The organism is Bacillus sp. JZ109 (assembly GCF_053903135.1).
This window is the reverse complement of sequence record NZ_CP096388.1, coordinates 2,007,546-2,064,008: the sequence shown is the minus strand read 5'-3', so window position 1 is coordinate 2,064,008 and position 56,463 is coordinate 2,007,546. Positions and strand designations below refer to the sequence as shown.

Annotated in this window: 62 protein-coding genes, 1 other RNA gene and 2 pseudogenes (2 of these 65 running past the window's edge); 24 read left to right on the top strand and 41 right to left on the bottom strand. The window is 41.9% G+C overall.

What is annotated here, in order from left to right:
• A protein-coding gene (locus M1D94_RS11040) for a response regulator aspartate phosphatase (protein WP_021481447.1) crosses the window boundary here: on the top strand, positions 1-861 show its 3' portion. 270 nt of this gene lie to the left of the window's left edge; only the last 861 of its 1,131 coding nucleotides appear in the window; its start codon lies off the left edge, out of view; its stop codon occupies positions 859-861.
• On the top strand, positions 851-994 hold the full coding sequence (locus tag M1D94_RS11035) for a hypothetical protein (protein ID WP_021481448.1): 144 nt from the start codon (positions 851-853) through the stop codon (positions 992-994). Before M1D94_RS11040 ends, M1D94_RS11035 begins: the two co-directional genes overlap by 11 nt.
• 153 nt (positions 995-1,147) lie before the next feature.
• Here the strand turns inward: M1D94_RS11035 and M1D94_RS11030 are convergent, their stop codons facing one another.
• From M1D94_RS11030 to M1D94_RS11015, 4 genes and pseudogenes are all read right to left on the bottom strand, one after another.
• A complete protein-coding gene (locus M1D94_RS11030; protein WP_021481449.1) occupies positions 1,148-1,348 on the bottom strand; it encodes a hypothetical protein in 201 nt (66 codons plus the stop codon).
• 222 nt (positions 1,349-1,570) lie between these two features.
• Positions 1,571-1,740 (bottom strand): annotated as a pseudogene (locus M1D94_RS11025) (hypothetical protein); the annotation flags it as partial.
• Positions 1,738-1,893 (bottom strand): annotated as a pseudogene (locus M1D94_RS11020) (T7SS effector LXG polymorphic toxin); the annotation flags it as partial. The pseudogenes M1D94_RS11020 and M1D94_RS11025, both read right to left, overlap by 3 nt.
• A gap of 145 nt (positions 1,894-2,038) precedes the next feature.
• The gene (locus M1D94_RS11015; RefSeq protein ID WP_139020903.1) at positions 2,039-2,551 is read right to left on the bottom strand and encodes an SMI1/KNR4 family protein; all 513 of its coding nucleotides are present in this window, start codon (positions 2,549-2,551) and stop codon (positions 2,039-2,041) included.
• A 127-nt stretch (positions 2,552-2,678) separates the two neighbouring features.
• Between M1D94_RS11015 and M1D94_RS11010 the strand changes: the two genes are divergently transcribed.
• Positions 2,679-4,115 (top strand): flavin monoamine oxidase family protein, encoded by a 1,437-nt coding sequence (locus tag M1D94_RS11010; RefSeq protein ID WP_139020905.1) that lies wholly within the window; start codon positions 2,679-2,681, stop codon positions 4,113-4,115.
• Positions 4,116-4,364: 249 nt separating this feature from the next.
• On the opposite strand, the gene csaA is transcribed toward M1D94_RS11010, so the two are convergent.
• The 7 genes from csaA to M1D94_RS10975 form a co-directional block, all read right to left on the bottom strand.
• Positions 4,365-4,697: a chaperone CsaA gene (csaA, locus tag M1D94_RS11005; RefSeq protein ID WP_014480003.1), complete on the bottom strand. Its 333-nt coding sequence runs from the start codon at positions 4,695-4,697 to the stop codon at positions 4,365-4,367.
• Positions 4,698-4,761: 64 nt separating this feature from the next.
• Entirely contained in the window at positions 4,762-5,487 is a 726-nt protein-coding gene (locus M1D94_RS11000; RefSeq protein ID WP_456270249.1) for a helix-turn-helix domain-containing protein, read from the bottom strand.
• A gap of 14 nt (positions 5,488-5,501) precedes the next feature.
• A complete protein-coding gene (locus M1D94_RS10995; protein WP_041849922.1) occupies positions 5,502-6,242 on the bottom strand; it encodes a GNAT family N-acetyltransferase in 741 nt (246 codons plus the stop codon).
• 77 nt (positions 6,243-6,319) lie between these two features.
• Positions 6,320-6,895, bottom strand: coding sequence for a TetR/AcrR family transcriptional regulator (locus M1D94_RS10990; protein ID WP_015714086.1), 576 nt, complete (start codon positions 6,893-6,895; stop codon positions 6,320-6,322).
• Positions 6,896-6,900: 5 nt separating this feature from the next.
• Entirely contained in the window at positions 6,901-7,602 is a 702-nt protein-coding gene (locus tag M1D94_RS10985) for an MBL fold metallo-hydrolase (protein ID WP_015714087.1), read from the bottom strand.
• A 75-nt stretch (positions 7,603-7,677) separates the two neighbouring features.
• Complete coding sequence (locus M1D94_RS10980) at positions 7,678-8,160, bottom strand: GyrI-like domain-containing protein (RefSeq protein WP_014480008.1); 483 nt, start codon at positions 8,158-8,160, stop codon at positions 7,678-7,680.
• Positions 8,161-8,213: 53 nt separating this feature from the next.
• Complete coding sequence (locus M1D94_RS10975) at positions 8,214-9,152, bottom strand: helix-turn-helix transcriptional regulator (protein ID WP_124048198.1); 939 nt, start codon at positions 9,150-9,152, stop codon at positions 8,214-8,216.
• A gap of 204 nt (positions 9,153-9,356) precedes the next feature.
• Between M1D94_RS10975 and csk22 the strand changes: the two genes are divergently transcribed.
• Positions 9,357-9,902 carry a mother cell-specific sporulation protein Csk22 gene (gene csk22, locus M1D94_RS10970; protein WP_015714089.1) on the top strand — a complete coding sequence of 182 codons (546 nt, stop codon included), beginning with the start codon at positions 9,357-9,359 and terminating at the stop codon, positions 9,900-9,902.
• Between the two features lie 26 nt (positions 9,903-9,928).
• On the opposite strand, the gene czrA is transcribed toward csk22, so the two are convergent.
• Positions 9,929-10,252: a Zn(II)-responsive metalloregulatory transcriptional repressor CzrA gene (gene czrA, locus M1D94_RS10965; RefSeq protein WP_003231284.1), complete on the bottom strand. Its 324-nt coding sequence runs from the start codon at positions 10,250-10,252 to the stop codon at positions 9,929-9,931.
• A 194-nt stretch (positions 10,253-10,446) separates the two neighbouring features.
• Here czrA and M1D94_RS10960 point away from each other — a divergent pair, with 194 nt between their 5' ends.
• The gene (locus tag M1D94_RS10960) at positions 10,447-11,124 is read left to right on the top strand and encodes a lysozyme family protein (protein WP_014480011.1); all 678 of its coding nucleotides are present in this window, start codon (positions 10,447-10,449) and stop codon (positions 11,122-11,124) included.
• Positions 11,125-11,213: 89 nt separating this feature from the next.
• Here M1D94_RS10960 and M1D94_RS10955 read toward each other — a convergent pair whose 3' ends face one another.
• Together M1D94_RS10955 and M1D94_RS10950 are read right to left on the bottom strand one after the other, a co-directional pair.
• The gene (locus M1D94_RS10955) at positions 11,214-11,750 is read right to left on the bottom strand and encodes a DUF420 domain-containing protein (protein ID WP_003231280.1); all 537 of its coding nucleotides are present in this window, start codon (positions 11,748-11,750) and stop codon (positions 11,214-11,216) included.
• 136 nt (positions 11,751-11,886) lie between these two features.
• A complete protein-coding gene (locus M1D94_RS10950; RefSeq protein ID WP_015251912.1) occupies positions 11,887-12,669 on the bottom strand; it encodes a VLRF1 family aeRF1-type release factor in 783 nt (260 codons plus the stop codon).
• Positions 12,670-12,839: 170 nt separating this feature from the next.
• Here M1D94_RS10950 and M1D94_RS10945 point away from each other — a divergent pair, with 170 nt between their 5' ends.
• From M1D94_RS10945 to desR, 5 genes are all read left to right on the top strand, one after another.
• Positions 12,840-13,337 carry a GNAT family protein gene (locus M1D94_RS10945; protein ID WP_015714090.1) on the top strand — a complete coding sequence of 166 codons (498 nt, stop codon included), beginning with the start codon at positions 12,840-12,842 and terminating at the stop codon, positions 13,335-13,337.
• Between the two features lie 63 nt (positions 13,338-13,400).
• On the top strand, positions 13,401-14,378 hold the full coding sequence (locus tag M1D94_RS10940; protein ID WP_456270516.1) for a S66 family peptidase: 978 nt from the start codon (positions 13,401-13,403) through the stop codon (positions 14,376-14,378).
• Between the two features lie 162 nt (positions 14,379-14,540).
• Positions 14,541-15,599 (top strand): fatty acid desaturase DesE, encoded by a 1,059-nt coding sequence (gene desE, locus M1D94_RS10935; protein WP_004399588.1) that lies wholly within the window; start codon positions 14,541-14,543, stop codon positions 15,597-15,599.
• A 119-nt stretch (positions 15,600-15,718) separates the two neighbouring features.
• Positions 15,719-16,831, top strand: a complete 1,113-nt coding sequence (desK, locus tag M1D94_RS10930; RefSeq protein ID WP_014480016.1) for a two-component sensor histidine kinase DesK — start codon at positions 15,719-15,721, stop codon at positions 16,829-16,831.
• An 18-nt stretch (positions 16,832-16,849) separates the two neighbouring features.
• A complete protein-coding gene (desR, locus tag M1D94_RS10925) occupies positions 16,850-17,449 on the top strand; it encodes a two-component system response regulator DesR (RefSeq protein ID WP_004399356.1) in 600 nt (199 codons plus the stop codon).
• Positions 17,450-18,056: 607 nt separating this feature from the next.
• Here desR and M1D94_RS10920 read toward each other — a convergent pair.
• The 6 genes from M1D94_RS10920 to M1D94_RS10895 form a co-directional block, all read right to left on the bottom strand.
• On the bottom strand, positions 18,057-18,920 hold the full coding sequence (locus tag M1D94_RS10920; protein ID WP_014480017.1) for a LysM peptidoglycan-binding and 3D domain-containing protein: 864 nt from the start codon (positions 18,918-18,920) through the stop codon (positions 18,057-18,059).
• Positions 18,921-19,167: 247 nt separating this feature from the next.
• Positions 19,168-20,943 carry a DNA helicase RecQ gene (gene recQ, locus M1D94_RS10915; protein WP_015714092.1) on the bottom strand — a complete coding sequence of 592 codons (1,776 nt, stop codon included), beginning with the start codon at positions 20,941-20,943 and terminating at the stop codon, positions 19,168-19,170.
• 141 nt (positions 20,944-21,084) lie between these two features.
• A non-coding RNA gene (gene ssrS, locus M1D94_RS10910) (6S RNA) lies at positions 21,085-21,271 on the bottom strand.
• Between the two features lie 236 nt (positions 21,272-21,507).
• Entirely contained in the window at positions 21,508-22,134 is a 627-nt protein-coding gene (gene azoJ / locus M1D94_RS10905; RefSeq protein WP_003231260.1) for an FMN-dependent NADH-azoreductase AzoJ, read from the bottom strand.
• A gap of 151 nt (positions 22,135-22,285) precedes the next feature.
• Positions 22,286-22,777 carry a TraR/DksA family transcriptional regulator gene (locus tag M1D94_RS10900; RefSeq protein ID WP_014477068.1) on the bottom strand — a complete coding sequence of 164 codons (492 nt, stop codon included), beginning with the start codon at positions 22,775-22,777 and terminating at the stop codon, positions 22,286-22,288.
• Between the two features lie 74 nt (positions 22,778-22,851).
• On the bottom strand, positions 22,852-23,184 hold the full coding sequence (locus tag M1D94_RS10895; RefSeq protein WP_014480020.1) for a hypothetical protein: 333 nt from the start codon (positions 23,182-23,184) through the stop codon (positions 22,852-22,854).
• Between the two features lie 77 nt (positions 23,185-23,261).
• On the opposite strand from M1D94_RS10895, the gene M1D94_RS10890 reads away from it, so the two are divergent.
• Positions 23,262-23,489, top strand: a complete 228-nt coding sequence (locus M1D94_RS10890; RefSeq protein ID WP_014480021.1) for a hypothetical protein — start codon at positions 23,262-23,264, stop codon at positions 23,487-23,489.
• Here the strand turns inward: M1D94_RS10890 and yocM are convergent.
• Positions 23,476-23,952, bottom strand: a complete 477-nt coding sequence (yocM, locus tag M1D94_RS10885) for a salt stress-responsive protein YocM (protein ID WP_014477071.1) — start codon at positions 23,950-23,952, stop codon at positions 23,476-23,478. The genes M1D94_RS10890 and yocM overlap by 14 nt on opposite strands.
• A 66-nt stretch (positions 23,953-24,018) precedes the next feature.
• On the opposite strand from yocM, the gene M1D94_RS10880 reads away from it, so the two are divergent.
• Together M1D94_RS10880 and M1D94_RS10875 are read left to right on the top strand one after the other, a co-directional pair.
• Positions 24,019-24,282, top strand: coding sequence for a hypothetical protein (locus M1D94_RS10880; protein ID WP_004399338.1), 264 nt, complete (start codon positions 24,019-24,021; stop codon positions 24,280-24,282).
• 4 nt (positions 24,283-24,286) lie between these two features.
• Positions 24,287-24,520, top strand: a complete 234-nt coding sequence (locus M1D94_RS10875) for a hypothetical protein (protein WP_003231251.1) — start codon at positions 24,287-24,289, stop codon at positions 24,518-24,520.
• A gap of 85 nt (positions 24,521-24,605) precedes the next feature.
• Here M1D94_RS10875 and M1D94_RS10870 read toward each other — a convergent pair whose 3' ends face one another.
• Entirely contained in the window at positions 24,606-24,950 is a 345-nt protein-coding gene (locus M1D94_RS10870) for a PH domain-containing protein (RefSeq protein ID WP_003220141.1), read from the bottom strand.
• Between the two features lie 355 nt (positions 24,951-25,305).
• Positions 25,306-25,509: a DUF6501 family protein gene (locus tag M1D94_RS10865; protein WP_003231245.1), complete on the bottom strand. Its 204-nt coding sequence runs from the start codon at positions 25,507-25,509 to the stop codon at positions 25,306-25,308.
• 229 nt (positions 25,510-25,738) lie between these two features.
• On the opposite strand from M1D94_RS10865, the gene dhaS reads away from it, so the two are divergent.
• From dhaS to M1D94_RS10850, 3 genes are all read left to right on the top strand, one after another.
• On the top strand, positions 25,739-27,226 hold the full coding sequence (gene dhaS, locus M1D94_RS10860; protein WP_015714095.1) for an aldehyde dehydrogenase DhaS: 1,488 nt from the start codon (positions 25,739-25,741) through the stop codon (positions 27,224-27,226).
• Positions 27,227-27,326: 100 nt separating this feature from the next.
• Positions 27,327-29,225, top strand: a complete 1,899-nt coding sequence (gene sqhC, locus M1D94_RS10855) for a sporulenol synthase (protein ID WP_015714096.1) — start codon at positions 27,327-27,329, stop codon at positions 29,223-29,225.
• Positions 29,215-30,060, top strand: coding sequence for a superoxide dismutase (locus M1D94_RS10850; RefSeq protein WP_015251901.1), 846 nt, complete (start codon positions 29,215-29,217; stop codon positions 30,058-30,060). Before sqhC ends, M1D94_RS10850 begins: the two co-directional genes overlap by 11 nt.
• A 32-nt stretch (positions 30,061-30,092) precedes the next feature.
• On the opposite strand, the gene M1D94_RS10845 is transcribed toward M1D94_RS10850, so the two are convergent.
• Positions 30,093-31,430, bottom strand: coding sequence for a sodium-dependent transporter (locus M1D94_RS10845; RefSeq protein ID WP_004399312.1), 1,338 nt, complete (start codon positions 31,428-31,430; stop codon positions 30,093-30,095).
• Positions 31,431-31,648: 218 nt separating this feature from the next.
• On the opposite strand from M1D94_RS10845, the gene M1D94_RS10840 reads away from it, so the two are divergent.
• Positions 31,649-32,614, top strand: coding sequence for a bile acid:sodium symporter family protein (locus M1D94_RS10840; protein ID WP_004399225.1), 966 nt, complete (start codon positions 31,649-31,651; stop codon positions 32,612-32,614).
• Positions 32,615-32,663: 49 nt separating this feature from the next.
• Here M1D94_RS10840 and odhB read toward each other — a convergent pair whose 3' ends face one another.
• The 8 genes from odhB to cdaS form a co-directional block, all read right to left on the bottom strand.
• Positions 32,664-33,917 carry a 2-oxoglutarate dehydrogenase complex dihydrolipoyllysine-residue succinyltransferase gene (odhB, locus tag M1D94_RS10835; RefSeq protein WP_163130783.1) on the bottom strand — a complete coding sequence of 418 codons (1,254 nt, stop codon included), beginning with the start codon at positions 33,915-33,917 and terminating at the stop codon, positions 32,664-32,666.
• Between the two features lie 15 nt (positions 33,918-33,932).
• A complete protein-coding gene (gene sucA / locus M1D94_RS10830) occupies positions 33,933-36,767 on the bottom strand; it encodes a 2-oxoglutarate dehydrogenase E1 component (RefSeq protein ID WP_015483337.1) in 2,835 nt (944 codons plus the stop codon).
• 228 nt (positions 36,768-36,995) lie between these two features.
• Complete coding sequence (locus M1D94_RS10825) at positions 36,996-38,912, bottom strand: vWA domain-containing protein (RefSeq protein WP_326243340.1); 1,917 nt, start codon at positions 38,910-38,912, stop codon at positions 36,996-36,998.
• Positions 38,913-38,922: 10 nt separating this feature from the next.
• Positions 38,923-39,837 (bottom strand): AAA family ATPase, encoded by a 915-nt coding sequence (locus M1D94_RS10820; protein WP_010886530.1) that lies wholly within the window; start codon positions 39,835-39,837, stop codon positions 38,923-38,925.
• A gap of 63 nt (positions 39,838-39,900) precedes the next feature.
• A complete protein-coding gene (locus tag M1D94_RS10815) occupies positions 39,901-40,491 on the bottom strand; it encodes a superoxide dismutase family protein (protein WP_004399243.1) in 591 nt (196 codons plus the stop codon).
• 92 nt (positions 40,492-40,583) lie between these two features.
• On the bottom strand, positions 40,584-41,828 hold the full coding sequence (gene cwlS, locus M1D94_RS10810; RefSeq protein WP_326243341.1) for a D-gamma-glutamyl-meso-diaminopimelic acid endopeptidase CwlS: 1,245 nt from the start codon (positions 41,826-41,828) through the stop codon (positions 40,584-40,586).
• A 381-nt stretch (positions 41,829-42,209) separates the two neighbouring features.
• Positions 42,210-43,427, bottom strand: a complete 1,218-nt coding sequence (locus M1D94_RS10805; protein ID WP_424935089.1) for a macrolide family glycosyltransferase — start codon at positions 43,425-43,427, stop codon at positions 42,210-42,212.
• Between the two features lie 235 nt (positions 43,428-43,662).
• Positions 43,663-44,286, bottom strand: a complete 624-nt coding sequence (gene cdaS / locus M1D94_RS10800; RefSeq protein WP_072174170.1) for a cyclic di-AMP synthase CdaS — start codon at positions 44,284-44,286, stop codon at positions 43,663-43,665.
• 265 nt (positions 44,287-44,551) lie between these two features.
• Between cdaS and M1D94_RS10795 the strand changes: the two genes are divergently transcribed.
• Both M1D94_RS10795 and rsbRC read left to right on the top strand, forming a co-directional pair.
• Positions 44,552-45,910, top strand: coding sequence for an MATE family efflux transporter (locus M1D94_RS10795; RefSeq protein ID WP_021481475.1), 1,359 nt, complete (start codon positions 44,552-44,554; stop codon positions 45,908-45,910).
• Positions 45,911-45,925: 15 nt separating this feature from the next.
• Positions 45,926-46,774 (top strand): RsbT co-antagonist RsbRC, encoded by an 849-nt coding sequence (gene rsbRC / locus M1D94_RS10790; RefSeq protein ID WP_014480032.1) that lies wholly within the window; start codon positions 45,926-45,928, stop codon positions 46,772-46,774.
• Positions 46,775-46,799: 25 nt separating this feature from the next.
• On the opposite strand, the gene bshB2 is transcribed toward rsbRC, so the two are convergent.
• The 4 genes from bshB2 to rarD form a co-directional block, all read right to left on the bottom strand.
• On the bottom strand, positions 46,800-47,465 hold the full coding sequence (gene bshB2, locus M1D94_RS10785) for a bacillithiol biosynthesis deacetylase BshB2 (RefSeq protein ID WP_021481477.1): 666 nt from the start codon (positions 47,463-47,465) through the stop codon (positions 46,800-46,802).
• 18 nt (positions 47,466-47,483) lie between these two features.
• Positions 47,484-47,834 carry a YojF family protein gene (locus M1D94_RS10780; RefSeq protein ID WP_003231213.1) on the bottom strand — a complete coding sequence of 117 codons (351 nt, stop codon included), beginning with the start codon at positions 47,832-47,834 and terminating at the stop codon, positions 47,484-47,486.
• Positions 47,831-48,109 (bottom strand): hypothetical protein, encoded by a 279-nt coding sequence (locus tag M1D94_RS10775; protein ID WP_003231211.1) that lies wholly within the window; start codon positions 48,107-48,109, stop codon positions 47,831-47,833. The genes M1D94_RS10780 and M1D94_RS10775 overlap by 4 nt, the downstream gene beginning before the upstream one ends.
• Before the next feature lie 75 nt (positions 48,110-48,184).
• Complete coding sequence (gene rarD / locus M1D94_RS10770) at positions 48,185-49,081, bottom strand: EamA family transporter RarD (protein WP_041849928.1); 897 nt, start codon at positions 49,079-49,081, stop codon at positions 48,185-48,187.
• Between the two features lie 98 nt (positions 49,082-49,179).
• On the opposite strand from rarD, the gene gerT reads away from it, so the two are divergent.
• A complete protein-coding gene (gene gerT, locus M1D94_RS10765) occupies positions 49,180-49,641 on the top strand; it encodes a spore germination protein GerT (RefSeq protein ID WP_021481480.1) in 462 nt (153 codons plus the stop codon).
• A 33-nt stretch (positions 49,642-49,674) separates the two neighbouring features.
• On the opposite strand, the gene M1D94_RS10760 is transcribed toward gerT, so the two are convergent.
• Entirely contained in the window at positions 49,675-49,911 is a 237-nt protein-coding gene (locus M1D94_RS10760; protein ID WP_014480034.1) for a hypothetical protein, read from the bottom strand.
• Between the two features lie 84 nt (positions 49,912-49,995).
• On the bottom strand, positions 49,996-51,330 hold the full coding sequence (locus tag M1D94_RS10755; RefSeq protein WP_424935087.1) for a gluconate:H+ symporter: 1,335 nt from the start codon (positions 51,328-51,330) through the stop codon (positions 49,996-49,998).
• A gap of 364 nt (positions 51,331-51,694) precedes the next feature.
• Here M1D94_RS10755 and M1D94_RS10750 point away from each other — a divergent pair, with 364 nt between their 5' ends.
• The gene (locus tag M1D94_RS10750; RefSeq protein ID WP_021481482.1) at positions 51,695-52,084 is read left to right on the top strand and encodes a tautomerase family protein; all 390 of its coding nucleotides are present in this window, start codon (positions 51,695-51,697) and stop codon (positions 52,082-52,084) included.
• Between the two features lie 406 nt (positions 52,085-52,490).
• On the opposite strand, the gene yodB is transcribed toward M1D94_RS10750, so the two are convergent.
• On the bottom strand, positions 52,491-52,829 hold the full coding sequence (gene yodB / locus M1D94_RS10745; RefSeq protein WP_004399427.1) for a transcriptional regulator YodB: 339 nt from the start codon (positions 52,827-52,829) through the stop codon (positions 52,491-52,493).
• A gap of 129 nt (positions 52,830-52,958) precedes the next feature.
• On the opposite strand from yodB, the gene M1D94_RS10740 reads away from it, so the two are divergent.
• Entirely contained in the window at positions 52,959-53,567 is a 609-nt protein-coding gene (locus M1D94_RS10740) for a nitroreductase family protein (RefSeq protein ID WP_014477092.1), read from the top strand.
• A gap of 42 nt (positions 53,568-53,609) precedes the next feature.
• Here M1D94_RS10740 and M1D94_RS10735 read toward each other — a convergent pair whose 3' ends face one another.
• A complete protein-coding gene (locus M1D94_RS10735) occupies positions 53,610-54,212 on the bottom strand; it encodes an alpha/beta hydrolase (RefSeq protein WP_072175283.1) in 603 nt (200 codons plus the stop codon).
• Between the two features lie 15 nt (positions 54,213-54,227).
• The gene (locus M1D94_RS10730) at positions 54,228-55,139 is read right to left on the bottom strand and encodes a ring-cleaving dioxygenase (RefSeq protein ID WP_095252367.1); all 912 of its coding nucleotides are present in this window, start codon (positions 55,137-55,139) and stop codon (positions 54,228-54,230) included.
• A 183-nt stretch (positions 55,140-55,322) separates the two neighbouring features.
• Between M1D94_RS10730 and M1D94_RS10725 the strand changes: the two genes are divergently transcribed.
• On the top strand, positions 55,323-55,523 hold the full coding sequence (locus M1D94_RS10725; RefSeq protein WP_003231189.1) for a DUF3311 domain-containing protein: 201 nt from the start codon (positions 55,323-55,325) through the stop codon (positions 55,521-55,523).
• Positions 55,523-56,463, top strand: the 5' portion of a protein-coding gene (locus M1D94_RS10720; RefSeq protein WP_032725991.1) for a sodium:solute symporter family protein. Its footprint extends 550 nt past the window's final position; only the first 941 of its 1,491 coding nucleotides appear in the window; the start codon lies at positions 55,523-55,525; its stop codon lies off the right edge, out of view. Before M1D94_RS10725 ends, M1D94_RS10720 begins: the two co-directional genes overlap by 1 nt.

The window sequence follows — 56,463 nt, the reverse complement described above, 5'->3', positions numbered from 1 at the left end:
ACAAAGCTTAAAGGTGTCCTGGAATATTACTGCAATTTCTTTAGAGGAATGTACGAATTTGATAAGAAGGATTATATAAAAGCAATAAGGTCATATAAAATTGCTGAGAAAAAGCTCGCTTTAGTAACAGACGAAATTGAACGAGCTGAGTTTTATTTCAAAATGGCTGAAGTGTATTATCACATGAAACAAACCCATGTATCAATGCACTATGCTGAAGCAGCACTTAACATTTATAAAGACCAAAAAACTTATACTGTTCGCCGAATACAATGTGCATTTGTTGTAGCAGGCAACTTTGATGATCTGGAAAGTCATGAAAAAGCAGTTCCGCATCTTCAAAGAGCCCTAAAAGATTCTAAAGCTATAAACAAGCACAAACTAATTGGGGCATCATTATATAATTTGGGAAATTGTTATTATAAGATGAAAGAGTATGACAAAGCTGCTGAATATATTGAACAAGCAGTTTCACTGTACGAAAACGATAAAAGTGATCTTCTCCCTCACACGTTATTTACACTTACACAAATTTACTTTAAAATGAAGAATATTGAAAAAGCCTTTATACTTTATAAAAAAGGAATCGAGAAAGCACAAGCCATTAACGATGATGTCTTAGTTGCTGAGTTTAATTACTTAAAGGCTTTATATATCGACTCTATAGATAAACGCACAGTTTTCCGAACTTTTTCTGTACTTAAAGATAATGTAATGTATCCAGATTTAGAGGAATTAGCACTCGACACGGCTAATTATTGTAAGGAGATAGGGCAATTTGAAAACTCAACCACCTTTTTTGACGTCATGGTGGATGCCCGAATCCAAATACAAAGAGGAGAGTGTTTATATGAAATTTAAACTTGCATTAGCCACCTTGTCAGTTGTCGTTGGATTAGCAATTTTTAGTGGCTTTTCATCCTCGAATGACAAAGAGTTCCATGAAGCTAAAAGGAATATTACTTCTATTCAACCGACCAAGTTTATTGTTTAATATTTAATCCATTAGAACCATTACTGAGCAATGGGTGCTACTAATTTGTCAACTCTTGATTAATCATTAGCTAATTAAACTAAAAAGACCGCACTACGAAATACAGTCAGTGTGGTCTTTTGTCTTCAAAATAAAATTTTAATGGAAAGTTTGTTACCACATATGCAAAGCAAGAAACGAAAGCCCCCATGCTAATATGCCGAACATTACGAAGAACCTAAGAAAAGTTTCATATTTTGTAAGTCTTCGTTCTCTTTTTATTTTACTCAATCTCCAATAAAAGGCGTAGCCGGAGAACAATAAAATAATTTGTCCCAGTTGTGACACAGATTCTAAAAATTCTATCCCATTCATTGATTTTCACCTCGTTTATTTATGAGAAAAGTAGGTTTTATTACTCAGATGAAAAAACCATTTCCAACTGTTTAAGTAAAAATAAGTAAGCTTATACTGTGTCTAATGGTATAAGAAAAGATGTCCTCTGTGTCTAGTAAAACCATAGTGTATGGTGGCAGAATACGTTATGTTTCTCTATTAAAATAAGCAAATTAACATTGTAGTTTTATCATCTTAACTTTATGATTTATGTCCACCAGTCAGCCCTGCTCTGTGAAGCGCAGTACCAGCAGATGTATAAGAAACTGCTCTAAGAATCGCTTTCGAATTGTTTTGGCTCGGTGAAATCCACCACCAAGATCATCTTTACTGTATCCAATACCCAGGCTGATTGTTCGACCAGCTTTGTTGTCTGCACCCTTACCGGAAAACTCGGTGTCATCTAGGTCAGCTACAGACTTAAACGCTTTTTTAAGCTTCACCATTTGCGACCTTAGTTCCTTATACTCTTTGGTTCTTTTATCGGCCTCAAAGAGTAATGAATCAGCCTCAAATACCTTCATATCATTCTCCTTCCTAGACTACTCTATGTAAATTTTACCACAGTAATCTATTTGAATAACAGAAAAAGACAGCCCAAATGACTGTCTTATACATCACACACTATCTTGTTCTATAATAATTTTCTGCGGTATAGTAGCGCCAATCTCAAAAAGGTTCTCCATTGGCCAATATATACCGGTCTAAAAATATTTCAACGTTTACATTTAATGGATTATATTCTAAACCACTTTCAAATATATAGAGATAGTTGGGATCACCTTGGTTCACTTTATCTTTATCGATCATTAAATGGCATTCTTCCAATAAGTAGCCAATTGGAATACCATTGATATCTTCAAACAAATCCTCATATTTTAACTCCTCTTCAATCTCTTCAAGGCTAAATAGCTGAAGTCCTCCACCTATATTCTCCCCATGAGAAAGAATCTCAAAAAATTTCGCGCCGTTATGCAGTGTCATGAACTTCTGATAATCTTCTGGAAGGGTAATCTGATGTTTAGCTTCAAGGCTTTGAATGTCATTAAGGGTTGCTTTGTCCTGTGAAAATGTAACAAGGAACTCCATGATATCTCCTTCAGAACAAAACAATTGAATGGCTCCTTTTTCGTCTAAAAGACTTTTCAAGCCATTTACAGTCTTATGAACAAAGTTAGTCACATACATCACCCCTTTATTTCCTTTTAACAATAACCTTTCAAATTCCAAAAGATGTGAACAGATCGTGATAGGTGCTCTTTTCAGTGAATATAATGCAATAAATTCTAAAAAGAGGTGCCTCTAAAAATTGAATTCTCTAATGAATGATGACATGGTAAAGATCATTAGAAATGGCCTTAGCGCATCCCAGCATCCAAAGCATATTCTTGTTGTAGGAGCTGGATTGTCCGGGCTTGTATCAGCATCATTGCTGAAAAATGCCGGTCACAGAGTAACGATTCTCGAAGCGAGCGGCAGAGCGGGCGGCCGTGTCTGCACTTTGAGAGCTCCCTTTAGTGATGATTTGTATTTTAACGCTGGCCCGATGCGCATACCGAATAACCATTCGTTAACCTTAGAATATATAAAAAAATTCAAATTGCCAACAAATGTATTTATCAACAGAACCCCGATGGACATCATTTATGCAAATGGAATCAAAACACGTCTCCAAGTTTTTGAACGAGCTCCTGGAATATTGAGATACCCAGTTGCACCAAATGAACAAGGGAAAACGTCTGAAGAGCTGATGCTTTCTTTACTGCAGCCTATTCTAAATTTTATCAATCAAAATCCAGCGAGAAATTGGCGGATTGTCGAAGAACAATACAAAAATCATTCGTTAAGCTCTTTTTTAAACACGTATTTTTCATATGGCGCGATCGATATGATTGGTGTACTTTTGGATATGGAAGCGTATATGGGGATGTCCCTTGTTGAAGTATTGCGGGAATCTATCTTTTTTTCATCGCCCGCTCACTTCTATGAGATAACTGGCGGCATGGATCTGCTGCCTCACGCGTTTCTTCCTCAATTAAAAACAAACATTCTATACCATCAAAAAATGATGAAAATGTCTCAGGGGGAAAATAGTGTTACGATCCATTGTCAGCATCAACAAACGGCAGAATTCACATCATTCACAGCTGATCTCGCTATTGTAACCATTCCTTTTTCAACATTGCGATTTGTAAAAGTCGAACCATACCATTCATTCTCGTACTATAAACGAAGGGCAATCCGTGAGCTAAACTATATCAGTGCAACAAAAATCGGCATAGAGTTTAAAAGCCGATTTTGGGAAAAAGCCGGGCAGCGCGGCGGCAAATCTATTACTGATCTACCGATTCGTTTTTCGTATTATCCAAGCAGAAATATTGGAGCAAATGGACATGCCGTCATTCTGGCAAGTTATACTTGGGCTGATGAGGCACTGATATGGGACAGTCTTTCAGAAGGAGAGCGAATCCAGTATACTTTACTGAATTTATCTGAAATCTATGGTGATATTGTGTGGTCTGAATTTGTGTCTGGCACTTCTTTTAGCTGGAGCCAGTACCCGTATTCTGCGGGAGGTTTTACAGCTTTCGAACCAGGACAAGAATTAGAGCTGTATCCCTATATTCCTGTCCCTGAGGGCAGAGTTCATTTCGCCGGAGAACACGCCTCACTCACTCATGCGTGGATGCAAGGCGCGATTGAATCTGGAATACGTGTTGCTTATGAGGTCAATCGCTTACCTTAGATCATGCTCACCTTCTGTACTAAAAGATTATTACATTTCATATAATAAGATCTTGATTAGACGGACAAATTCAATCACAAAAACAAAGTAATCCTTGCATTCCTTCGCCCTCCATGCTATATTCATATAGCGATGAGCTGAATTGTGTAAGCCGATGTACATGCCTTTACGGCACACACGAATGTGGCGTGTGGTGCATCGCCTCAATACGCAAAAGACGTTTGCCTTAGGCAAACGTCTTTTTTTGCGTTATCCGATTTTTGTGCCGTTTGGGACAGGCTGATCCGGCTGCAAAAGGACGACGTCGCCCTGGCCGGGTATGCCACCGAGGACCAAGACTTCCGATTTAAATCCGGCGATTCGGCGGGGCGGAAAGTTCACGACTGCTATGACTTGCTTGTTGATGAGACCTTCCGGCTTGTAACGCTTCGTGATTTGTGCGCTCGATTGTTTTATGCCGATTTCAGTCCCAAAATCTATCACAAGCTTGATTGCCGGTACTCTTGCTTCAGGAAATTCTTCCGCTTTTACAATTGTTCCCGTTCTGATATCCAATTTCTCAAAGTCTTCAATGACTGCCATATCAATAACTCCTTTTTCTCCTATTGTAAAGGAGATATTCAAGATTTGTTTAACCAAATAGCCATTATTTTTTATCTGAATATAAGGTGTTTCGATACAGGCGGGGCGGCATTCCTGTGCTTTTCGTGAACCATCTTGTAAAAGAAGAAAGGTTTTGAAAGCCCAGCGCCTCGCTCACGACGGTAAGGGTTACATTTCTCTCCATCAGCATTCGTTTTGCTTCCTCAAGGCGAAGGTCGGCAATATAGTTCTGCGGGGACTTCCCTGTCTGTTTTTTGAACCAGCTTGAATAGTAAGCTGGGTGATAATGCTCGATTTCTGCCAGCTTCTTAATCGTCAGCCGCTCAAATAAATGGCTGTGAATGTATGCAATTGAGGCATAGTTATGGGATTGAAGCTTTTCTTTTATGTATTGTACTATCATATGAAGCGAGTTGGCTGTTCCGGCCTTTGCTTCCTCTGTCAGCAAGTACCTGATCGAAGACCAGAAAGGATCGAGTGCAGCTTCAATTCCCGATCCTGCACGATACTCATCAATTTTCATTGCATGAAGCGGAACATCCAGTACAAGACATTCATTTCTTCCGATAGAACGGAAACGATGCTCACACTCCGGCGGAATATATAAAAAATGATCTGGCTTTAATTTCACCTGGCGCTCTTCAGTCTCAAGATCAATACTCCCTTCAAGCGGAAAAAGAAATTGGCTGTATGCGTGCTTATGTGAATGATAAAGGCGTGTGTATGTCCGTTTTTCGCAAATCATCTCTTGAAGCGAATCCATCAGCAACCCCCTTCCTTTGGTCAGCTTTTAATCCGGTAATGGTGTTCCGATATAGGCGAAAATCCGATCTTTTCATATAAAGAAACTGCCGCCAGATTTTCTTTCATCACTTGTAAAAACATGCGTTCCGCTCCGTTGTTTTTTGCTTCAGTCAACACCCTGATCACTTGGGTTCCTGCCCCTTTTCCTCTGTGCTCCTCAGCTACAACGATATTACTAAGTCCGCCATAACCATCAATGACAGAAACCGTGCCAAGCGCTGTCAGGCTTTCTTTGTCATACATCTTGAAAAAAGTTTTACACGGCGGCATGCGTTCGAAAATGTGTTTGTAACCTTTGTGACGCTCGGGTGAAAACCCTTCTAATTGAATAAATTCATCTATCCAAACAGATGATGGCTCTTGTTCCCACTTGTATGTAAATCGGCTGTTGTCATTTGTTCGGCTCATAATTGACCGGCACAACGCTGTCATCTGGAAGCACTCGTCTACCTTTTCATAACGGCTGTCTGCCAAAGCGTCATCAAGCCCTTTCGGTGATGCGTTGCTAATATGAAAACAAACAGGTAAGCCTAAACTTTGATAAAAAAGTTCGGCCTCTAGCTGAAAATTCCCTTCAGGCATATCCGCAGAAGTCCATACGCTATTTGCCCTTTTGGTTACGCCAAAATTCGCTCTGAGAAGCCATTGCCCTATGCTTTTTTGAAAATAAGCCGGCCATGAAGCTGCCGCTAACCGTTCAATCTTGTGAATGTCATCCATTGCATAATGCCTCTCCCCTATGTATACTCCCTTGATATTATACAATATTCAGAAATATAAGACATCCATTTATTTGTTTACATAATATTTTTATTGTTTATTAATAATCCTGACAAAAATGTCCGAATTGAAAATGACAGGCTTTCTAAAATGTCCTCCTCACGTTCAAATGCTTCTTTTGCGATTAAAACAGTAAAGCCATGCAGCAGGCTTCTGAGCCCCCTTGTCGCATGAATGGCAGTCTTTTCACTTGCATAGCCGTTTTCAATGAGCAGCTTCGTCACAAGACAGACAATTTGGTCAGAGACGATTTCCGTCCGTTTGTCCTGAACCTTAAGCAGAGCCGCTTCATAATATCCGGGATTTTCAATTGCAAAATCAACATATGCATGAGCTAAAGAAAGCATAGCGGAATCTCCCTTTCGTTCGGTTACGGAGTCCGCCATTTGATCAAAAAGCTTTGTCAGTCCTCTGACAGCAAGTTCTGCTCTGATCGCTTGCAGCCCGTTGATATGATTATACAATGACGGGGGGCGCACATTCATTTTTTTAGAAAGTGCGGCAAGTGAGACACCATTTACCCCTTCCTGATCGGCAATCTCCGCTGCAGCGTCTACAATCATTTTTTGGGTCAAACCTATTCTCGGTGACATGCTCATCATCCTTTCTTTGCTTTTTGGATCGCCTGTCTCATCCGCTCTGAAGGTGATCGCAGGAATTTTCCATGTCCGACAGCGAGACAGGTAGGCGCCTTATCGGCGAGCAATTGTGCGCTTTTGATGGCCTCCTCCTTATTCCATGTAGCGAAGGCGGGAAAAGGAAACGCCCATTTTATCTGACCTGATACAGCGATTCCTCCGCGTAACTGGAGCGCATCTCCTGCTATTAAAGTGCCGTTTCTTGTATCAAGAAATGACATGCTGCCCGGTGTATGGCCCGGTGTTGGAATGGCAAGCAGGGAACCAATTGTTTCACCGCCCGTCAGCAGTTGGTGAGGCTTTGTTTGTATGTGTTTCGGAATACCTCCTTTTATAGGCGTCTGCGGCTCATCTTGCCGCAAGGATGTGTCACCTTGGAGCAAGAATGAATCCCGTTCCGAGATCATGACCTTTGCATGCGGAAATGTTTGTGCCAATGTATCCAGTGATCCGACATGGTCCCCATGTGCATGAGTCAGTAAAATATGCTGAAGCGGTTTTCCAAGCTGATTCACAGCTTGAATAATCCCTTTATAGCTGCCTGGCAGTGCGGCATCAATAAGGGTGACTTCGTTTTCTTCCTCTACTAAATAGCAATTAACCGGAAACAATGCTGGAAAAAAAGTCAGCTGCCAAACCGTTTGGTACTGAGTAATTCTCATCTTTTTACCCTCCTAACAAAAACTAATGGCGTTAGTTTTATTATTAACTAACACCATTAGTTTTTCAAGAGTTTATTATTTTTTTATCGCTACATAAATGTTAACTTGTGCTCGCTGTGGCACTGCGGCACTTTGATCATACATCTCAAAATCACCTGTAAACGTGCGCAGATGCCGCTTATCCCAAGTCCAAATTTCCTTCCACGTTTCAAGCACAATCTCTTCAATAGGACCGATTCTGGAAGTGAAAACGGCGTAAGCGGAAGCCGGCAAATCAATGTTTTCATATGGTCCCGGAAGAATGTCGTCGTATTCCTGAAACGTTCCGACTGAAAACGTATAAAACCCATTCGTCTCTTGTTCATAATTCGAATATAAGGCAATAATGCTCTTGTCTTTTTCAGCCTGTGATAAAAGAGCGCTCATATCCTGCTTCCAGAATTGATCCCACAGTGCCGGAATCCTCCTTTCTTCCGTCATTTCCAGTGCGTTGCTTGTCCGTTGTGACAGTCCGGCAAATCGTTTCCGGTCTAAGTGTGTTATATGTGAAAAGCCCATACGATCTCCTCCTTTTTTTAAGATTATAGACAAAGAAACCTGACAGCAGTGTGTCAGGTTTCATATATTTTTTGCATGTGATGAATGGTTTCTTTTACTTTATCCCGTATATGAAGAGGCTGCAGAACCTCAATATCCTTTCCGAACTGGAGCAAAAAACCGATCAGCCATTGATCTTCTGGAAGTGAAATCACTGCCCGGCAGATTTCATCTTCCTCACAGTGAAGGACATCATATCCGAACCATTCACCTATACGCTGACGTGCTGCCGGCTGAACAAGAATAACCAATTCAGTTAAACGGCCCTTCTGGTACCAATTCTTATCCCATGGCAAAGTGTCCAGCTGAATGTCTTTTCTGATAAAGGTCTGATGTAAGATGGCCAGATCTTTCATCCGGTTTAGTTTAAAAAAGCGAAAATCATTTCTCACCAAGCAATAAGCGTATAAATACCAGTGCCCCGCCTTGCAAACCAATGTATAAGGTTCAGTTTCACGAAGAAGAGTTTCCCCGCTTGCGCTTGTATATGTAAAAGATATCGTTGACAACCGATCGATGGCGGCGCTGATTTTCTCACGAAGCGTCTTTTGATCCTCAGTATGGCCCCAAGCCGTCATGTCAATAAACCATTTTTCTGTTTGGTGCTTAAATGCTTGAGCAGATTGCTCAGGTATAAGGTGTTTGATTTTTTGATAGGCTGTGCTGTGAGAAACGGGTTCATACATAGATGAAACGCTCTGCAAAGCGGAAGCAATTGCAAACAATTCCTCCTCCTTCAGCCACTCTCTTTCAAGCCGATACGTTTCCATGATGCCAATTCCGCCCCCGGAACCCTGTGAGGTCACAATCGGAATACCAGCCCTATTGATTGTCTCAATATCACGGTAAATTGTTCTGACAGATACTTCAAACAGCTCAGCAAGCTCTGCAGCCTGCACTTGTTTTTTGCTGATCAATAACACAACCATCGCTAACAAACGTTCCAGTTTCATTCTGCGCACCTTTTCTTCTTGTATTTTCCAACAAAACAATCATAACATTTTGATAAAGCTTGGGCATATCTATTATGCGGCGGAATACACCTTGCATATGCTATGAAAACAGGGGTTTCCCCTTCTTTTTGTGTTCAGTATTTATTTCAGCTACTATTTCTGACCGGATAAGCATACACTTCTCAACGGAGGGGATTTCACATCATGCATCTTACACTTCAGAGCGTTTATCCTGCCATGATCATCATCTTTTTTCTGTATAAAAAAATTAAAAGGTCCATCGGATACCAGCCGCTGAAGCCCCGCTGGCTGTTCACCCGTATCATTCTTTTCTCGCTGTTTGCTTTTGGCCTTTCAATCTTCAGCGCCATTCACCCTTTTTTATATGGATATCTCATTTTGGGCATTCTTGGCGGATGGCTCCTTGTCTTTTTCGCTAAGAAAAACATCTCCTTTGAAAAACGCAGAGGAAAGATCTATTTTCGGACTCATATTTGGGTAGAGGTGATTCTCTTAACTTTATTTCTATCAAGATTTCTGTATCGAGTGACGGAGCTTTATCTTACCTCACCTGATCTAAACCGCCTTGGATCATACAGTCAGTCAATCGGAACGGACCCTCTGACAATTGGCGTCTGTTTTCTGATAGCCGTTTATTATATCGGTTTTTCTTCTTTTGTCATCAAGCTCAGCAGAAACGAACTCGAACAGCACGGACACAATAAAGAAAAAGACATCCTTGCCCGCTAGCAGCGAGTTAAGCAAGGATGTCTTTTTCAATCATGCTGTGTATGATGGATCATTTGCTGAAGAACATCTAAAACATGTTCATCCTCGGGAGAGTAATAAATCGATGTTCCTTCTCTGCGCGATTTGACAAGCCGGAGATTTTTTAAAAATCTAAGTTGGTGGGACACGGTGGATTGCAGTAAATTCAGCTTTTCTGCAATTCCGTTTACTGCATGCTCACCCTGGGACAATAAATGGAGAATTCTGATTCGGGTAGGATCAGAAAGCGCTTTGAATGTTTGCGCGACTAGAAACAGCGTCTCCTCGTCCAGATCAGCAGCCGATTGTTCCGTTTCTCTAAATTCAGTCATATGGTATCACCTTTCTTTATTCATAGTTTTATCTTATAACAAATGCGCTTGAGTGCAAACCAGCCTGCTTGTATTCCATTTCAATCTCATAGTTTAAATTTATGTTTCAAATCAGGTTTTTACTTGGTCTGATATACCGTCTTATGTCATAATAAAAAAGGTCATACTGCTCCAAACATTGAGGGTGAAACACAGTGAAGAAAAAGAGAAAAGGCTGTTTCGCTGCTGCGGGTTTTATGATGATTTTTGTCTTTGTCATCGCCTCTTTTTTATTGGTCCTGCTTTTTTTCAACCGGGATTTAGTCAAAAAACTTCCGATCGATACGAAAACGATTGTTTTGGAACGTTTAACCGATTACAAACCCTTGGTGGAAGAAGAGCTTGAAAGCCAAGGACTCTCTAATTATACATCACTCATATTAGGCATGATGTATCAGGAGTCAAAAGGAAAAGGCAATGATCCCATGCAGTCCTCTGAATCTCTGGGGTTAAAACGCAATGAGATAACAGACCCTCAACTCAGTGTTAAACAAGGCATCAAGCAATTTACCCTCATGTACAAGACCGGTAAGGAAAAAGGCGTGGATTTGGATACCATTATTCAAAGCTACAACATGGGGGCAGGTTACATTGATTTTGTAGCTGAACATGGAGGAACGCATACTGAGGAATTGGCAAAACAATACTCCGAGCAGCAAGTCAAAAAAAATCCTGATCTGTATACTTGCGGGGGAAATGCGAAAAATTTCCGCTATCCGTATTGCTACGGTGATTATACGTATGCAGAAAAAGTAAAAGAAAAAACAAAAACTGTTGAAGAATCTTTGCAGGTTGCAACACTTGAAACCATGGAATCCAAGGCTCATGAATAAGAGTCTATCAATTTACTGACAAAAGCCCAAAAAAGAATTTGGGCTTTTGCCATGTTTACACGTAAAAAAAGCCATACTGAGTATGGCTTTTAATAATACGGTGAAATCATCAAATATACAATAACGCCTGTAAGGCTTACATACAGCCATAGAGGCATTGTCCATCTCGCAATTTTTTTGTGGCGCTCTACCTGCATGCTGAAGCCTCTGATCAGCGTAAACAGCGCAAGCGGCACAATAATTGCAGAAAGGCAGATATGTGTAATTAAAATAAAGAAATAAATCGGGCGCATAATACCTTCTCCGCCATAGAGCGTGTTTTCCGCAATCGAGTGGTACGTCACATAGCAAATCAAAAATAGTAATGTTGTTGTGAATGCGGCCAAAATAAAGCGTTTGTGAGCTTTGATATTTTTCTGTTTAATCATAATCAGCGCGGCCAATAAGAAGATAAACGTAAAGCTGTTGAATATCGCATTCAGCATTGGCAAAATGTGAATATTCGCATGGCTGAACTGATCTAATTTAGGCATAAAAAACAGCACTGCGATTAAACCGTTAATCAGAACTGTCAGCGTAAGGACAATCCCCGTGTAATTTTTCGGTTTATTTTCTGTTTGGTTCATTTGGTGACCTCTCCTAATTTGTACTGGCTATCCAAATCGTATGCAAATTCAAAGAAGATGTCAACGGTTTCGATTGCTTCGTCAGAAATTAGACACACTTCAAAGGCCGGAGGCTATTAGCCCCGGCCTGTTAGGTTTACGCCTCTTTTATCAAATGTTCAATGACCTTATGTTCATTTTCATTCAGCAGGTTCTTTTGAATTTTCGAATGAATGGGTTTATTCATATGCTGATCCAAGATATCGGCCGTTTCTTTATCCCCGGCAATAACCATTCGTTCCCATCTTTTCGCGGCAGCTTTTTGATCAAGGCTGGCAGCCAGCCGCTTATACAGTCTCGATTGGTTCTCTGTTACATGTTCCCTCATCCGGTTCTCTTCAAATGGTGGCGCTTTGTCTACAGCGGAATGGCTATTCTTCCAAGACTCATTGATCATATCATACTCATAACGCTCCACCGCCTCAATTTTTCCTAATACGGTTTCAATAATTTTCACTTCATGCTGCTGAGTTAAAATAAACGCTGTACTTGGGTATGCCTGGCGCAAACCCTTCAGCTGATCCAGGACAGCTGTTTCTTCCCAGTAAAATCTTGTATCTACAGGGACTTGAAGCTTAATAGGTTCCCATATGCCGCTGTCGGAAACAAAAAACACGAGACTGCGGGGCATGTCTTTTCCCATTGCATTCAAGTATTGATTCATTTTAGCCCTGATTCCATCCAGACACTTTTCCTCCTCTGGATCACTAGCTGCCAAATACTCTTTTAATCGGCTGAATCCTGACTTTAGGGCAATCTTCCATTCTCCCCCCTGCTGCTCTGGATCTCTCATGTCTGTATTGAGATACAGAGAGAGAATTTTATCCGGCGGTTCCAATTGGACATACTGTAATTTGTTAATCAATGAATCAATCGCCATTCCGATTCCTCCTTTTTCACAGGTTAGTTTTCTTTTTCCTCTCTTAAAAACGATCAAACCTGACTTTCCGCTAATTTCTAGTAATAATGGAATTGTTGTTTACAATACGCCGCTCTTCTAATACAATTGGTAACTGTGTTTCTAAGCTGATTTTTGAAAGGAGTTTGATCTTGTTTACTATTAAAGAAAAAAATCGTCAAGAGCTTGAAGAAGAACTAAATGATTTAGAATTTCAAATTTATCGCATGCAGGAGAATATGAAGGATTTGTCTAAAGATGCCAAAGTGCTTGGTATTGATCAATCGAAACATGATGAGTGGATGATTGTTTCCTCGATTGATGATGGCCAAACATGCAAAATTATGCTAACTGATTGTAAAACGGCATACCGAGGAAAAGGCTGTTTTTCACTTGTAGCGTCTTACAAGGACGATGCCATTCATATAGGGGACATCAAAGGCCCTCCGAATCACGGGTTTGGCTCCATTTGCATGAAATATTTAAAAGATATTGCAAGAGACCACAATATACCGAAAGTCACCGGAGACATCGCCAAACGGGATTGGAATCATGTAGACCGGCTGATTCACTTTTATGAAAAACATCACTTCAAAGTATGTATCGATCATGATACCCAATCTGGCAGCATTAAGTGGGTTGATTTGTAAAAAAGTCTGGAAGAAAGAGCCAAGATATGCTGTAATGGTATAAAACCATTGATGGAGGGTTCTATGCACGCCTCAAAACTGAAAAAGGGAGACGAAATCCGGATCGTGTCTCCCGCGACCAGCATGTCTATATTAACAAATGAAGCAAAAATCCAAGCAAAAACGGCGTTAGAACGCTTAGGTTATCGGGTAACCATCGCTGAACACGCAAATGAATGTAACGAATTTGATTCATCCTCTATCGAGTCAAGAGTCCATGATCTGCACGCTGCCTTTTTTGATCCAGGCGTCAAAGCGATTTTAACGACACTCGGAGGGTTTAATTCAAATCAGTTGCTGCGTTATCTTGATTACGAGCAAATCAAACGACATCCAAAAATTCTGTGCGGCTATTCCGATATAACCGCTCTTTGCAACGCTATTTATCAAAAAACGGGTCTTGTTACGTATTCAGGTCCCCACTTCTCAACATTTGCAATGAAAAAAGGGCTTGATTATACACAAGAGTATTTTCTTTCTTGCTGCGCTTCGGACGACCCGTTTGAAATTCTTCCTTCAAGTGAGTGGAGCGATGATCGCTGGTTTTTGGATCAAGAAAACAGGCGTTTTTATCCTAATAACGGCCCTGTTGTAATCCAAGAAGGTTATGCGGAAGGCACTTTAATTGGCGGAAACTTATGCACGCTTAATTTGCTGCAGGGTACGGAGTATTTTCCTGAAACAGAACATACTATTTTATTGATTGAAGATGATTATATGTCAGACATCCATATGTTTGACCGCGATCTGCAATCACTCATCCACCTCCCCGCTTTTTCACATGTAAAGGCGATTTTGATCGGCAGATTTCAGAAAGCATCAAACGTATCAATGGATCTTGTAAAAGCCATGATCGAAACAAAAAAAGAATTATCCAGCATCCCGATCATCGCAAATATAAATGCCGGACATACCTCGCCAATTGCCACGTTCCCTATAGGAGGAACATGCAGGATTGAAGCTATTTCGGGTACATCACGCATATGGATTGATAAACATTAATCAGCTTGTAAATTTTTTTTACAAGCTTTTTTAGCGCAATCGGTTATGCATGCCGCACGAGACATGACAAATGTCATATAGGAGGCATGATGTGTGCTACTACAAAAGACTTCTCTCATTAGCGTATACTGAACCGAGACACACAATGAGAGGATACTTACTATGACTGAACAAACCATTGCACATAAACAAAAACAGCTGACAAAGCAAGTCGCTGCATTTGCTCAGCCTGAAACAAAAAACAGCCTGATTCAGCTTTTAAACACGTTTATCCCATTCTTCGGCCTATGGTTTCTTGCTTATCTCAGCCTCGATGTCTCCTATCTTCTTACGTTAGCATTAACGGTGATTGCCGCAGGTTTTCTGACAAGAATTTTTATCATCTTCCATGACTGCTGCCATCAATCTTTTTTCAAACAAAAACGCTATAACCACATTCTCGGTTTTCTGACAGGTGTCCTGACTTTATTCCCGTATCTTCAATGGCAGCACAGCCATTCGATTCATCATGCGACTAGCAGCAATCTGGATAAACGCGGAACAGGAGACATCTGGATGTTAACAGTAAACGAATATAAAGCTGCATCCAGACGAACAAAGCTTGCATACAGACTTTATAGAAACCCGTTTATCATGTTTATTCTCGGACCGATTTATGTTTTTCTGATCACGAACCGTTTTAACAAAAAAGGCGCAAGACGCAAGGAACGTGTAAACACATACCTTACGAATCTGGCAATTGTCGCGTTGGCTGCCGCTTGCTGTCTGATCTTTGGCTGGCAATCGTTTTTACTGGTGCAAGGCCCGATATTTCTGATTTCAGGTTCAATCGGTGTTTGGCTGTTTTATGTGCAGCATACCTTTGAAGATTCTTATTTTGAAGCGGATGAAAACTGGAGCTACGTTCAGGCTGCTGTTGAAGGCAGTTCATTTTATAAACTCCCGAAACTGCTTCAATGGCTAACAGGCAATATTGGTTACCACCACGTTCATCATTTGAGTCCAAAGGTGCCTAACTATAAGCTTGAAGTTGCTCATGAACATCACGAACCATTAAAAAACGTACCGACAATCACCTTAAAAACAAGCCTGCAATCACTCGCGTTCCGTCTTTGGGATGAAGATAACAAACAGTTTGTGTCATTTCGGGCTATAAAACATATACCTGTAAGCCTTCCGCCTGATTCACCAGAAAAACAGAAGCTGCGGAAGAATGCCTGATGATAAAGGAGGTCTTCTAATATACTAGAAGGCTTCCTTTTTATTGTTGGAGGGTGCATTCTGGCTTTCACAATGATAAAGTTACAAGTAAGATGAAAAGCTGAAAATGAGGTAAGATCATGATTAAAAATCATTTTACATTTCAAAAACTAAACGGGATTACGCCCTATATATGGACGATATTTTTCATCCTCCCCTTCTACTTTATATGGAAATCATCATCTACATTTGTTATTATTGTCGGCATCATTTTGACGCTTTTATTTTTTTCGGTATATCGATTTGCTTTTGTCTCAAAAGGCTGGACCATTTATTTGTGGGGATTTTTATTAATTGGCATTTCAACCGCCTCCATTACCCTGTTCAGTTATATTTATTTTGCTTTTTTTATCGCGTATTTTATTGGAAACATTAAGGAACGCGTCCCTTTTCATATTTTATATTATGTCCATTTAATAAGCGCAGCCGTCGCAGCCAATTTCAGTCTCGTATTAAAAAAGGAATTCTTTCTGACACAAATTCCTTTTGTCGTCATTACCCTCATCAGCGCAATTTTATTGCCCTTTAGTATAAGAAGCCGCAAGGAGCGCGAACGGCTTGAAGAAAAGCTCGAGGATGCAAATGAACGGATTGCAGAACTGGTAAAATTAGAAGAACGTCAGCGAATTGCCCGCGATCTCCATGATACGCTTGGGCAAAAGCTTTCTCTTATCGGTTTAAAAAGCGACTTAGCAAGAAAATTGATATACAAAGATCCCGAACAAGCAGCTCGTGAACTGAAAAGTGTTCAGCAAACAGCGCGAACTTCTTTAAATGAAGTAAGAAAAATCGTTTCCTCTATGAAGGGCATACGGCTCAAGGATGAATTGATCAACATCAAACAAATTCTCGAAGCAGCTGACATTATGTTTATCTATGAAGAAGAGAAATGGCCCGAAAATATCTCATTGCTGAATGAAAACATTTTGAGTATGTGCTTAAAGGAAGCTGTCACAAATGTCGTCAAACACAGCCAGGCTAAAACTTGCCGAGTTGACATTCAGCAGCTCTGGAAGGAAGTTGTGATAACAGTGTCTGACGATGGAACATTCAAAGGAGAAGAAAATTCCTTTTCAAAAGGACATGGCTTACTCGGGATGAGAGAACGGCTTGAGTTTGCAAATGGAAGCCTTCACATCAATACCGAAAACGGAACCAAGCTTACCATGGCAATTCCTAATAATTCAAAATAAACATAAAGGATGGCTTATATGATTAGTATATTTATTGCAGAAGATCAGCAAATGCTGCTGGGCGCTTTAGGATCACTTCTAAACCTCGAAGACGATATGGAAGTCGTAGGCAAAGGTACAACCGGCCAAGATGCTGTTGATTTTGTCAAAAAACGCCAGCCTGATGTATGTATTATGGACATTGAAATGCCCGGAAAAACAGGGCTTGAAGCTGCTGAGGAGCTAAAAGATACAGGCTGCAAAATTATCATCTTAACCACCTTCGCCAGACCCGGTTACTTTCAGAGAGCTATTAAAGCTGGTGTTAAAGGCTATTTGTTAAAAGACAGTCCGAGTGAAGAGCTGGCCAACGCCATCCGTAGCGTCATGAACGGAAAACGAATCTATGCACCTGAGCTGATGGAGGACTTATACAGCGAAGCTAACCCTCTTACAGATAGAGAAAAAGAAGTGCTTGAACTTGTGGCTGACGGTAAAAACACAAAAGAAATCGCTCAGGAACTCAGCATCAAAAGCGGGACGGTGCGGAATTATATCTCAATGATTCTAGAAAAGCTTGAAGTGAAAAATCGAATTGAAGCCATTACCCGGTCAAAGGAAAAAGGCTGGTTTAAATAAAAAAGGATCTTGGCATCTGCCAGGATCCTTTTTTTAACCTGAAATTCCCGTTTGAGAACCTCGCCGCAACCAGAAGAATTAAACTGATCCATATCCTCGCTCCTATGCCCGCTGAACGATTGCTTGGTTAACAGCCCAATAAAAGACTGGATTGAATGATATCCCTGTTAAAATGGTCGGCCATTGCACATCAGCAGAATTTCTGATATTGATTATATTGTATTTTCAGTATGACAAAGTTGTGCCACTTCGCTCCCGAAGCTGCCATGCCCAACTGCAAGAGCCTAATAACACAATAAAGAACCGTCTGAAATCAATCCGAATCCGTCAATGGCATCTGCTACATCCAACTGCTTATTATCTGCCAAAAAAGATACAACACCAGCTCGTTTCGCTGATCAAAGATAGTAACAACCAGCTATAAATGTCATGATGCCGAATGTCTCTGTAATGTGGAATCAATCTTTTAACCCGAGAGCCCCTGAATCGCACATAAAGAGAAAAACGGGACCACTTTCTTTTATCAGCATATGATATAAACAGCTCTAAGCAGAACGAAAAAAAGACACAAGCCAAAAGCTCATGTCTTTTACCACAATCTATATTATTAGTTTAAGATTTTAACATTTACAGTTTTGACGCCCCAATTAGATGCATCACTTTTACTTGGTACAAATACGTCGATTTTATTTCCTTTAATAGCGCCGCCAGTGTCTCCTGCTGTTGCTTCCCCGTAGCCTTCAACATAAACTTTAGAACCTAGCGGAATCACATTAGGATCAACCGCAATAACTTTCGCGTTCGGGTTCTTATTTAAGTCAATGCCTGTAGCTGTAACGCCGGAAATGCCGCCGTCGTTAGCAGTGTAAGCAGTAGCAGTAACTGTTAGTTCTTTTGAAGCTTCTTGATTATTTGTATTTGATTGAACAGCCTTCTCTTCTGTGTTAACAGAAGTTTCTGCCTCAGCTTTTGTTTCTTGTTTAGGTTGCTGTTGTACAGCTTCTTGTTTAGGTTGCTCTTTTTGCACAGCCTCTTGTTTTGGCGCAGCTTGAGGTGCGTTTGTTTGCGCATTCTCAGTAGCTGTGTTTGCTGCTGTTGCCTGACCTTTTACTGAAAGAGTTGATCCAGCATAGATCATGTCAGAGCTTAAGTTATTCCAAACTTTCAGGTTGTTGACTGTCGTGCCGAATTTTTGAGCAATCTTAGAAAGCGTATCTCCCGCTTTAATTGTATATTGCCCAGTCGTGGTTGTTTCTTCTGAAGAAATGGTCAGTTTTTCTCCTGCAATGATTTTATCAGAAGTTAACTTGTTCCATTCTTTTAAGTCCTTTAGGTTCACTCCATTTTTCTGAGAGATTCCCCAGAGCGTATCACCCTTTTGCACCGTAATTTCTTTTGCAGAAGCGTGAGCTCCGAATGCAGTTGTTGAAAGTGCAGCAACTGCCACAAAGGACATAATCGTCTTCTTCATAAGTAAATCCTCCCTTGTTAGCTTTTTATTGGCGGCTAACAGGTGATATCGTAACACACGTAAATGTCAAATCAATAACAAAAAGATATGATTTAGATTACAGTTCCTTTACATGAAGGATTTCTCTCTGATGGAAAGACTTGCTGAACCCTTGATATAATAGGCTTCGCAGGTCTTTTTATTTTGAGGCGAAACAGAGAAAATAAAATGTGTTTTTTATAGAAAAAAAGATTGTTTTTCTGTTTTTTTAGTCTGTCATCCTTGCATAAGCTTGTATTTCTTGTAAAAAAAGCCGGCCGTATTTTGCTCTTTTTTGTTCTCCGACTCCTTTTATAGACAAAAGTTCATCATCATTTACGGGCTGTTTTCCTGACATTTCTTTTAACGTTTGGTCAGAGAAAACAACAAATGGCGGAACACCCTGCTCAGCCGCAATTTCTTTCCGAACCATGCGCAATCGTTCAAATAGCTCGTCATTTTCAGTAATCGCTGCCGCTTTTAACGATTCTTTTCTCGCTACTGATAATTCTCCTTTCAGCACATTCCTTCCTTTACTGCTGACAAAAAGAGTCGGAAACGTTCCGTCTGACATCCTGATGAAGTCGTCAGAAATAAGAAATTCGATAAAATCGCTGATTTCGCCAACGGATTGGTGTTTTAATATCCCGTATGTTGAAAGGTCTGAAAAGCCGTTTTCAAGAACTTTTTTATTTTTGGAGCCGGCAAGTACCTGGGCAACCATCGTCTTGCCAAACCGTTCTTTCATGCGAATGATACAAGATAAGACCATTTGCGCCTCCCGCGTCACGTCATGGGCCGCTCTTGTATCGGTACAGTTTCCGCACTGTCCGCACGCATCAGGCTCCTTTTCTCCGAAATACATAAGGATAAAACGCTGCAGACAATCTTCGGTATGACAGTAGTCGACCATTTGTCTCAGCTTTTTTAAATCCTGCTTTTGTTTCTCTTCATGTTCTGATTGCTCAATTAAGAAGCGCTGCACCATAATATCCTGCGGTGAAAACAGGAGAACACATTCACTGGCAAGGCCGTCCCGTCCAGCTCGTCCTGCCTCTTGATAATAGCTTTCCATATCTTTCGGAATTTGTGCATGCAGAACAAATCTAATATTTGATTTATCAATACCCATTCCAAAAGCAGAGGTTGCCACCATCACTTGAAGCTCATCATTAAGAAACCTTTCCTGCTGCTCTTTTCTCTCATCATCAGCCAAACCTCCATGATACCGGCCTGCCCTGACCTGATTTCGTTTCAATCTCTCATATATCCGATCAGCTTCTTTTCTGGTCGCTGTATAGACAATTCCTGCTTCATGCCTGTTGTTTTGCACATATTCGTCTATAAACCGATCTTTATTTTCTCCTTTTACTACTTTAAAGGTTAAATTCTCTCGGGAAAATCCGGTATATACCGTGTTTTCTTTTTGAATATGCAGCTGTTTGCAAATATCATCATGAACCTCGGGTGTGGCTGTTGCTGTTAACGCCATGATGACAGGCTTGTCATGTAATTCACGGAACAAGATTTCAATATTCCTGTAGCTTGGCCTGAAATCATGGCCCCATTGAGAAATACAGTGCGCCTCGTCTATTGCGACCAAAGGAACATCTATGCCCTGCAAAATCCGGATAAACTCTGTGGACGTTAGTCGCTCTGGTGTAATGTAAAAAAGTTTATAAGCCCCTTCTTTGAGTCCGTTCAGCCTCTCATATATTTCCTGATTGGATTGTGTGCTGTTAATGTAGGCGGCGTTAATCCCCGCTTCTTCTAACGCATCAACTTGATCCTTCATCAAGGAAATCAACGGTGATATGACGATCGTCGTCCCTTCAAACATTAATGCCGGAATTTGATAGCAAATCGATTTGCCGCCTCCCGTCGGCATAATGCAGGCCGTATTTTGCCTCGCTTCCGTCACCAAGCGGATCGCTTCATCTTGGCCGCTCCGAAACTTCTCATAACCAAAATAATGAGCCAGAAGGGATTGGGCTCTATGTAACATAACGTGTAAACCTCGCTTTTCCTTGAATTTCTCCCATCATATCATAAAAAAGCGGCCTTCATTTCTTTCACACAAAAATGGAATATTCACTATACCAAACCTTTTTAGATAAAATAAAAAGCCATTTCCGAAAAGGAAATGGCTTTCGCTACGTCTTGCCGTATGCAAGTAAGAAAGTTTTAAACCACCACTCCTCAAAGTGGGTGTTTGCAGAAACGTTCCTGTCGTCCTCTGCAATGGAGGCATGACATTCCGGCTTCGATATAAAACTCCCTATTACAGCTTAAAGGTTAAAACTTAATTAACAATACGCACAAAGTAGCTTCTTTAATATAGTACACCATCAGGCGGTTTTAATCAAGAGGTCAGAACAATTGTTTAGAAAAACTTTTTCCAGTGAATAAAACTGTTTTTTCTCCAAAATACCTGACAATTCGACAAACAAAAAATATATTACAATAAAAAAAACAGCCTTTTTCGCTAAAAGCGAATGATTATTTTCTTCTATATTAATGTGTATATACAAAAAGACTCCTATTTGTAACGATAGGAGTCTTGGCTTTATTAGAATTTTGCAGCAAGATCTTTTGCTTCTTGTAAACCTTTTTCAACGATTTCTTGCGCTTGATCAGGTGCTGCGTTATGTCCTTCGATGACAACTGTGTGCAAGTCTTGAACACCCCAGAAACCAAGAACTGTTTTCATGAAGTTTAATGACATTTCAAGTGCAGCCATTGGTCCTTCTGAGTAGACACCGCCGCGAGCGTTAAGAAGCGCAACTTTTTTGCCGCCCATTAAACCGACTGGTCCTTCTTGTGTGTATTTGAATGTAACGCCTGCGCGAGACAGATAATCAACATAAGTATGAAGCACTGCTGGCACTGTGAAGTTCCAAAGCGGGAATGCGAAAACAACTTTGTCAGCTTTTACAAACTGGTTCAGATATTTGTCAGCAATTGCTGCTTGTTTTTTCTCATCTTCTGTCATTTCCATTCCTTGACCTGCTTTAAATGTTCCGTTAATCATATCTCTGCCAAGGTAAGGAAGGTTTTCCTTATGAAGATCTAATTCAACCACTTCATCATTAGGGTTGTTTTCTTTATAAGCAGCTAAGAAAGCTTCGTAAAGTTTAGTTGAAACGCCTTCTTCAGCTGTACGGTCGCTTGATTTTACAAATAAAACTGTAGACATCTGTATTCCTCCCGGTAAACTTTTTATATTTACTTACAAATAGTATGTTACTTTCTTTTTTACGCAAAGTCAATCACTTTATTTTGAATATGAGATTTTTTTTCAAAAAAAAAGCAAGTACATCTAATATCGGTGTACTTGCATGGCATTTTCACTTCGAATCTTGTTCACGATCCAAGATTTCATACGTCTGCGAGCTTTTTTGATCAATTGTTTCTTTGTTGGATAAGTCTTTTACCTGTTCATGAAACTCTCTTTCATAAGAAGGAGCATCTGTCTCCAGATCATCCTCCACATCAGCTTGGGCCTCAACTGTCATTCTTGCATAAGGAACAGCTTCAAGTCTTTCGTAAGGAATCTCTTGGCCGGTTTTTTCACACACGCCGTAAGTTCCGTCTTTCATCTTTTGTAATGCACGGTTGACCTCCTCTAACAGCTCCCGGTCAATCTCTCTCACTGTTTGGTCTGTCATCCGATCTGTGACGAGCGTCCCGTGGTCTGCCATATGGTTGTCAACCCCATTGGAAAGCTCCCCCACTTCTTCCGTCATTGATTCTGTTTCCTTTTTCTCGCCAGACAATTCTTTTTGCATATCGAGCAATTTATGATAGAGATGCTGTGTTTGTTCTTTTGTCAGTGCCATGTATATCCTCTCCTTTCTATCCTGTTTCCCGTTTTGCCTTCTGTCAAACATGGGAACATCAATGGAAAGATGAGCTACTGCCTTTTTGAACGGATCGTGACCGCTGGCGTCGATGGTGCTTCGGGTTTTCGTTGGCACTTTTTGTCCTTCTCTTCTGGCGGTATATAGTAGGTTGCGCCTATATTTAATCTGCCGCTCAGTTCATCAATGGTCAGCTCGCCGAATTCAAGATGATAGTCAATTTTTTCGACATTCAGCGTTTCAATATGTATATAGGTTTCTTCAGACTCCTGTTTGCTGCTTTGTTTTTGTTTCTCAATCACTGAGAGTCTTTCTTCACATTCACGCAGTTTGTCAAGTTCTGGTTTCAAGCAATGCCTGATCAGCGACCGGAACATTTTTTTCATGACATCACGACCCTTTGCATACTCCTCTTTCGTCTACATATATAATGAGGTATATCCCATAGAAAGGAGAGGTTTTCATGCTTCCGACTAACATCAATATTTCTCATCTCAAGACTAACTCGATAGGCACCGGCTCATCCCTTACCTTTGGTTCTGCGGAGTTAAGGAACAGGCGCTCTGCTATCAAAAGAAATAACGGTTTTGGGGAACAAAATGCAGATGTTATTGTCATGGTCATTCCGATTGAATCAATTGATGACCGTGATGGGGCAGATGCACTCAGTATGAAAATCAATCATCAATAACAATGGTTTTCGCTTGACCTTCGTCTTTTTGAATAGTGATGTATAGGATTCCGTCTTTAAAAATGGCATTCATCTTTCCATGAAGATGATCGGAAAGCGGAATTTTCTTTTCAAAACTTCCGTATCTCCCTTCTTTTTGGCGAAAGTCCTGTTCATTAAAATAGGAAAAGCGCTGCCCCTTCACCACTAAATAATCTCCGTACGATAATATGTGAACGTCTTGTTTACGGTAGCCTGGAAGATAAATTAAAAATTGTACTTCCGTAACGGTATCTACAATATCCATGCTCGGAAATGAAGCATCTCCTTTCCCTCGCTGATCTTGCTGCGCAAACGGAAACGGAGATTGGCCATTTGTCATAAAAGGGGTTTTTTGGTCTTCATCAAATACCTGTTTCCAAAAGTCACCGCCGTACATCTGCTGTGCGAATTCCATCCACTGCTTCATCTTTTCGAAATCCATTTGAAGCCCCCTGTCTTAACATACTTTATAACCGCCAGCATACAACTATAGAAAGGAGGTTTGCCTGTGGTTCAACCAACTCCGTATATCAATATTAATATTTTCATGCTGAAAATTAATTCCTTTGAAAATGCTTCAGCGGTTAACGTAGGACAAAATTTATTGGCAGAATGGCAAAATTCTGATAAAAAAAATCAAGGCTACGGACAGAATTTTGGAGATGCGAGCGGATTTATGGGCACGAGAAGCCATGTGGATGACAGAGACCAAATTGATTCTCCGGCCTCTTTTGAAAGTGAAGCGGTTAACTCCTCAATCAAAAGGAAGTGATGAGATGTTCTTTTCTCCCTCCGTCGTGAATGTCGGCGGATTTAAAATCAATACGATGGACCGTGGTTCCTCTTTAACACTCGGTCCGTATCAGCAGGTCGATTACTTTTTATCAGCTAAAATAAATCAAGGGTTTGGAGAAGAAAATGGCGACTTTACTCCTCTTGTCGTACCGATTTCAAATGTGTTAGATGCAGATCTTGTTGATTCGAACTCAGCGAAAAACAGTGTGGTGTAATAAGAACAGGGCGCACATGCCCTGTTCTTGTTTATATATATAAAAAAAGCCTAACCATTTTTTGAACGGCTGGCTCATCAAATATTCAGCTGCACAAATGCTTTGTCAGCACCGCCTGAACCTCGCTTAAATCGGTGTCTTTCGCAAATTCTAATTCGAACGTTTTGCTTCTTGTCATCAATAAAAGCCCAGTGTCCGGATCAAACATTCCCGCTTCTTGGATGGCAAAGCTTTCAATTGTTTTATATGGAAGAAATACACGAACCTTCTTTTTAGAAAACATTTTATTGTCAAAGAAAATGATCCGCTTATTTGTAAAGCAAATTTGGTCCACTCGGAGCTTATAAATCGATTCTATTCTTTCCCCTTCAACGAGCAAAGCCTCAAGCTTCTTTGCGTCCGTTGATCTGCTAACAGAAAAAATACCCAATGAAGAACCCCTCTTTCTGCATTTATCTATTTGTTTTATCATTCACTACATAAAAATAAGTCCTTTATCCCTATATAAGAATACGACATAGAAGACATTTAAACCATTACGAACAGATTACATTTTTCAAATTTTTGATTTGTTTTTTGGCTTTTAAGCTGTTGTCATCAAGTAATACGCACATATAGAGAAAAAAGTTTCAATATTCAGCAATGTTTTTATAAAAAAGTGGTTTTTAATGATTTTTTATTCTTGTTTTATATTTCCTGTTTTAACCACAAAAAAACCGCAGCTGAGCTGCGGTTTTGTGGATTGACCACTTTTAACAAAATATTCCTGATTATTCAAGGAAGCATTACATCTCTTCGAAGTATTCTTTATAATAGCCGCCGACTTTATTCGTATTGTCGACCACAAAGAGAAACTCCTCTGTTTCATTTTTTACTTCATATTCTTTTCCCGGCGTTAAAACGCGGTTTACGATATATTTTTTTGCGTTTGTCTGCACACACTTTACTTTTTTAATTGTTTCTTTTTCAAGCCAATTTTTATGAATCATGATGAAATCTCCTTTTCTTATCTATAAGCTTATTGTAGCTTTTTTCTTTTGTAAATTGCAATATCGGTTATTCATTGATTTTGCCTTGATTTCTATTATAGAATGTTTGTATACGCTTACGTTTGAAGCAACTATCACAGCTTATTTCTGCTATTCAATCCAGGAATCAATGTGCTATCACCAAGAATCTCAGAACAGACCATAAAAAATGACTGGAGGTTTGTTACGGATGAGTTCTTTAACGATGCAAGTGACGAAAAGGCTGGAGACATTTTTACAGGGAACAAAGAAGCTTTATATTGACGGAAAGTTTGTTCCGAGTGCCTCAGGGGCAACCTTTGACACTCCAAACCCGGCGACCGGCGAAACCTTGATGACGCTGTATGAAGCCCAGGCTGCGGATGTGGACAAAGCGGTTAAAGCTGCCCGGAAAGCCTTTGACCAAGGTGAATGGAGAACAATGTCTCCAGCTTCGAGAAGCAGACTGATGTATAAGCTGGCGGACTTAATGGAAGAGCATAAAACTGAGCTTGCTCAGCTTGAAACACTTGATAATGGGAAACCGATCAATGAAACGACTAATGGAGATATTCCGCTGGCTATTGAGCATATGCGCTATTACGCCGGCTGGTGTACAAAAATAACAGGACAGACGATTCCGGTTTCCGGCGCTTATTTTAATTATACGCGTCATGAGCCTGTCGGTGTCGTCGGCCAGATCATTCCATGGAATTTCCCGCTCCTGATGGCGATGTGGAAAATGGGCGCGGCACTTGCAACAGGCTGTACAATCGTCCTCAAACCGGCTGAACAAACACCGCTTTCAGCTCTTTATTTGGCAGAATTAATTGACCAAGCCGGTTTCCCTGCCGGTGTAATCAACATCATCCCGGGATTCGGTGAAGATGCGGGAGAAGCGCTGACGAACCACGAAGCGGTTGATAAAATTGCCTTTACCGGTTCCACTGAAATCGGAAAGAAAATCATGTCCACCGCAGCGAAAAGCATTAAGCGTGTTACATTGGAGCTGGGCGGAAAATCACCTAATATTCTTCTGCCGGATGCGAATTTGAAAAAAGCCATCCCGGGCGCTTTAAACGGTGTGATGTTTAACCAGGGCCAAGTCTGCTGTGCGGGCTCACGTGTCTTCATTCATAAAGACCAATATGATGAAGTTGTTGATGAAATGGCGTCCTATGCTGAGTCACTCCGCCAAGGAGCGGGACTTCATAAAGATACTCAAATCGGGCCTCTCGTAAGCAAGGAACAGCATGAGCGCGTTCTTTCCTATATTCAAAAAGGAAAAGATGAAGGAGCAAAAGCAGTGACCGGCGGAAGCTGTCCTTTTGAAGCAGGATATTTTGTCGCACCGACTGTGTTTGCGAATGTTGAAGACGAAATGACCATCGCAAAAGAAGAAATTTTCGGACCTGTGCTGACTGCAATTCCGTACGAAACTGTCGATGAAGTTATTGAACGGGCAAACCATTCAGAATATGGGCTTGCGGCCGGACTATGGACAGAGAACGTCAAGCAGGCTCACTATATCGCGGACCGACTTCAAGCCGGAACCGTTTGGGTGAACTGCTATAATGTGTTTGACGCGGCGTCTCCATTTGGCGGTTATAAACAGTCAGGACTCGGACGAGAAATGGGATCATATGCCTTGGATAATTACACAGAAGTCAAAAGTGTATGGATAAACCTTGAAGACTAACATGTATGTTTAAAAAACTGCTGCATGCCAGCAGTTTTTTTCTTTCTGTAATGGCAGTAAAAGACGCTGAATATATATGCTTCTGAAGGAGTTGAGCGTGATGGGCACACTTCAGGAGAAAGTGAGGCGTTTTCAAAAGAAAACCATTACCGAGTTAAGAGACAGGCAAAATGCTGATGGTTCATGGACATTTTGCTTTGAAGGACCAATCTTGACAAATTCCTTTTTTATTTTGCTCCTTACCTCACTAGATGAAGGCGAAAATGAAAAAGAACTGATATCATCCCTTGCAGCCGGCATTCATGCAAAACAGCAGCCAGACGGCACATTTATCAACTATCCCGATGAAACGCGCGGAAATCTAACGGCTACCGTCCAAGGATATGTCGGGATGCTGGCTTCAGGATGTTTTCACAGATCTGAGCCGCACATGAAGAAAGCTGAACAATTTATCATCTCACATGGCGGTTTGAGACATGTTCATTTTATGACAAAATGGATGCTTGCCGCGAACGGGCTTTATCCTTGGCCTGCTTTGTATTTACCATTATCACTCATGGCGCTCCCCCCAACATTGCCGATTCATTTCTATCAGTTCAGCTCATATGCCCGTATTCATTTTGCTCCTATGGCTGTAACACTCAATCAGCGATTCGTCCTTATTAACCGCAATATTTCATCTCTTCACCATCTCGATCCGCACATGACAAAAAATCCTTTCACTTGGCTTCGGTCTGATGCTTTCGAAGAAAGAGATCTCACGTCTATTTTGTCACATTGGAAACGCGTTTTTCATGCACCATTTGCTTTTCAGCAGCTGGGCCTACAGACAGCTAAAACGTATATGCTGGACCGGATTGAAAAAGATGGAACATTATACAGCTATGCGAGCGCAACCATATTTATGGTTTACAGCCTTCTGTCACTTGGTGTGTCACGCTATTCCCCTGTTATCAGGAGGGCGATTACCGGCATTAAATCACTGGTGACTAAATGCAACGGGATTCCTTATCTGGAAAACTCTACATCAACTGTTTGGGATACAGCTCTAATCAGCTATGCCCTTCAAAAAAATGGTGTGACCGAAACGGATGGCTCTGTTACAAAAGCAGCCGACTTTTTGCTAGAACGCCAGCATACCAAAATAGCAGATTGGTCTGTCAAAAATCCAAATTCAGTTCCTGGCGGCTGGGGGTTTTCAAACATTAATACAAATAACCCTGACTGTGACGACACTGCAGCCGTTTTAAAAGCGATTCCCCGCAATCATTCTCCTGCAGCATGGGAGCGAGGGGTATCTTGGCTTTTATCGATGCAAAACAATGACGGCGGATTTTCTGCTTTCGAAAAAAACGTGAACCACCCACTGATCCGCCTTCTGCCGCTTGAATCCGCCGAGGACGCTGCAGTTGACCCTTCAACCGCCGACCTCACCGGACGTGTACTGCACTTTTTAGGCGAGAAAGTTGGCTTCACAGAAAAACATCAACATATTCAACGCGCAGTGAAGTGGCTTTTCGAACATCAGGAACAAAATGGGTCTTGGTACGGCAGATGGGGTGTTTGCTACATTTACGGCACTTGGGCTGCTCTTACTGGTATGCATGCATGCGGGGTTGACCGAAAGCATCCCGGTATACAAAAGGCTCTGCGTTGGCTCAAATCCATACAAAATGATGACGGAAGCTGGGGAGAATCCTGCAAAAGCGCCGAAATCAAAACATATGTACCGCTTCATAGAGGAACCATTGTACAAACGGCCTGGGCTTTAGACGCTTTGCTCACATATGAAAATTCCGAACATCCGTCAGTTGTGAAAGGCATGCAATACCTTACCGACAGCAGTTCGCATAGCGCCGATAGCCTCGCGTATCCAGCAGGGATCGGATTGCCGAAGCAATTTTATATTCGCTATCACAGTTATCCATATGTATTCTCTTTGCTGGCTGTCGGGAAATATTTAGATTCTATTGAAAAGGAGACAGCAAATGAAACGTGAATCTTATCAAACGGAGATGTTCAATTGGTGTGAAGCCCTGAAAGATCAGATTCAAAAGCGAGGACAGCTTGACCAGTTTGAAGATCAAATCGACAAGATGATTGAGGCTCTGGAAGATGACCAAACAACAGAAGAAGATTGGTATAAACAGGCCGCTGCCCTTTACCGGGATATTACAGAATCAGATGATACAAGTGAAAGACGCGCATATGTCCCTATAGGGAAACACGTGCTGCCAAAGCTTCCTTACAAATACTCCGCCTTAGAACCTTATATTTCACGCGATATTATGGTCCTTCATCATACAAAACATCATCAAAGCTATGTCGATGGCCTGAACAAAGCAGAATCAGAGCTTAAAAAAGCGAGAGCAACAAAGAATTATGACTTAATCACTCATTGGGAAAGAGAGCTTGCGTTCCATGGAGCAGGCCATTATTTGCACAGTATTTTTTGGTTTTCTATGCATCCAAACGGAAAACGGCGTCCTACAGGGGCATTATTCCAAATGATAGACCTTTCATTTGGAAGCTATTCCGCTTTTAAAGAACATTTTACCCAGGCCGCTAAAAAAGTGGAAGGCGTCGGCTGGGCCATTCTGGTCTGGGCACCTCGATCAGGACGGCTGGAGATTTTAACGGCAGAAAAACACCAGCTCTTTAGCCAATGGGATGTGATCCCCCTTTTACCGCTTGACGTATGGGAGCATGCCTACTATTTGCAATACAAAAATGACCGGGCCAGCTATGTCGATCACTGGTGGAATGTCGTGGATTGGCGCGAGGCTGAAAAACGTTTTGAGCAGGCAAAAGAAGTCGTTTGGAAGCTCTATTAAAAAAAGCCCCCTTTCCTCGGGGGCTTCGTGTATTAAAAAATGCCTATCACATGCAAAAACACGATGATGATGGCAACAGGAGATAAATATCGAATGAGCAGCAGCCAAACCGCAAACCACTTTCGTTTGAGATTGGAACCGCTTTTCAGCTCGTCAAACAAATCCTGTTTCGGTATTTTTAGCGGAACAAAAATCGAAATCAGTAACGCACCTAACGGCATTAAAATATTGCTCACAAGATAGTCAGCCGCATCAAAAATAGACAGATGAAATATAGTGACGTCACTTAAGACACCGTATGATAATGCAGACGGCACACCGACAATAAAAATAGCAATACCGCCTAACCAAGCGAATCGTTTTCTCTTATTGATATCGCCTTTCGACAGTACTGCGACCAAAATTTCCAGCATTGAAAAAGCAGATGTCAATGCAGCAAATAAAAATAGAAGTAAAAATGCTAATAAAAAGATAATTCCGAACGGCATTTGATTAAACACAGTCGGCAGAACGTTAAATAACAGAACCGGGCCTTGGTCTGGCTTGAGGCCGAATGAAAATACAGCTGGAAAAATCGCAATTCCGGCCATTACAGCAACAAGCATGTTCATAACAGTTACAGATACAGCGGACTGTACCAGATTTTCCTGTTTCTCTAAATAAGCGCTATACGTTACCATGACAGATACACCGACACTTAATAAGAAAAAGGATTGTCCCATTGCATATAAAATGGTATTGGCATCAATTGCAGTTAAATCAGGCATGAGGAAAAATTTGATTCCTTCCATCGCGCCATCAAGTGTAACCGAACGCACCATTAAAATGATGAATAATAGAAAAAGCGCCGGCATTAATACTTGGCTTGCTTTTTCAATTCCGCTGCTTACCCCTTTTGCAACAACTAAAATTGTTACCACCATAAAGAGCAGCTGGCCTCCTACAGCCAAATAAGGATTTGAAATGGTACTTGCAAATATCGTATCAAAACCAGATGTTTGCGATAAACCGCCAGTGAAGCCTTTTATAATATAAATTAAAATCCATCCGCCTACGACACTGTAGAAAGATAGAAGAATAAAGCACGTCACCATGCCTAAATAACCGATCCAATGCCACTTCGTTCCTGGAGCAAGTGTTTTATAGGACTGAACGGCATCTTTCTGTGTTCTTCTGCCTATGATGAATTCACCTAACAATAAAGGCAGTCCGATTAAAACCGTAAATAAAATAAAAATAAGTAAAAATGCGCCTCCTCCGCTGGTTCCGGCAACATATGGGAATTTCCATATCGCACCAAGCCCGATAGCTGATCCTGCCGCGGCTAAAATAAAGCCGAGCTTCGAAGACCATTGATTTGCTTCCTTCACCGTATCACTCCTATTTGATCTAACCATTATAAAGGTTCATTGTAAGAATATCTTCCTATATAGTCAAGAACATTTTAATTAGTTTACATCATATATCTATAGACATCTGCCAAAAACTAATATTGAATTATTCAGAAAATTATTTATAATAAGAGAATGTTATGAAATTTGTAAGAATTTCTGCTGAAGTTCTTGATAAGTGTGTTAGGAGTGTTTTTATGGACATCATTAGAAAAATAAGTCATTTTGCAGGACAAACCTTTGGCATATGGGTCATTGTTTTTGCAGTGCTGGGATTTTCTTTCCCATCTTTATTTACGTGGATCAGTTCTTATATTACGATTTTTCTCGGCATTATCATGTTTGGGATGGGCCTTACACTGCAAGCCGATGATTTCAAAGAGCTGGTCAGAAAGCCTTGGCAAGTTATTATTGGAGTAATAGCTCAGTATACGATCATGCCGCTCGTTGCTTTCGGCCTCGCATTTGGGCTTCATCTTCCAGCTGAAATCGCAGTTGGTGTTATTCTTGTCGGCTGCTGTCCCGGGGGAACTGCATCTAATGTTATGACATTCTTAGCAAAAGGAAATACTGCCCTTTCTGTTGCGGTTACGACAATTTCTACCTTATTGGCACCTGTTGTAACACCGTTGTTGATTATGCTGTTTGCCAAAGAATGGCTTCCTGTCTCGCCGGGGTCTTTGTTTATCTCAATCTTACAGGCGGTTTTATTTCCGATCATTGCAGGTCTGATTGTCAAAATGTTTTTCAGAAAACAAGTGGCAAAAGCCGTACATGCCCTTCCGCTTGTTTCTGTCATTGGCATCGTTGCGATTGTCTCAGCTGTCGTCAGCGGCAATCGGGAAAATCTGCTTCAATCGGGGTTGCTCATTTTTTCAGTTGTTATCCTGCATAACGGTATCGGTTATTTACTGGGGTTTCTTTGTGCAAAGCTTTTAAAAATGGATTACCCGTCTCAAAAAGCGATCGCAATCGAAGTCGGCATGCAAAACTCCGGACTCGGGGCCGCACTTGCCACGGCTCATTTCTCACCGTTATCTGCCGTACCCAGCGCAATATTCAGTGTGTGGCATAACCTTTCAGGTTCTATGCTTGCAACATATTGGTCAAAAAAAGTGAAAAAGAAGCAAGCTGGATCCAAAAGCAGCAATCTATCACTTTAAATATGCATCAAAAAGGGTACATCACTTTATCGTGATGTACCCTTTTTTATTATCCTTCTAATAAAAGCTGTTCAGGATCTTCCAGTAAATTTTTGATTGTCACGAGGAAACCAACCGCTTCTTTACCGTCTACAATTCGGTGATCATAAGATAAAGCGATATACATCATCGGACGGTTTTCGAAACGCTCTTCATCAATGGCTACAGGGCGCAGCTGAATCTTATGCATGCCCAGTATACCGACTTGCGGGCTGTTTAAAATTGGAGTTGACATCAATGAACCGAAAGTCCCTCCGTTTGTAATCGTGAAGGAGCCCCCCTGAAGCTCGCTAAGGGTTAATTTATTGTTTCTTGCTTTTTTCGCAAGCTCGCCGATCTCTTTTTCGATTCCTGCAAATGTCAGGCGATCCGCATCCCGCACAACCGGAACGACAAGACCTTCATCAGCAGCAACAGCGATTCCGATATCGTAGAATTTTTTAACGATCAACTCATCGCCTTGAATTTCTGCATTCAACAGCGGATATTTTTTCAATGCAGCCACGACCGCTTTCGTGAAGAAAGACATAAAGCCGAGCTTCACTTCATTTTGCTCAAAAAATTGATCTTTGCGGCGTTTTCTGAGATTCATGACAGCCGTCATGTCCACTTCATTAAATGTAGTCAGCATCGCCGATGTTTGCTGCACCTCTACAAGGCGTTTTGCAATCGTTTGTCTGCGGCGTGACATTTTTTGCACTTCGACAGGTTTATCAAAGCTTTGCTGTGCTTTTGGAGCCTGAGGCTGCTGCTTTTGCTGAGGAGCTGGTTTTGATGCCGGTTTTTCGTACGCTTCGACATCCTGCTTGCGCACTCTTCCAAGCGGATCTCCAGTTGGAACTTGAGACAGGTCAATTCCTTTTTCTCTCGCCAGCTTACGGGCCGACGGAGAAGCAATTGTTCTTGATTTTGCTTCAGATTGTGCTTCCTCGCTCACCTCTTGTGCAGCTGGTTCAGCCTGTTTCTCTTCTTTTACGCTTTCCTTGCTTTCTGCTTTCTCTGTAGGAGCAGGGGCAGAACTTTCACCCGCGCCTTCTGAAATCGTACCGATAATTTCTCCGACCTGGACGGTATCACCCGAATCTTTCAATACCTCTTGAAGTACACCCGATTCTTCTGCTGTCAATTCAACATTCACTTTATCCGTTTCTAGTTCAAGCAGATATTCACCCTGTTCTACATAGTCACCAGGCTGCTTTAACCATTGGGCTATTGTTCCTTCTGAGATTGATTCTGCTAATTCAGGTACCTTAATTTCCGCCATTTTTTCATTTCCCCCTTAGTTTTTGCGAGTCAAGCTATCAGATACAATACGTTCCTGTTCTTTTTTATGAACTGTCGGATCTCCCTCTGCAGGGCTGGATCGTCTTCTTCGTCCAATATATTGAACGCTTACTCCCTCTGGTGCAATCTCTGTCAAATACGGGCTGATATAACCCCAAGCCCCCATGTTCTGCGGCTCTTCCTGCACCCAAACGATTTCTTTCAGGTTCGGAAGTTTTGCAAATAATTCTTTGACTCCTTTTGCCGGGAATGGATACAGCTGTTCGATTCTCGCAATGTGAAGCCACTCTTTACCGTCTTCTAACTTATTAAAATGATCGCTAATGTCTATAGACACTTTACCGCTGGATAATACAAGTCTGGTTACTTTTTCATAGTCATGAGAAAGTCCCGACTGTTCATAAACAGGCTGGAAGCGGCTTTCGCTGAGCTCCTGCACTTCCGACACCGTATTTGGGTTGCGAAGAAGGCTCTTTGGCGTCATAATGACGAGCGGTCTGATTTCTTCACGAAGCAGCATTTTAGCCTGTCTTCTTAAAATATGGAAATACTGTGCCGCGCTTGTCAGGTTGGCAACCGTCCAGTTGTTTTCCGCTGCAAGCTGCAGGAATCGCTCAATTCTTCCGCTTGAGTGCTCAGGCCCCTGTCCCTCGTAACCGTGCGGGAGCAGCATGACTAATCCGGATTTTTGGCCCCATTTCGCGCGTCCGGCAGAAATAAATTGGTCAAAATACACTTGAGCAGCGTTGGCAAAATCTCCGTACTGTGCTTCCCACAAAACAAGCGTTTCCGGTGAATGCACGTTATAGCCGTATTCAAAACCGAGAACCGATCCTTCAGACAGCGGGCTGTTATGAACAGCAAATGATGTGCTGCAGTCAGATAAGTGATGAAGCGGCACAAATTCTTTGCCCGTCTCACTGTCATGAAGCACAAGGTTTCTTTGGGCGAACGTTCCGCGCTCGGAATCCTGTCCTGTTAAACGAATCGGTGTTCCGTCTTTCAAAATTGAAGCAAACGCGAGTGATTCTGCCAAAGACCATTCCACTTTTCTGTCATCATCGAACGCCTTGGCGCGTCTTTCTAAAATGCGCTTTAGCTTGCCGAAAACATTAAATGACTCCGGCCAGTTGATCAATTCGCCATTCAGCTTGCGGAGCACATCAAAATCAATCGAAGTGTCCACATCTGGGAAACCGTTTGATACAGGCTCTGGAAGTTCAATTTCACAAGCAGTGTGTTCCTTTTTAGACGGAACTTTCTGATATGCATCCTCAATGCGCTTCGTTACCGATTTTTCGATGTTTTGAACGACTTCCTCGGTAAGCACGCCTTCTTTTACCAGCTTTTCAGCGAAAATTTGTTTGACGGTCGGATGCTTTCTGACAGCATCATACAGCATTGGCTGAGTGGTTGACGGTTCATCCATTTCGTTGTGTCCATAGCGTCTGTACCCGATCAAATCAATCAGAAAATCCTTGTTGAATGTTTTTCGGTATTCGACCGCAAACTTAACAGCTGAAAGACAAGCTTCAGGATCGTCCGCATTCACGTGAACAATCGGAATTTCATAACCCTTGGCCAGGTCGCTGGCATATTTTGTCGATCTGGATTCAGCGCTTTCTGTTGTAAATCCGATCATGTTATTGGCGATAATATGAATCGCACCGCCTACTTGATACCCTTTTAAAGAGCTTAAATTCAATGTTTCAGCTACAATTCCTTCCCCAGGGAATGCAGCATCTCCATGGATTAAAATGGCCAGCGATTTTGTTTCATCTTGTACCGGGTATCCGCTTTGTGTTCGCGTTTCCTGTGCTGCTCTTGTGCTGCCTTCAACAATCGGATTGATAAATTCCAAGTGGCTCGGGTTGTTCGCTAACGTAATGCGCGCTGATTTTGTTTCAGCGTCTTGAAGCTCCCGATTCGCCCCCAAATGGTATTTGACATCCCCCGTCCATCCGTAGCTGATTCCAATGGATCCCTCAGACGGTACAAGATCTTTGTTCGGCGCATGCTGGAATTCAGAGAAGATGATTTCATACGGTTTGCCGAGCACATGTGCCAAGACATTCAGGCGTCCCCTGTGCGCCATCCCGATGTTGACACTTGTCGTGCCTGATTTGACAGATTGTGCAATAATGTCATCAAGCACTGGAACAAGAGCGTCCAGACCCTCAATGGAAAAGCGCTTCTGCCCGACGAATGTGCGGTGCAAAAACTGCTCAAAGCCCTCTACTTCTGTCAATCTTTCCAGCACAGCTGACAGCTTTTCAGCTGAGTTCTTCTGGAACAGCTCGCCAGATTCAATCTTTCTTGTCAGCCACTCGCGCTCTTTGAAGTCATGCACATGGTCAAATTCAAAAGAGATGGTTCTTTTATACGTATTTCGTAAATACTGAATGGCTTCTAAACCGTTCGTAATGTTTTTAGGAGCGTCTTTGCAGATGACAGACGCAGGTATTGCTTTTATTTCCTCTTCTGTTAGCCCGTAATCGGATAATGGAAAAAGTTCGCTCTTTTTCTCATCCTTTCTGAGCGGATTGACGGAAGCGTTCAAATGGCCATAGGTTCGGATATCTTCTGCAAGTCTGACTGCGGATGCGATCTTTTGAATCAGATCGGCTGTAACACGTCCCTTTTCTTTTGTTCCCGAGGCCTCTTTTATATCGCTTGGCGGAGCACCGAGCTCGTCGAACATTTCCTTCAAATCCGGGTCAATGCTGTTCGGATCCTGGGTATACTGATCGTAAAGCTCCAGCGCATAGCCGAGGTTCGGACCGTAAAAATCTTCCCAATTCATTCGTTGTTTCATACTATTTTGAAACATTTGAATATTACCCCCAACTTAAATAATCAAGTGATTGATTCACTATCTTGAAATAACTTTCGAACGCTGTGTCCAAAATTATGTAATAAAAACGCTTCCAACGATATTTTACCACTGTTTGCAATTTGATTCTACCTTGATTGTTCACAAAATAGTAAAAAACCTTTATAAAAAACAAAAAATTTAATCATTCGAAAAAACAAACGCCAAAAAGCATAGGATTAAGGGCTATCCTATGCTTTTATGAAGCAGTTTTTTCAGCAGCGGATACAAAACATCCGGTAGCTGATCAACATCCGGGACAAATATACTGAATTTTCCGTACATATCCTGGATCGTCTTCATTTGCGATTCTTCTATTTCTGAGTTGGAGAGAAAAACATTTATCACTTCTATTCCTCTTTTTCGGGCTTCGATAACCGCCTCACTTGTATCAACGATCCCATTTTGTTCGTAGCCAAATGCGGCCGGCTCTCCATCTGAGAAAACAATTAAGAACTTTTGCGCCTCGCTGCGATGCAGCATTTTTTTCGTCATCTGCCTAATTGCGTACCCGTCACGGTTATCTTCTTCTGGCTCAAGCTGCATAATGGCCGGTCCAGAATCTTGTCTTAATGATGATTGGAAGGGAATAACCGTATTGAAATAGTTTGGCTGGCTTGTTTCGGTTGCATCATTTGTGTCCTCCCAAAAACCGACAATCTGATGCGGAACCGCTACCGATTTCAACGCTTCGTGAAACAGCACGATTCCTCGTTTTGTTTCGTCCATTTTGTCGAACATGCTGGCGGAACAATCGACCAGCAATGTAAAAACTGCGTCAATTTCTGAAGACGGTTCTTGCTTTTTGTAGAACAGGCGCGGATTTCGCTCAGTGAAGTAACGAAGAAGCTTATTGTTCAGTCTCCCGGCATGAAGGTCTGTTCTCGGCAATGTTTTTTTATGCTCCAGCGTTTTTTGAATCATTTGTTTTAAACGCTTTTGATACGATTCAATCGTTTTTGCCTGCTGTTTATAAGAAAGCTCTTCTTCACTGGTTGCCGGCCGCGGTTCTTTATAAATTGGAAATGCATATTTATTTTCTTTGCCGTCAGCCATACCCGCTCCGTTCGGCTGGTCTTTTTGGGACTCCAGCGCTTCCAGCTTGGAATAGTCTTTCCGTTTCGTTTGTCTGGCTGATCCTTGAACAGAACCAAGGGCCTGATCTCCGTCGTCGCCTTCCCTTGAAGCATCTTTTCCTAAATCTGATTTTGCGCCGTGTTCAATATCAAATTGAAGGAAGCTTTTAGACGGTGCTTCAGTTTCCCGGTGCCATGTCGGCATTTCTTCTTCATGGATATCCTCATCATCCTCTGATTGTTTTGGAAGCGTGATGTCATCACTCAGCTTCGGCGCTTTTTTCTCTTCTTCAAATAACGGCTGTTCTGCAGCTTTTGCGTAATCAAGCTCAGGCAAAAAGAAGTAGGTGTTCAACATGTCTTTATCGAGTACCTCTTCAAGTCCGTCCATGAGGTCCTCAACAATTTTCAGAACCTGCCGTGTCGAATCTGCTTCATACACACGCAAGAGCTGCTGCTCAATAAACGGGCGCATCAGATCGATATCTTCACGCATGGATGGAAGGGTCTCGAGCGGCGATTCCGCTGTGAGCTTGACATAGATCGCGCAAAAGAGCGCATCGGTAAAAATGCTTCGTTCCAAATTTAAGGTCAGCTGGGTTGAGAAATGTTTTCTGTACATGTCTTTTCGCTTCGCAAATACATGTTTCGTACCCGGACGCTCACGTTTGATGCATTCTTCGATCCTAATGTCTTCAAGCAGCATAAAGAGCTGCTTGGCAAAACTTTTAAAGGTGAGATGACGATGGGTATCATTCAAAAAGTTCGCAAACTCATGCAGCGAGCTATATCTTGTTCCGACTGAACGCAGGTAGACGTCGCTTTTCAGACCCGCTTCCATGTCCTCAGCTGCCCTGTCTTTCCAAAAGTGGCTCATATAGATTTTCTTTTCAAATGGATTGTAATAGGACTGAACGCCATACTCCACTTCTACCGCTTCACTCTTGGTGAGTGTTTTGGCCAAATCAGTCAGCATCATAAATAAAAATGAATCAATCGTGCTGTCGTTAAATTTGATAAATTTCATCGCAGCCCCCTCATTCAAACAGAGTTTCTGCAATATTTCGGACGGCCGCTTTTTCCCGATCATCATCAAGCTTTTCTACAATTCCCCGCTCAATGGCACGACGCGGCGGAATATAAGCGGCTAAATCACATGTATCGATTAAAGCTCTGATGGACGCCGCTTCTTCAGACACCTGTCCGTTATTGGCCTGAACGATCAAGTCAGAGGAAAGCGTGATAAATCTGTCAATCAATTTCTCGTCTTTCAGGGCTGACTGAGACATGAGCACTTGTTTCAGCAGCTCGCCTTTAATATAAGGCACATCAATGATGACAAAACGGTTTTTCAACGCTTCATTCAGAGGAACAGTTCCGACATAGCCTTCATTGATGGCTGCAATGACTCCGAAACCGCTTTTAGCCCGTATGACCTCGCCTGTAAACGGATTTGTCATCATTTTTCTGTAATCTAATACACCGTTTAAAATAGGCAGTGTTTCCGGCTTCGCCATATTGATTTCATCTATATAAAGAAAATGGCCTTCCTTCATTGCCTTTGTAACAGGTCCTGAAACAAACTCGATTGTCGCCTGGCCAGATTGATTTTCAATCGTTTTATAACCGACCAATGCCTCAGCGTCCAAGTCGACTGAACAGTTGACACTGTGCATCGGTTTATGAAAATAGCTGGACAATGTTTCTGCCAGCTTTGTTTTACCTGAACCTGTAGGCCCTTTCAGCAGGACATTTTTCCCCATGGCTAATGCAATAATGGCGTCAAATAAAATGGCTTCATCCTCCGCCTCATAGCCTGATGTTCCTATAAGCGATTGAAACTCCGGGGAAATAGGCTGCTCTTTATATGATAAAAGCTTTTGTTGTATATCTTCCGGCAATGTTAAGTGCTGTAGTTGAGTTGTCATAGACAGATTCCCTTTCCTATTCATATTCCATTAACGAGTATACTAAAAAAGCCCCTGTATGCTCAATACAAAAGGGCTTGGATGATATTACTGCTTCTCGTTATTTCCCAAAAGGGCTCCGCAGACAATACGCGCACCGGAATTGCCGCTCGGGTTTGTCAGATAATCGTCCGCTTGTTCATGAATAATAAATGCACTTCCGTCCTCGTCGAGAATATTTAGTTTACTTCCTTTTTTCAGTGAAGTGTCAGGCGCATTCATTATGACATCTACCTTTCCATCAGCACCGACTTCAAGGTTCGGCAGATCTCCGGCATGATGCCCCATCGGATTATTGAAGCCGTGTTCTTTGTTCAGTGGATTAAAGGGACCGCCCGCTGATTCAAAATCCGGCCTGACACAAGAACCTTTCTCATAAATATGAAAACCGAGAGAAGCACCTGGACGCAGGCTGTTTGCGGAAATATGAATATCGAGGCCTTCATCATCTGATTCTTTGATCTCTATAAAACCGACTGCTTTCCCTTCACGATTGACCAGCTGGACATGATGACCAAACGCTGACGTTTCAACCACTTTTTTTTCCGGCACCCGGTTAGGAGGGTCTGGAGGTTTTTTTTGTCCGCATCCGGCAACTCCCAGTGCCGTCAGCATCATCAACAGCAAGAGACGGTGCATACTGTCTCCCCCTTGTTTTTTCTAACAGTGTGGTCAATCATTGTCTGATATAAACAAAAAAGCCTATAAAAGGCTTTTTGTCATACTCATTTTTAAAAATAACTTCTTGCGCCCAAGTACCGCTGTTTCCAATACGAATTGCTGAGATTGGAAATGTCGACGCCCGATGAGCTTGCATGAATAAAATCACCGCCGCCTAGATAAATCCCCATATGAGACGGGCCGGATTTATATGTGGTAAAGAAGACAAAGTCTCCTACTGACGGCTGGCTGACTTTCTGCATGACATTCCAATATCCTGCCGTACTCAATCTTGATATAGATGATACATTATTAATGAGGTAATAAATGAAGCCGCTGCAATCAAAACCGGCAGGCGTGTTTCCGCCCCATCGGTAAGGCACTCCGACATATTTTTTCGCTTCCGTGATCATTCTGTCAATCTTCGAGCCTATTTGAATGTTTGACCCTGAGTTATCTTTTGGCTTTGTTGGCTTTGTCGGATGTGAAGGATTAGATTTTGATGTTCCAGAAATAGTCAGAACCTGCCCGATTTGCAGCACATCCGATGATAAATTGTTTTTATCACGGATGCTTTGGACAGTGACTCCGAGCCGATTTGCAATTTTCCACAGCGAATCGCCTGCTTTTACCTTGTACGTCGTTGTTTTTGAGGGATTGGAGTTTAACGGCTTTTTGGAACCGCTGTTTCCGTTCTTAGGCGAACTGCTTCCTTTTATTTTGAGCACCTGTTTAGGATAAAGTGTATCTGATGTTAAGCCATTTAAGGTTTTTAATTCGGCTACAGTCATATTTAAGCTGTTTGCGATTTTCCACAGTGAGTCACCAAGCTTGACCGTATATGTACTTTTTGAAGAACCTGAAGAATTGGAACCGCTGTTTTTCTTTGATCCATTTGATCCGCTTGAACTGCTTGTCCCTTTGATCTTAAGCTTTTGCCCCGGACGAATCAGGTCACTGCTCAGGCTGTTTAAGCTTTTAAGCTCAGAAACACTCATTTTATGATTTTTAGCAATCATCCATAGGGAATCACCATATGCAACTGTGTATGTTGACGTTTTGCTTGAATTAGATGGGGATGTCGTGCTTTTTTTGCTGCTTTCAGGAACCTTAAGACTTTGTCCGACATAAAGCACCGTTGATTTCAATTTGTTTTCGGATTTCAGAGCTGATATTGTCGTATCATACTGGCGGGAAAGTTTCCAAAGAGAGTCACCGCTTTTTACTTTTATCGTTTTTGCTTCCGCGGGTGCTGCGGCCATCGACGACCCAACAACTGCAGAAACAGCCAAGCCGGCTACAATCTTCTTTTTCATTCATTCAACCTCCTAAACTGTTTTTTTTGTAAAAACAGCTAGTATTTTGTTTCCAAAAATGGCACACAACTGTTTTATCGTCAATTTTTCAGCAAGTTAAACCCTTTTCAAACATTTGGCGCAGCATTTTCAGCATCGTTCGACCTTTAAACCTTCAAATAAACATCTAACATTTTACATAAGCACGATATGTTTTTCGAAAGTCTAAGGAACTATTTAAGTGAGGGTAAAATGATGGTTTTCTATTGATGAACGAAGCAGTTTCTCCTCCTTTCTTGTCTATTTTTCTAATCAATTCTCTATCGGCGTATCAAATCCCTTCCTCTGCATTCTTATGAAATGGCAAAAAGCCTGTTCTTTCGATAAGAACAGGCTTTTACACTATGCGTTTGCTGATTGAGTTTTTTGTTTTACAGCTTCAAGAATGCTATCGGCTGCTTTTTTAGAGCCGCCTGCCGCTTTCAGTGATTGTCCAATTTCTTTTGCCTTTTCAGCATACGAACGATTATTCATTACATCTTGTATCGTCTCTTTCAGTAGGCTTTCAGACAATTCTTCCTTTTTAATTACTTTTCCTGCGCCGACTTTTTCTACCTGATCTGCGACAACAAATTGGTCGCCTCCCATCGGAATGACAACGAGCGGGGTTTCAAAATACAAACCTTCACTTGTGCTGTTCATTCCGCCGTGGGTCACAAATAAGCTGGCTCTTTTCAAGATCTCAAGCTGAGGGACATACGGGCGTACAATGAAATTCTCCGGAATGTCGTTTAACTCACTTGTTTTAATATGCTTGCCGATGGAAAGCACAACTTTACCGTCAAAGTCCTTACACACTTCAAGGCATTGATTAAAAAACTGCTTTTGATTATTAAAAATGGTTCCCATTGAAATAAACAGCACGTTTTCATTGTCAATCTGATCAAATGGGAAATCATTGTTTCCGGCTCTTTCTGTAATGGAAGGACCGACAAATACATATCGCTCGCCAAATTGCTCAGCCAGTGGCTGAAATTCCCTTGATGTAAAGACAATTGTCAAGTCACCATCAGCTAAAAAAACATCAAATGGCTTCTTGATCTCTGCTTGAAAATCAGCATTTAACGTTTCTGCAAGCTGCTGGTATAATTCATAATGAGGCGAATCTTCAAGTGATCCTTTCATGTACGCTCCCATCATTTCCTTCGCAAATTCCTCATTCATCGCAAAGGTTGTACACAATGAAAATCTTGGCAGCTTCAGCATGTTGGCAATGACTTTACCCGCGAGAAGATGGTGATCATATATGACATAATCATACGATTCATGTTTGACTTCCTCATAAATATGAGTCGCGATATCCTTACAGGCTTTCAAAAAAGCGCAGAGCATTTCTGTGAAATCTCTTTCTTCATCGCCGGTTGCGTTTTTCCCGAAGTAATCTCCTCTGAAATCATGATACTCACGAAACTCTATATCAAGAGCTGTGATTTTTTCTTTATATTCCTTCACTGCGTAGTACGTAATGTTTTCTCCCCGGGATTTCAGCTCCTTCATCACACCGATAGAGGGATTAATATGCCCTTCACCGGGGAAACCGATCATTAATACATTAGCCATGCGGCAGCACCCTTCCTTTGAGAATTTATGTAATATTTTATACGGTACTATAAATGCATAAACAGGTAAAGTATTTCACTTAATTAATATTAATCACATATAACTTTTCTACTAGTTTATATTCCCTGTCATCAAGACAAAAAGCATTCAGCTTGAAGCGAATGCTTTAATAAAGATACGAATTCAGTCATTTTGTCTCATGATAGGATTCTTAATCAGGCCCTTTTTATTATTTTTACGTTCTTGGTGAAATTAACGGATATAATACACCGTCTTTGGCAAACGACATCTTCCCTGTTTCCTCTGAAACCACGAGCACCAGTGCATCCGTATAGCCCGACATACCGAGAGCCGCCCGGTGCCGGGTTCCCAAATGGATATCCACTTCCTTCGTCGTCAGCGGGAGCACATTGGCTGCTGACACGAGTTTGTTTTCCCTCACTAACAAAGCGCCGTCATGAAGAGGGTTTCCGGGAAAAAAGATGCTTTCAATTAATGAAGAGCTGATCTCGGCGTGTAGGGAGGTGCCTTTTTGAATAAAATGTTCAACCGGGTCTGCTCTTTCAATCACAATTAAAGCTCCATGCTTATGTTCCGATAAGGCTTTAATCGCCTTGGCCAGCTCAATAAATGCCGGCGTAAATTCCTCAATGTATGATTGCAAATAAAAGGAGGATGCAATCCCCTGCATGTCCTGAAAAATGTGCCCTAATTCATCTAATTCACAAAGGAGACACTGGTCTTTTTCGTGAAGCGTTTTCAAGATTAGAGATGCATCACCTAATATTTGCTCTAGGTACACCTGTATTTTCCCCTTGAACGCATTTTCTGATATCTGCTCATAGCGCATAATCTTCATCTCCTGTTCAAATTTCCAACTTTTCACGAATGCTTATCTTATTGATGCACATTCTATTGGTAAAGGAGGGATGTAAAGAATGGAAATCGAAAGAATCATTCAGTATATTTGCACCTTTTTAGGCGTGATTTCGCTTTCTTTTATTTATGCCCAAATGTTTAGAAAAACGAAACCGACAAAAAAAGAATAGGCCCGGCGTTCATTGCTTTTTATACATAAAATGTTATAATTTCTCTCGTTATGAAAAAGAAACGGAGATCAATGTATGAAAGAAACTCAAAATGCCCGGGAAAAAATCAAACAGCTCTTGCACATTTTAATACCGATATTCATTACCCAGGCGGGGCTTTCTCTTATGACTTTTCTAGATACGGTGATGTCAGGGAAAGTCAGCCCCGCTGATTTAGCGGGTGTCGCGATTGGCTCAAGCCTTTGGACCCCTGTTTACACAGGACTTGCAGGTATATTAATGGCGGTCACCCCGATTGTCGCTCAGCTATTAGGCGCAGAGAAAAAACAGAAGATCCCCTTTACTGTTTTACAGGCTGTATACGTGGCCGCGCTACTTAGCATCGCCGTTTTATTGATTGGATATGCTGCAGTTGACCTTATTCTTGGCCGATTGAACCTTGATATTCACGTGCATCAGATTGCTAAACACTTTTTAGGCTTTTTATCACTGGGAATTTTCCCTTTATTTGTTTACACCGTGTTGAGATCATTCATCGACTCATTAGGAAAAACGAGAGTCACCATGATGATTACACTCAGTTCTCTTCCGATCAATTTTGTATTGAATTATGTATTTATCTTCGGGAAGTTCGGAATGCCGGCACTTGGGGGTGTCGGCGCGGGGCTGGCATCCGCTTTAACTTATTGGTGTATCTGCATCATCAGTTTTTTCATTATTCATAAAAACGCACCGTTTTCTGAATACGGGATTTTCCTTACCATGTATAAGTTCTCTTGGAAAGCATGCAAAAATTTGCTCAAAATCGGGCTGCCTATTGGGTTCGCCGTGTTTTTTGAAACGAGCATTTTCGCAGCTGTCACGCTTCTAATGAGCCATTTTCATACAGTGACCATCGCGTCCCACCAGGCAGCCATGAATTTTGCGTCTCTTTTATATATGCTGCCGCTCAGCGTGTCCATGGCTCTAACAATTGTTGTCGGGTTTGAAGCGGGTGCAGCCCGTTTTAAGGATGCACGCTCATATAGCTTAATCGGCATCATGATGGCAATCGGCTTTTCTTTGTTCACTGCCGCCTGTATCCTTTTATTCAGAGAGCAAATTGCGGGCATGTACACTTCTGACCCCGATGTGCTCCGGCTGACACAGCACTTTTTAATTTATGCGCTATTTTTTCAGCTTTCCGATGCTGTTGCCGCACCGATCCAGGGAGCACTCAGAGGGTACAAAGATGTGAACTATACGCTTGCGGCCGCTTTTGTCTCTTACTGGGTCATTGGCCTTCCGGTCGGTTATATGGTCGGTACGTTTACAAGCCTCGGTGCATTCGGCTATTGGATTGGATTAATAGCAGGACTCGCCGCCGGAGCAGTTGGGCTATTTTTCAGGCTGGCAAAACTGCAAAAACGTTATTCGCAAAAACAACACATTTAAAAGAGGTGATCAATCATGGCAAAAAACAAAAAATTATTCGAGTATCTTTCCCAGCATGCGGAAACCATCAGTTCAACGTGGTATGAAACAATCGAGGAGACTGACCCCAATTCCATTTATGCCTCAACAGACCCTGTTGTCATTCACAATTTAAAGAGCCAGAATCTTGCCTTTAACTATAAAATAAACCGTATTTTTATAGATGATGAGGACGTATACTTGCCTATACTGAAAGAATGGGCTTTTGAAGTCACACAGGATCAAGAGCATTTAAAAACTCCTATCCACTATATTATTCGGGAGTTTGTCAGAGTGAGAGATTTATATGTTTCCTATGTGAAAGAATTTGTCCATCTCAATCAGGATACTGTGAAAAGCGAAGAAGCCGAAGACCTGTATCACGCCCTTATAAAAGCGTTTGATCTTGTGATTCATATTTTTATAGAAGAAATGTACAAAAACACAAGCCTTCAGCTTCAGGCCCAAAAAGATATGATTACTGAATTGAGCGCTCCGGTCATCGTGCTGTTTCACAGCGTCGGACTGCTGCCTTTAATCGGAGATATTGATACAGTCCGCGCCAAGCTGATTATGGAAAACACACTGCATCAATGTGCGAAAAAAAAGGTGACACAACTGTATATTGATTTATCAGGAGTAGCTGTGATTGATACGATGGTTGCCCATCAGCTGTTCAGTCTGATTGAGGCGCTTCGTTTAATCGGTGTTTCTTCAACTTTGTCTGGAATCCGTCCGGAAATCGCGCAAACAGCGGTTCAGCTAGGTTTGTCTTTCGAAGGTATTTCCTTGAGATCCACTCTCGCTTCAGCAATTGCATCGGACTTAAAATTAAAAAAGGTATAAGGCTTAAGGCCTTATACCTTTTTGATTAATCATTCCATTGATACGTCCAATATATTTCTTCTTCAAACCATGTTGCCATAACAGGTTCATTATTTTTCAATTTCTCTTCAAGCTCTCTGAGCATGCCTTCTGTTTGTGTGCGGTGAGCTCTTAACGCATTCATTTTAATATCAGCTACTTCTTTGATATCAAGTACGACATCAGCTTCGCCGAGAACCTCTTCTCTATTGCGGGTAATGGCCATGCAGAGCGTGCGCGGACGGTCTTCTTTCTTTTTGCGATATAATGCACGGATAACCGCTTCCCCGCATGCATCATGGTCAGGGTGCACACCGTGTCCGGGATAAAATGTGACAATTAAACTTGGTTTTACATCATCTATGATCTCTTCCATGATATCAGCTAAATACTCATCATCTTCAAATTCGAGCGTTTTGTCACGGAGTCCAAGCATACGAAGGTCATTGATATCCATTTCTTTGCAAGCGTTGATGAGCTCTTGTTTTCTTAGCAGCGGCAACGTTTCACGATTCGCGAAAAATGGATCGCCCATATTTCTGCCCATTTCACCTAAAGTGGCGCAGGCATACGTAACGGGAATGTCTTTTTTTCTGTTTAAGGCAATGAGGCCTGCCACTCCATATGATTCATCATCAGGGTGAGGCAGGATTACTAATACGTGTTCTTTCATTATTTTTCACCCTTTTCTTTAAACTGTGAACGGTTTTTCACTGATTTGCAGAGAAATAGCCAGTTTACCGCCCGGCAGGTGCCCCGCCATTAATAAACGGTTTTCTTCATCTACCGTGTATTCAGTCAAGCCTTCAGCATAAATCCAGCCTTCTTCTGTTTTCAATCCAACGCGGTAAGGCCCGTTGCCTTTGATTTTTGCCTGATGATAAGTGACTTTTGCATTGCGGATATACGCAACAACCGTCATGTTCTTTTCATTTAAGTGCGCTGAATAAGAACCTGTGGTGGTTTCTAAATGGATATATACAGGGCGGTCCGCATATCGTTCTAAAGATGCTTGCACATCTTCTTTTATGATCGCTTTCATGATTGCTCCCCTCTTTCTTCTTTTAAATACTCTGCACGTTCTGTATGTAATTTGACCAGCTGATATTTCACAGCCGGTTCGAGCTGTGAATTCACAATGCGCTGAATCGCGGCAAAATATTTTTCCAGCATCGGTTTTCGGAGTCTTGGATGTGTTCGTTTATCCAAGAGCTCAAGATCAATCGCCTCTGCTACCGCTTCTGCGTCATCATGTGCGAGAGATCGGTTATTCCAAAGTGAAGCATAGGCTTTCACTATCTCTTTATCATTGTCCATCGTCTTGCTCCTTTATGTCTTACATACATGAAATGATTATACATAATATATGCATCAGCTGAAAAGCCAAAGGCCTCAATGGCTTTTTGACGCCCGTTTCCACTTCACTTGTGAAAACGTAAACAAGAGCAGCGCAGCCCATATACAGCTGAATGTAAAAGCCTTCGAGCTTGAAAATGGCTCATGGTAAACAAACAGCCCGATCAGCAGGGTAATGGTCGGCGCAATATATTGTAAGATACCGACTTGATACAGTGGTAGCCGTTTCGCTCCTTCCGCAAACAATAAGAGCGGCAAAGCCGTAAACACACCGGCCAAAAAGAGAAGCAGCCACGTCCCTCCGCTTTCTGCACCCGCTGGCTGATCATGTCCACTGAACAGCAAATACCCCAATGCAATGGGCATAATCATGAATGTTTCCAGCGTTAAACCGATGGCGCTCGGCAGGCTTGTTCTTTTTTTGCTTAACCCGTACAGCCCAAAGCTGAATGCGAGGAGAAGCGCAACATAAGGAATGGAGCCGTATTGGAACGCCGAGATGATGACACCGGCTGCCGCAATCGAAACGGCCACTAATTGCAGGCGATTCAGTTTTTCCTTTAAAAATAAAATCCCAAGGAGCACTGATACAAGCGGATTAATGTAATAGCCAAGACTAGCCTCAAGCAAAAAGCCATGGTTTACAGCCCATATGTATACAAACCAGTTGATCGAAATCAGGATAGAAGCAAGAAATAAAGAGAGGATCCCTCCGTTCTTTTTCAGAGAGCGCAGCTCCTGCCATCCTATTTTCCATTGCCGCAAGAAAAAAAGTACGATACACATAAAAACAAAAGACCATATAATACGATGAGCCAAAATATCAAGAGCCGGCAGCTGTTCGAGAAGCTTCCAATAGAGCGGAAACAGGCCCCACATGATAAAGGAAACGGCTGTGTAAATAACGCCTTTTTTTGTTTCTGAATATTGCATTTATATCCCTGCCTTTCTTTAGAGCATCTTATATTATATCACGTGAAAGATCTGGCGGGCATATACTATTTTGTCCGTGAAGAAAGGATGTGAAGACAATGTTTGAGTGGAACAAGTACTTTCCTTTCCACAATCAATTTTCTAAAGAAGCATTAAAAAAAGCTGATCCGAAAGAAGTTGAAACGTATGTCAATCGTGTGATGGAAAGTGTGTTCGGCAGTGATTATGCGGCTCAATTTCCTTTCCGCGATCCTCTCCCCCAAAAAGAACAGCCCGCCAAACCTGATGTCAAACCTGATATTGATATATTCGAAACTGCAGACCATGTGTTTGTAAAGGTGCCAATCAGCGAAGAATGGCTGGAACAAGTGAGAATCAAACACACATCTCACGAATTATGGTTGGAAAACTTCCCAAGAGCAGATCATCCGAAAAAAGTAAATCTTCCTTGTTTAGTCAAACGCAAAGGAACAAAAGCCGTCTATAAGGATGGCCTTCTGGAAGTCATGTTTCAAAAGCAGCAAGACTACAATATGTCCGAGGTAGAAATCATCCGATAAAAAACGGCCTGCAATCGATGCAGGCCGTTTTTATTAATAGAAGCCGGGATATCCCCCGTATGGCACGCCGGCACCAAAACCGTACGGACCGCCTCCGTATCCATAAGGGCCAGGAGGATAGGCATAGGGACGAGAATAGTTAAACAGCGCACTCCCGAGAAAACCGCCTAATAAACCGCCGACTAGAGGAGCGCCAAACAAAAAAGGACTACGCGCCGGATATCCGGCTGGACCTGGGATTCCGCGATAATACGAATGATGAGGGTACATGATTTTTTCCTCCTTTATGTCTGCCTATACGTAAAGTATTCAGCAAGGAAGAAAAACGATTGGGCTACGGACTGTCTATGATTGTTACATCACAAGCTCTGCCAATAACACACAGCCGAGTCCTGTAACCGAAAGAACTGTTGTAAGCAGCGTCCAGGTTTGAAATGTTTCTTTCATGCTCAAGCCCAAAAATTCCTTTACCATCCAAAATCCTGCATCATTTACATGACACGCAATGACACTGCCGGCTCCTGTTGCAAGCACCATTAACGCGGGGGTTACACTGCCAGCCTCCATAAGCGGAGCTGCCATTCCCGCTGTGGTAAGCGCAGCCACGGTAGCAGAGCCTAGACACAGACGCAGAACCGCGGCGATGGTCCATGCAACGAATAGCGGCGACATGTTTGTTTGGCGGAAAAAATCAGCGACATAATCGCCGACCCCGCCGTCAATCAGCACCTGTTTAAACGCTCCTCCCCCTCCTATGATGAGCAGCATCATCGCAATTTGCGAAATTGATTCTGAAATAGATCTGCTGATTTCCTGCATAGGTATTTTACGGGCATATCCCATCGTATAGAGTGCAAGCAACAGCGAAATGAGCATTGCCGTTCCCGGAGTGCCGATAAATTCTATAATGTCTTTTCCTTTTGAATGTTCATTCAATAATAAAGAAAAAACTGTTGCCATTGCCATAAAGATAACCGGGAATAAAGACGTGACAGCACTGATCGCAAAGCCCGGTGTTTCATCCAGCTGAAATTCTTTCCTCGGTCCTAACCCCGATAAGTTTCCATGCTTTTGATACGCACCAGGAAACCGTTTCATCGCAAATTTATTAAATAAAGGCCCGGCAATCACAGTTGTCGGAACAGCGATGATGATTCCAAAAAGCAGCACCTGGCCAATATGGGCACCGTATGCAACTGAGATAGCAGTTGGAGCAGGATGCGGGGGCAAAAATCCGTGAGTAACATTTAAGGCGGCGGCCATCGGGATTCCCAGATACAGAAAAGGCATTTTTAATTCTTTAGCAATCGTGTAAACAATCGGTATCAACAGAACAAGACCCACTTCAAAAAACAGCGCAATACCGATGATAAAAGAGGCAACTACAACCGCCGCCTGTATTCGTTTCCTCCCGAATTTGTCAATCAGCGTAATGGCAATCCGGTAGCCACCCCCAGCATCAGAGACAAGCCTCCCAAGCATCGCGCCAAGTCCAAACACTAAAGCTAAATGCCCCAGCTGCCCGCCAATTCCAGTCTCAATTGAAAGAACAATTTTATTGATATCCATTCCAAGTCCGATGGCTACTAAAAATGAAACGACAATCAGTGAGACAAAGGTATTTAATTTTACTTTAATAATGAGAAATAACAGAATCAGCACTCCGACAGCTACAATTAAAATCGGCATGGAACCCCCTCCAAAAGTGTTTTATATGATTCTCGCGACATTGTTTCGGCGCTTTTCATGCCTAAATTAATAGAAAACGCTTTTATTTTAAATAACAACGTCTTGGTTATATGATTGTTATCTTTTGATCAACTAATATGTTCATACTAATCTCCTAATCAATGACTGTCAATCGTTTTTATGAGCTTTTCTCGATTATCTACCGCCTAACCTAATGATTCATTAGTTATATGTTGATTAACTTTTGGTTATATGTTATGTTTTTTAAAGTTGACAGCCAATCATTATATCTCTCCATTGTCTGAAAGCAAACGAGACAATATGAGAACAGACGGATAACAACTTCACAAGAGGAGGAGTACACATGCCATTATTGCGTTTTGATGTAATTGAAGGCCGTGACGAAAAATCGCTGCAATTGTTATTAGATACTGCTCACCAAGCGATGGTTGAAGCGTTTGGTGTTCCGGAAAGAGACCGTTATCAAATTGTCCATCAGCATCCCGCAAACGAGCTTATAATCCAAGATACGGGATTAGGGTTTCAGAGAACCAAGGATATGGTCATCATTAGCATGACAAGCAAAGCAAGAACCGAAAGCCAAAAGGAAAAATTGTATGCTCTGCTTGCTGAAAGGCTAGAAGAAAAATGCGGAATTTCCCCTGAAGACCTCATGGTATCTATTACTGAGAATGGTGACGCAGACTGGAGTTTTGGTCTCGGTGAGGCGCAATTTTTGAATGGAAAACTATAAGATTTCGTCTCCCCACAAAAAAAAGAAGAGAGAGCTCCAAAGAAGCTCTCTCTTTTTTCATAAATGCGGAAGTCATCAGTATAGAAGCATCCAGCAATACGAAAAACCTGGATTTCCTTTTATATCCGGTTTAAATGCCAATTGGAAGCTGACTGGGTTTTGGCCGAAAATATAAAATTTTGCTGATTTGCATAATAAGATACATCATAATCCCCATTTACAATAGGTTGGATGTTATAGCTTATTGATCATTTCCTATTTTATATATCCCCTTCATATGCACATGACACTTTTGCCAATCCGGAAATGTCAGTCTGACAAATATAAAAAGTCATGTAAACGGGTGTGAACCGTACTTACATGACTCACCATGGAAACAAGAGCGCTTTTTCAGACGCCGCTTTCCTTATTTCTCTTCTTCACACACTGTGTCACCAGGCTCGCAAAATTGATCGGCCCATGCCTGCATCTCTTGAAATACAGCTTGAAGCGCTGTTCCTTTTTCAGTCAGCGTGTAGATGACTTTGACCGGCGTTTCAGGGAGAACCTGCCGTTCGACAATCTCGTTTTGTTCAAGCTCCTTCAAGCGCTCTGCCAACATTTTTTGGCTGATCATCGGTATTGTTTCCGTTATCTCTTTAAACCGTTTCGGCCCATCCATTAGCACATGGATGATCAGACCGTTCCATCGTTTTCCCAGCAATGAGAATGCGGATTCCATTTTAGGGCACATCGTATTTCCCACAAGTCTTCATCCCTTCATCTATTGATTGACATGTATTCAATGATCCATTACAATAATCTTTCAAGTTACATTTAGTAAGCTTCTAACTTTTCTATTATCATACCACGTTTATCCGAAGGAGGAAACACTATGACGAATACTCTGGATGTTTTAAAAGCACGTGCATCTGTAAAGGAATATGATACAAATGCCCCGATCTCTAAGGAGGAGCTGACTGAGCTATTAGACCTTGCCGCTAAAGCGCCTTCCGCTTGGAACCTTCAGCATTGGCATTTTACAGTATTCCACAGCGATGAATCAAAAGCGGAGCTTCTTCCTGTAGCGTATAATCAAAAACAAATCGTTGAGTCTTCTGCTGTTGTTGCCATTTTAGGCGATTTAAAGGCAAATGAAAACGGTGAAGAAGTTTATGCTGAATTAGCAAGCCAAGGCTATATTACGGATGAAATCAAACAAACATTGCTCGGCCAAATCAACGGTGCTTACCAAAGCGAGCAATTCGCACGTGATTCCGCTTTCTTAAATGCTTCTTTAGCTGCTATGCAGCTTATGATTGCCGCAAAAGCAAAAGGTTATGACACTTGCGCAATTGGCGGATTTAACAAAGAGCAGTTCCAAAAGCAATTCGATATCAGTGAGCGCTATGTTCCGGTTATGCTTATTTCAATCGGCAAAGCAGTGAAGCCTGCCCATCAAAGCAACCGTTTGCCGCTTTCAAAAGTGTCAACTTGGCTGTAAGGATATGAAAAACCTTAGTCCGACATACGGACTAAGGTTTTTTTATATAATCGCCTCTTTGTACCATTCACGAGCCTGTTCAGCTTCATGCTGAGTCAGCTGATGGCCCCCGTCCTGCCAGAAAACGGAGGCTGATGCCCCGCTGTCACGCAAATAGCGGTAAAGCTCTTCTGATTCTTCCTTCGTGCAAAGAGGATCGTATTTCCCGGCACCGATAAAAACAGGGAGCCCCGCCATATCAGGCAGCTCGATACCCCGAATCGGAACCATTGGATGATGCAGAATAGCCCCTTTTAACACATCTTTATAATGAAAAAGCAGGCTTGCCGCAATGTTTGCGCCGTTTGAATAACCGACTGCAATCACTCGGCCGCGATTAAACTGATGCGTTTCTGCAGCCTCGTCGATAAAATCTTTCAATTCTCTTGTCCGCACCACAAGATCCTTTTCATCAAAAACTCCTTCACTCAGACGTTTGAAAAATCGCGGCATTCCATTTTCAAGCACCGATCCTCTGACACCAAGCAAATGGGCATCAGGGTCTATAAACCGTCCCAATGAAAGCAGATCGTGTTCATTACCGCCCGTGCCATGCAACAGCAAAAGTACGTTGTCAGATGTTCCTTTTTCATAAATATGCTTCATTATAAATTCCCCCTTTTAAAGTTCAGGTAAAACGTCTGTAATTTGTTGTCTATGTTTCTCCAGCCATTCAGGCAGTTTTAAGGAAGTTCCTAGCTCAGCAAACGTTTCATCTGTCATAAAGCCCGGTTCATCTGTGGCAATTTCAAATAAGATACCGCCTTTCTCCCTGAAATAAACTGATGTAAAGTATTCCCTGTCGAGAATTTCTGACGAAGGCAGATGGTTTTCAGCAATAATCGGCAGCCATTTCGCCTGTTCCTTTTTCTTAGTCCGAAACGCTACATGGTGTACCGTACCATATCCTCCGACTCCTCTTTTTTCAGGATGTAAATGGACATCAATGACACCGCCGGCGGCCGCTGAGGATGCCAGTCTGACAATCTGGTCTTCTTCAGCCACTTTGGTGTATCCAAAGCTTTCCGTTAACAATTGTATGGTCGCCTGCGGGTCGTAGGAATATAGCAGCACACCTTTCATTCCCGTAATTGCTTCATTTGTTGTGATCCCGTCAGGCGTCCACTCGCTTTTGCCGCTTTTCGCATCCTCCATGATCGCCAGCGGAAGGTCTTCTGTATCATCAAAAATAAGACCTTTTTCACCAAACAACGTTTTTTCCTCTAGGCTCAGCCCGCTTTTCTCAAGACGCTCCTTCCAAAAAGACAGGGAGCCTGAGGGAACTGAAAAGTACACCCGGCCCGCTTGGCCTTTTCCTACCGTTCCCTGTCCGCTTCCTTGGAACGGAAAAAAGGTCATTATTGTACCGGGATCTCCGTTTTGATTCCCAAAGTAAAAATGATACGTCCCAGGATCATCAAAGTTTACTGTTTTTTTAACAAGTCTGAGCCCAAGCACTTCTGTATAAAATCGCAAGTTTTCTTGCGGATCTCTGGCGAATGCTGTGACATGGTGCAATCCTTCTGTTTTCATTTTCTCACTCCTATTTATCTCGATTTCAAGATATTTATTATTTTAAACCTTTATTGAAAAGGATGCAAACCATGTGTTTTGTTTAAATAATTGAAAAAATCATTTTTTTCTAATAATTATCTTGTGATCTTTTCTAACAACTGCTATTATAGTGAGCATTATCATGTTTCAGGAGGAAAGTAAATGGTTAAAAAAGCACTTATTGTTATTCTCATTCTTTTGCCATTCGTTCAGCTCGCGCTTTTGCCGCTTGTGAATCGAATAGAACCGATTATGTTCGGCCTGCCGTTTTTCCACTTTTGGCTGCTGCTGTGGATTATTGTTACGCCGTTATGCTCGTTTGGCATTTATCAGATGCAAAAAAAAGATGGAGGACTTGAATAATGCAAGGGAATCTGACTGCACTTCTCATTACTTCTATTATTGTTTTAACCGTTGTCTGTATCGGCTTTCTCGCCGGAAGAGACAAATCCTCGCGCACTTCTGTGGAAGAATGGTCTGTCGGCGGCAGACGCTTCGGCGGTCTTCTCGTCTGGTTTTTAGTAGGCGCTGACCTTTATACGGCCTATACTTTCTTAGGGTTGACCAGTACTGCTTTTACAGGCGGAAGTGTTGCATTTTTCGCCATTCCTTATTCTGTGTTGGCCTACTTTATCGCCTACTTCTTCTTGCCAAAACTTTGGAAAGTTGCGAAAATTCATAAATTAACAACACTCGCGGATTATGCCCGGGAACGTTTTAACAGTAAGCTTTTGGCAAGCCTCGTTGCCATCGTTGGGGTACTCATGCTTATTCCGTACATATGCCTTCAGCTGAGCGGCATTCAAGACACGCTTCAGGTTGCCGGCACTGGCTATATTAACGTAAAATTCGTTGTGATCATTTCATTTATTCTTGTTGCTCTTTACACATTTTTCAGCGGGATTAAAGGGCCCACATATACAGCCATCATTAAGGACATTTTAGTATGGGTCATTATGCTGTTTATGGTGGTGTCCCTCCCTCTCATTCATTTTAACGGCTGGACGCCAATGATTGACACGTTAGTGAAGGAAGCGCCGCAAATGTTGACGATACCGTCAGAAGGGCCAAAAGGCATTCCTTGGTTTATCACAGCATCTATTGTTTCCGCTCTGGCACTTTTTATGTGGGCACATGCCGCTACAGGTGTTTTCACGGCAAAAAGCGCTGATGCAGTAAGAAAAAACAGCATGTTTTTACCCCTTTACAATATTGTGTTAATTTTGGTCATTTTTCTTGGCTTTATCGCCTTTCTTGTTCTGCCGGAAGATACAAATCCAAGACTCGCGCTGCTGCATTTGAT

Excerpts from the sequence above, each read along its gene's own strand:
- yocM (WP_014477071.1), bottom strand. The coding sequence starts at position 23,952 with ATGGATTTCGAAAAGATGAAGCAGTGGATGGAATTCGCACAGCAGATG.
- M1D94_RS10780 (WP_003231213.1), bottom strand. The coding sequence starts at position 47,834 with ATGAAAGCGATCATAAAAGAAGATGTGCAAGCATCTTTAGAACGATAT.
- M1D94_RS11030 (WP_021481449.1), bottom strand. The coding sequence starts at position 1,348 with ATGAATGGGATAGAATTTTTAGAATCTGTGTCACAACTGGGACAAATT.
- M1D94_RS10950 (WP_015251912.1), bottom strand. The coding sequence starts at position 12,669 with ATGGCGATTGATTCATTGATTAACAAATTACAGTATGTCCAATTGGAA.
- M1D94_RS10775 (WP_003231211.1), bottom strand. The coding sequence starts at position 48,109 with ATGGACAATGATAAAGAGATAGTGAAAGCCTATGCTTCACTTTGGAAT.
- recQ (WP_015714092.1), bottom strand. The coding sequence starts at position 20,943 with ATGTTACATAGAGCCCAATCCCTTCTGGCTCATTATTTTGGTTATGAG.
- M1D94_RS10940 (WP_456270516.1), top strand. The coding sequence starts at position 13,401 with ATGCACGCCTCAAAACTGAAAAAGGGAGACGAAATCCGGATCGTGTCT.
- M1D94_RS10760 (WP_014480034.1), bottom strand. The coding sequence starts at position 49,911 with ATGTACCCTCATCATTCGTATTATCGCGGAATCCCAGGTCCAGCCGGA.
- M1D94_RS10730 (WP_095252367.1), bottom strand. The coding sequence starts at position 55,139 with ATGAAAACAGAAGGATTGCACCATGTCACAGCATTCGCCAGAGATCCG.
- csk22 (WP_015714089.1), top strand. The coding sequence starts at position 9,357 with ATGCATCTTACACTTCAGAGCGTTTATCCTGCCATGATCATCATCTTT.
- M1D94_RS11035 (WP_021481448.1), top strand. The coding sequence starts at position 851 with ATGAAATTTAAACTTGCATTAGCCACCTTGTCAGTTGTCGTTGGATTA.
- M1D94_RS10995 (WP_041849922.1), bottom strand. The coding sequence starts at position 6,242 with ATGGATGACATTCACAAGATTGAACGGTTAGCGGCAGCTTCATGGCCG.
- rarD (WP_041849928.1), bottom strand. The coding sequence starts at position 49,081 with ATGCAATATTCAGAAACAAAAAAAGGCGTTATTTACACAGCCGTTTCC.
- M1D94_RS10825 (WP_326243340.1), bottom strand. The coding sequence starts at position 38,912 with ATGAAATTTATCAAATTTAACGACAGCACGATTGATTCATTTTTATTT.
- M1D94_RS10740 (WP_014477092.1), top strand. The coding sequence starts at position 52,959 with ATGACGAATACTCTGGATGTTTTAAAAGCACGTGCATCTGTAAAGGAA.
- csaA (WP_014480003.1), bottom strand. The coding sequence starts at position 4,697 with ATGGCAGTCATTGAAGACTTTGAGAAATTGGATATCAGAACGGGAACA.
- M1D94_RS10795 (WP_021481475.1), top strand. The coding sequence starts at position 44,552 with ATGAAAGAAACTCAAAATGCCCGGGAAAAAATCAAACAGCTCTTGCAC.
- M1D94_RS10895 (WP_014480020.1), bottom strand. The coding sequence starts at position 23,184 with ATGAAAAAAATGTTCCGGTCGCTGATCAGGCATTGCTTGAAACCAGAA.
- czrA (WP_003231284.1), bottom strand. The coding sequence starts at position 10,252 with ATGACTGAATTTAGAGAAACGGAACAATCGGCTGCTGATCTGGACGAG.
- M1D94_RS10900 (WP_014477068.1), bottom strand. The coding sequence starts at position 22,777 with ATGGCACTGACAAAAGAACAAACACAGCATCTCTATCATAAATTGCTC.
- M1D94_RS10985 (WP_015714087.1), bottom strand. The coding sequence starts at position 7,602 with ATGAGAATTACTCAGTACCAAACGGTTTGGCAGCTGACTTTTTTTCCA.
- M1D94_RS10955 (WP_003231280.1), bottom strand. The coding sequence starts at position 11,750 with ATGAACCAAACAGAAAATAAACCGAAAAATTACACGGGGATTGTCCTT.
- desE (WP_004399588.1), top strand. The coding sequence starts at position 14,541 with ATGACTGAACAAACCATTGCACATAAACAAAAACAGCTGACAAAGCAA.
- M1D94_RS10890 (WP_014480021.1), top strand. The coding sequence starts at position 23,262 with ATGCTTCCGACTAACATCAATATTTCTCATCTCAAGACTAACTCGATA.
- cwlS (WP_326243341.1), bottom strand. The coding sequence starts at position 41,828 with ATGAAAAAGAAGATTGTAGCCGGCTTGGCTGTTTCTGCAGTTGTTGGG.
- M1D94_RS10735 (WP_072175283.1), bottom strand. The coding sequence starts at position 54,212 with ATGAAGCATATTTATGAAAAAGGAACATCTGACAACGTACTTTTGCTG.
- rsbRC (WP_014480032.1), top strand. The coding sequence starts at position 45,926 with ATGGCAAAAAACAAAAAATTATTCGAGTATCTTTCCCAGCATGCGGAA.
- sqhC (WP_015714096.1), top strand. The coding sequence starts at position 27,327 with ATGGGCACACTTCAGGAGAAAGTGAGGCGTTTTCAAAAGAAAACCATT.
- M1D94_RS10850 (WP_015251901.1), top strand. The coding sequence starts at position 29,215 with ATGAAACGTGAATCTTATCAAACGGAGATGTTCAATTGGTGTGAAGCC.
- M1D94_RS10875 (WP_003231251.1), top strand. The coding sequence starts at position 24,287 with ATGTTCTTTTCTCCCTCCGTCGTGAATGTCGGCGGATTTAAAATCAAT.
- M1D94_RS10975 (WP_124048198.1), bottom strand. The coding sequence starts at position 9,152 with ATGAAACTGGAACGTTTGTTAGCGATGGTTGTGTTATTGATCAGCAAA.
- dhaS (WP_015714095.1), top strand. The coding sequence starts at position 25,739 with ATGAGTTCTTTAACGATGCAAGTGACGAAAAGGCTGGAGACATTTTTA.
- odhB (WP_163130783.1), bottom strand. The coding sequence starts at position 33,917 with ATGGCGGAAATTAAGGTACCTGAATTAGCAGAATCAATCTCAGAAGGA.
- M1D94_RS10920 (WP_014480017.1), bottom strand. The coding sequence starts at position 18,920 with ATGAAGAAGACGATTATGTCCTTTGTGGCAGTTGCTGCACTTTCAACA.
- M1D94_RS10990 (WP_015714086.1), bottom strand. The coding sequence starts at position 6,895 with ATGTCACCGAGAATAGGTTTGACCCAAAAAATGATTGTAGACGCTGCA.
- M1D94_RS10865 (WP_003231245.1), bottom strand. The coding sequence starts at position 25,509 with ATGATTCATAAAAATTGGCTTGAAAAAGAAACAATTAAAAAAGTAAAG.
- M1D94_RS10750 (WP_021481482.1), top strand. The coding sequence starts at position 51,695 with ATGCCATTATTGCGTTTTGATGTAATTGAAGGCCGTGACGAAAAATCG.
- bshB2 (WP_021481477.1), bottom strand. The coding sequence starts at position 47,465 with ATGAAAGAACACGTATTAGTAATCCTGCCTCACCCTGATGATGAATCA.
- M1D94_RS10980 (WP_014480008.1), bottom strand. The coding sequence starts at position 8,160 with ATGGGCTTTTCACATATAACACACTTAGACCGGAAACGATTTGCCGGA.
- M1D94_RS10840 (WP_004399225.1), top strand. The coding sequence starts at position 31,649 with ATGGACATCATTAGAAAAATAAGTCATTTTGCAGGACAAACCTTTGGC.
- azoJ (WP_003231260.1), bottom strand. The coding sequence starts at position 22,134 with ATGTCTACAGTTTTATTTGTAAAATCAAGCGACCGTACAGCTGAAGAA.
- M1D94_RS10725 (WP_003231189.1), top strand. The coding sequence starts at position 55,323 with ATGGTTAAAAAAGCACTTATTGTTATTCTCATTCTTTTGCCATTCGTT.
- sucA (WP_015483337.1), bottom strand. The coding sequence starts at position 36,767 with ATGTTTCAAAATAGTATGAAACAACGAATGAATTGGGAAGATTTTTAC.
- M1D94_RS10755 (WP_424935087.1), bottom strand. The coding sequence starts at position 51,330 with ATGCCGATTTTAATTGTAGCTGTCGGAGTGCTGATTCTGTTATTTCTC.
- gerT (WP_021481480.1), top strand. The coding sequence starts at position 49,180 with ATGTTTGAGTGGAACAAGTACTTTCCTTTCCACAATCAATTTTCTAAA.
- M1D94_RS10820 (WP_010886530.1), bottom strand. The coding sequence starts at position 39,837 with ATGAATAGGAAAGGGAATCTGTCTATGACAACTCAACTACAGCACTTA.
- desK (WP_014480016.1), top strand. The coding sequence starts at position 15,719 with ATGATTAAAAATCATTTTACATTTCAAAAACTAAACGGGATTACGCCC.
- desR (WP_004399356.1), top strand. The coding sequence starts at position 16,850 with ATGATTAGTATATTTATTGCAGAAGATCAGCAAATGCTGCTGGGCGCT.
- M1D94_RS10815 (WP_004399243.1), bottom strand. The coding sequence starts at position 40,491 with ATGCACCGTCTCTTGCTGTTGATGATGCTGACGGCACTGGGAGTTGCC.
- M1D94_RS10805 (WP_424935089.1), bottom strand. The coding sequence starts at position 43,427 with ATGGCTAATGTATTAATGATCGGTTTCCCCGGTGAAGGGCATATTAAT.
- cdaS (WP_072174170.1), bottom strand. The coding sequence starts at position 44,286 with ATGAAGATTATGCGCTATGAGCAGATATCAGAAAATGCGTTCAAGGGG.